General features: G+C 47.7%; 66 protein-coding genes, 1 tRNA gene and 1 other RNA gene. 42 read left to right on the top strand and 26 right to left on the bottom strand.

What is annotated here, in order from left to right; translation table 11 throughout:
• From U9P07_13440 to U9P07_13420, 5 genes are all read right to left on the bottom strand, one after another.
• A partial coding sequence (locus tag U9P07_13440; GenBank protein ID MEA2110408.1) for an AMP-binding protein occupies positions 1 to 1,086 on the bottom strand: 1,086 nt, incomplete at its 3' end.
• Between the two features lie 283 nt (positions 1,087 to 1,369).
• Positions 1,370 to 2,839 carry a 4-hydroxyphenylacetate 3-hydroxylase N-terminal domain-containing protein gene (locus U9P07_13435; GenBank protein MEA2110407.1) on the bottom strand — a complete coding sequence of 490 codons (1,470 nt, stop codon included), beginning with the start codon at positions 2,837 to 2,839 and terminating at the stop codon, positions 1,370 to 1,372.
• 40 nt (positions 2,840 to 2,879) lie between these two features.
• Complete coding sequence (locus tag U9P07_13430) at positions 2,880 to 3,884, bottom strand: electron transfer flavoprotein subunit alpha/FixB family protein (GenBank protein ID MEA2110406.1); 1,005 nt, start codon at positions 3,882 to 3,884, stop codon at positions 2,880 to 2,882.
• Between the two features lie 11 nt (positions 3,885 to 3,895).
• Positions 3,896 to 4,693, bottom strand: a complete 798-nt coding sequence (locus U9P07_13425) for an electron transfer flavoprotein subunit beta/FixA family protein (GenBank protein MEA2110405.1) — start codon at positions 4,691 to 4,693, stop codon at positions 3,896 to 3,898.
• A 160-nt stretch (positions 4,694 to 4,853) separates the two neighbouring features.
• Positions 4,854 to 5,987 carry an acyl-CoA dehydrogenase family protein gene (locus U9P07_13420; protein ID MEA2110404.1) on the bottom strand — a complete coding sequence of 378 codons (1,134 nt, stop codon included), beginning with the start codon at positions 5,985 to 5,987 and terminating at the stop codon, positions 4,854 to 4,856.
• A gap of 817 nt (positions 5,988 to 6,804) precedes the next feature.
• On the opposite strand from U9P07_13420, the gene U9P07_13415 reads away from it, so the two are divergent.
• Positions 6,805 to 7,251, top strand: a complete 447-nt coding sequence (locus U9P07_13415; protein MEA2110403.1) for a pyridoxamine 5'-phosphate oxidase family protein — start codon at positions 6,805 to 6,807, stop codon at positions 7,249 to 7,251.
• Between the two features lie 83 nt (positions 7,252 to 7,334).
• Here the strand turns inward: U9P07_13415 and U9P07_13410 are convergent, their stop codons facing one another.
• Both U9P07_13410 and U9P07_13405 read right to left on the bottom strand, forming a co-directional pair.
• Positions 7,335 to 7,529: a CooT family nickel-binding protein gene (locus tag U9P07_13410; protein MEA2110402.1), complete on the bottom strand. Its 195-nt coding sequence runs from the start codon at positions 7,527 to 7,529 to the stop codon at positions 7,335 to 7,337.
• Positions 7,522 to 7,941, bottom strand: a complete 420-nt coding sequence (locus U9P07_13405) for a DUF3842 family protein (GenBank protein MEA2110401.1) — start codon at positions 7,939 to 7,941, stop codon at positions 7,522 to 7,524. The genes U9P07_13410 and U9P07_13405 overlap by 8 nt, the downstream gene beginning before the upstream one ends.
• Before the next feature lie 146 nt (positions 7,942 to 8,087).
• Here U9P07_13405 and U9P07_13400 point away from each other — a divergent pair, with 146 nt between their 5' ends.
• The 17 genes from U9P07_13400 to eno all read left to right on the top strand — a co-directional run bounded on the left by U9P07_13400 (position 8,088) and on the right by eno (position 18,154).
• Entirely contained in the window at positions 8,088 to 8,480 is a 393-nt protein-coding gene (locus tag U9P07_13400; protein ID MEA2110400.1) for a MerR family transcriptional regulator, read from the top strand.
• A complete protein-coding gene (locus U9P07_13395) occupies positions 8,473 to 8,643 on the top strand; it encodes a hypothetical protein (protein MEA2110399.1) in 171 nt (56 codons plus the stop codon). The genes U9P07_13400 and U9P07_13395 overlap by 8 nt, the downstream gene beginning before the upstream one ends.
• A gap of 83 nt (positions 8,644 to 8,726) precedes the next feature.
• On the top strand, positions 8,727 to 9,611 hold the full coding sequence (locus tag U9P07_13390; protein ID MEA2110398.1) for an Mrp/NBP35 family ATP-binding protein: 885 nt from the start codon (positions 8,727 to 8,729) through the stop codon (positions 9,609 to 9,611).
• 30 nt (positions 9,612 to 9,641) lie between these two features.
• Positions 9,642 to 10,235 (top strand): nitroreductase family protein, encoded by a 594-nt coding sequence (locus U9P07_13385; GenBank protein MEA2110397.1) that lies wholly within the window; start codon positions 9,642 to 9,644, stop codon positions 10,233 to 10,235.
• A gap of 52 nt (positions 10,236 to 10,287) precedes the next feature.
• Complete coding sequence (locus tag U9P07_13380) at positions 10,288 to 10,650, top strand: NifB/NifX family molybdenum-iron cluster-binding protein (protein MEA2110396.1); 363 nt, start codon at positions 10,288 to 10,290, stop codon at positions 10,648 to 10,650.
• 22 nt (positions 10,651 to 10,672) lie between these two features.
• Positions 10,673 to 11,020 carry a NifB/NifX family molybdenum-iron cluster-binding protein gene (locus tag U9P07_13375; protein MEA2110395.1) on the top strand — a complete coding sequence of 116 codons (348 nt, stop codon included), beginning with the start codon at positions 10,673 to 10,675 and terminating at the stop codon, positions 11,018 to 11,020.
• A 99-nt stretch (positions 11,021 to 11,119) separates the two neighbouring features.
• A complete protein-coding gene (locus U9P07_13370; GenBank protein MEA2110394.1) occupies positions 11,120 to 11,416 on the top strand; it encodes a DUF5320 domain-containing protein in 297 nt (98 codons plus the stop codon).
• Between the two features lie 74 nt (positions 11,417 to 11,490).
• On the top strand, positions 11,491 to 11,982 hold the full coding sequence (locus U9P07_13365; GenBank protein MEA2110393.1) for a NifB/NifX family molybdenum-iron cluster-binding protein: 492 nt from the start codon (positions 11,491 to 11,493) through the stop codon (positions 11,980 to 11,982).
• A gap of 94 nt (positions 11,983 to 12,076) precedes the next feature.
• Positions 12,077 to 12,316: a DUF5320 domain-containing protein gene (locus U9P07_13360; GenBank protein MEA2110392.1), complete on the top strand. Its 240-nt coding sequence runs from the start codon at positions 12,077 to 12,079 to the stop codon at positions 12,314 to 12,316.
• A gap of 210 nt (positions 12,317 to 12,526) precedes the next feature.
• Complete coding sequence (locus U9P07_13355) at positions 12,527 to 13,375, top strand: ATP-binding protein (GenBank protein MEA2110391.1); 849 nt, start codon at positions 12,527 to 12,529, stop codon at positions 13,373 to 13,375.
• Positions 13,372 to 14,250, top strand: coding sequence for an ATP-binding protein (locus U9P07_13350; protein ID MEA2110390.1), 879 nt, complete (start codon positions 13,372 to 13,374; stop codon positions 14,248 to 14,250). Before U9P07_13355 ends, U9P07_13350 begins: the two co-directional genes overlap by 4 nt.
• Before the next feature lie 14 nt (positions 14,251 to 14,264).
• Entirely contained in the window at positions 14,265 to 14,558 is a 294-nt protein-coding gene (locus U9P07_13345) for an iron-sulfur cluster assembly protein (GenBank protein ID MEA2110389.1), read from the top strand.
• Between the two features lie 42 nt (positions 14,559 to 14,600).
• A complete protein-coding gene (locus U9P07_13340) occupies positions 14,601 to 15,524 on the top strand; it encodes a radical SAM protein (protein MEA2110388.1) in 924 nt (307 codons plus the stop codon).
• A 27-nt stretch (positions 15,525 to 15,551) separates the two neighbouring features.
• Positions 15,552 to 15,962 carry an iron-sulfur cluster assembly scaffold protein gene (locus U9P07_13335; GenBank protein MEA2110387.1) on the top strand — a complete coding sequence of 137 codons (411 nt, stop codon included), beginning with the start codon at positions 15,552 to 15,554 and terminating at the stop codon, positions 15,960 to 15,962.
• On the top strand, positions 15,949 to 16,419 hold the full coding sequence (locus tag U9P07_13330) for an ATPase P (protein MEA2110386.1): 471 nt from the start codon (positions 15,949 to 15,951) through the stop codon (positions 16,417 to 16,419). The genes U9P07_13335 and U9P07_13330 overlap by 14 nt, the downstream gene beginning before the upstream one ends.
• Positions 16,420 to 16,428: 9 nt before the next feature.
• Positions 16,429 to 16,731, top strand: coding sequence for a J domain-containing protein (locus tag U9P07_13325; GenBank protein ID MEA2110385.1), 303 nt, complete (start codon positions 16,429 to 16,431; stop codon positions 16,729 to 16,731).
• Positions 16,732 to 16,870: 139 nt separating this feature from the next.
• Positions 16,871 to 18,154: a phosphopyruvate hydratase gene (gene eno / locus U9P07_13320; protein ID MEA2110384.1), complete on the top strand. Its 1,284-nt coding sequence runs from the start codon at positions 16,871 to 16,873 to the stop codon at positions 18,152 to 18,154.
• Between the two features lie 51 nt (positions 18,155 to 18,205).
• Here the strand turns inward: eno and U9P07_13315 are convergent, their stop codons facing one another.
• The 4 genes from U9P07_13315 to U9P07_13300 all read right to left on the bottom strand — a co-directional run bounded on the left by U9P07_13315 (position 18,206) and on the right by U9P07_13300 (position 21,544).
• A complete protein-coding gene (locus tag U9P07_13315) occupies positions 18,206 to 18,328 on the bottom strand; it encodes a hypothetical protein (protein MEA2110383.1) in 123 nt (40 codons plus the stop codon).
• Positions 18,329 to 18,408: 80 nt separating this feature from the next.
• A complete protein-coding gene (gene mqnC / locus U9P07_13310; GenBank protein ID MEA2110382.1) occupies positions 18,409 to 19,455 on the bottom strand; it encodes a cyclic dehypoxanthinyl futalosine synthase in 1,047 nt (348 codons plus the stop codon).
• Between the two features lie 167 nt (positions 19,456 to 19,622).
• Entirely contained in the window at positions 19,623 to 20,711 is a 1,089-nt protein-coding gene (gene mqnE, locus U9P07_13305) for an aminofutalosine synthase MqnE (protein ID MEA2110381.1), read from the bottom strand.
• 2 nt (positions 20,712 to 20,713) lie between these two features.
• Positions 20,714 to 21,544, bottom strand: a complete 831-nt coding sequence (locus U9P07_13300; protein MEA2110380.1) for an MBL fold metallo-hydrolase — start codon at positions 21,542 to 21,544, stop codon at positions 20,714 to 20,716.
• Positions 21,545 to 21,752: 208 nt separating this feature from the next.
• Between U9P07_13300 and U9P07_13295 the strand changes: the two genes are divergently transcribed.
• On the top strand, positions 21,753 to 22,322 hold the full coding sequence (locus U9P07_13295; protein ID MEA2110379.1) for an isochorismatase family cysteine hydrolase: 570 nt from the start codon (positions 21,753 to 21,755) through the stop codon (positions 22,320 to 22,322).
• A gap of 156 nt (positions 22,323 to 22,478) precedes the next feature.
• Here the strand turns inward: U9P07_13295 and U9P07_13290 are convergent, their stop codons facing one another.
• The 9 genes from U9P07_13290 to U9P07_13250 all read right to left on the bottom strand — a co-directional run bounded on the left by U9P07_13290 (position 22,479) and on the right by U9P07_13250 (position 29,031).
• Positions 22,479 to 22,901, bottom strand: a complete 423-nt coding sequence (locus U9P07_13290) for a type II toxin-antitoxin system VapC family toxin (protein MEA2110378.1) — start codon at positions 22,899 to 22,901, stop codon at positions 22,479 to 22,481.
• Entirely contained in the window at positions 22,898 to 23,140 is a 243-nt protein-coding gene (locus U9P07_13285; GenBank protein MEA2110377.1) for an Arc family DNA-binding protein, read from the bottom strand. The genes U9P07_13290 and U9P07_13285 overlap by 4 nt, the downstream gene beginning before the upstream one ends.
• A 201-nt stretch (positions 23,141 to 23,341) precedes the next feature.
• The gene (locus U9P07_13280) at positions 23,342 to 23,806 is read right to left on the bottom strand and encodes a phosphate-starvation-inducible PsiE family protein (protein ID MEA2110376.1); all 465 of its coding nucleotides are present in this window, start codon (positions 23,804 to 23,806) and stop codon (positions 23,342 to 23,344) included.
• Between the two features lie 150 nt (positions 23,807 to 23,956).
• Complete coding sequence (locus U9P07_13275) at positions 23,957 to 24,160, bottom strand: hypothetical protein (protein ID MEA2110375.1); 204 nt, start codon at positions 24,158 to 24,160, stop codon at positions 23,957 to 23,959.
• A complete protein-coding gene (locus U9P07_13270) occupies positions 24,157 to 24,477 on the bottom strand; it encodes a PIN domain-containing protein (GenBank protein ID MEA2110374.1) in 321 nt (106 codons plus the stop codon). The genes U9P07_13275 and U9P07_13270 overlap by 4 nt, the downstream gene beginning before the upstream one ends.
• 314 nt (positions 24,478 to 24,791) lie before the next feature.
• Positions 24,792 to 25,277, bottom strand: coding sequence for a DUF1566 domain-containing protein (locus U9P07_13265; GenBank protein MEA2110373.1), 486 nt, complete (start codon positions 25,275 to 25,277; stop codon positions 24,792 to 24,794).
• Between the two features lie 57 nt (positions 25,278 to 25,334).
• Positions 25,335 to 27,389: a TRAP transporter permease gene (locus tag U9P07_13260; protein ID MEA2110372.1), complete on the bottom strand. Its 2,055-nt coding sequence runs from the start codon at positions 27,387 to 27,389 to the stop codon at positions 25,335 to 25,337.
• A 132-nt stretch (positions 27,390 to 27,521) separates the two neighbouring features.
• Positions 27,522 to 28,490 carry a TAXI family TRAP transporter solute-binding subunit gene (locus tag U9P07_13255; GenBank protein ID MEA2110371.1) on the bottom strand — a complete coding sequence of 323 codons (969 nt, stop codon included), beginning with the start codon at positions 28,488 to 28,490 and terminating at the stop codon, positions 27,522 to 27,524.
• A 97-nt stretch (positions 28,491 to 28,587) separates the two neighbouring features.
• Positions 28,588 to 29,031 carry a universal stress protein gene (locus tag U9P07_13250; protein ID MEA2110370.1) on the bottom strand — a complete coding sequence of 148 codons (444 nt, stop codon included), beginning with the start codon at positions 29,029 to 29,031 and terminating at the stop codon, positions 28,588 to 28,590.
• A gap of 235 nt (positions 29,032 to 29,266) precedes the next feature.
• On the opposite strand from U9P07_13250, the gene U9P07_13245 reads away from it, so the two are divergent.
• Positions 29,267 to 29,695, top strand: coding sequence for a nucleoside recognition domain-containing protein (locus tag U9P07_13245; GenBank protein ID MEA2110369.1), 429 nt, complete (start codon positions 29,267 to 29,269; stop codon positions 29,693 to 29,695).
• 16 nt (positions 29,696 to 29,711) lie between these two features.
• On the top strand, positions 29,712 to 30,179 hold the full coding sequence (locus tag U9P07_13240; GenBank protein MEA2110368.1) for a nucleoside recognition domain-containing protein: 468 nt from the start codon (positions 29,712 to 29,714) through the stop codon (positions 30,177 to 30,179).
• 260 nt (positions 30,180 to 30,439) lie between these two features.
• On the opposite strand, the gene U9P07_13235 is transcribed toward U9P07_13240, so the two are convergent.
• The 6 genes from U9P07_13235 to U9P07_13210 form a co-directional block, all read right to left on the bottom strand.
• The gene (locus U9P07_13235; protein ID MEA2110367.1) at positions 30,440 to 30,661 is read right to left on the bottom strand and encodes a hypothetical protein; all 222 of its coding nucleotides are present in this window, start codon (positions 30,659 to 30,661) and stop codon (positions 30,440 to 30,442) included.
• Positions 30,661 to 32,934: a molybdopterin cofactor-binding domain-containing protein gene (locus U9P07_13230; GenBank protein MEA2110366.1), complete on the bottom strand. Its 2,274-nt coding sequence runs from the start codon at positions 32,932 to 32,934 to the stop codon at positions 30,661 to 30,663. Before U9P07_13230 ends, U9P07_13235 begins: the two co-directional genes overlap by 1 nt.
• A 63-nt stretch (positions 32,935 to 32,997) precedes the next feature.
• Positions 32,998 to 33,873 (bottom strand): FAD binding domain-containing protein, encoded by an 876-nt coding sequence (locus U9P07_13225; protein ID MEA2110365.1) that lies wholly within the window; start codon positions 33,871 to 33,873, stop codon positions 32,998 to 33,000.
• Positions 33,874 to 33,939: 66 nt separating this feature from the next.
• Positions 33,940 to 34,419, bottom strand: a complete 480-nt coding sequence (locus tag U9P07_13220) for a (2Fe-2S)-binding protein (GenBank protein MEA2110364.1) — start codon at positions 34,417 to 34,419, stop codon at positions 33,940 to 33,942.
• 13 nt (positions 34,420 to 34,432) lie between these two features.
• The gene (locus U9P07_13215; GenBank protein MEA2110363.1) at positions 34,433 to 35,473 is read right to left on the bottom strand and encodes an XdhC/CoxI family protein; all 1,041 of its coding nucleotides are present in this window, start codon (positions 35,471 to 35,473) and stop codon (positions 34,433 to 34,435) included.
• Positions 35,474 to 35,994: 521 nt separating this feature from the next.
• Positions 35,995 to 36,642, bottom strand: coding sequence for a nucleotidyltransferase family protein (locus U9P07_13210; protein MEA2110362.1), 648 nt, complete (start codon positions 36,640 to 36,642; stop codon positions 35,995 to 35,997).
• A 680-nt stretch (positions 36,643 to 37,322) separates the two neighbouring features.
• Between U9P07_13210 and U9P07_13205 the strand changes: the two genes are divergently transcribed.
• From U9P07_13205 to ychF, 21 genes are all read left to right on the top strand, one after another.
• A tRNA-Ser gene (locus tag U9P07_13205) sits at positions 37,323 to 37,410 on the top strand.
• Between the two features lie 23 nt (positions 37,411 to 37,433).
• Positions 37,434 to 37,533: signal recognition particle sRNA small type (gene ffs / locus U9P07_13200), an RNA gene on the top strand.
• 38 nt (positions 37,534 to 37,571) lie between these two features.
• Entirely contained in the window at positions 37,572 to 39,254 is a 1,683-nt protein-coding gene (gene dnaX / locus U9P07_13195; GenBank protein ID MEA2110361.1) for a DNA polymerase III subunit gamma/tau, read from the top strand.
• Between the two features lie 123 nt (positions 39,255 to 39,377).
• Positions 39,378 to 39,554 (top strand): hypothetical protein, encoded by a 177-nt coding sequence (locus tag U9P07_13190; GenBank protein MEA2110360.1) that lies wholly within the window; start codon positions 39,378 to 39,380, stop codon positions 39,552 to 39,554.
• A 78-nt stretch (positions 39,555 to 39,632) separates the two neighbouring features.
• Entirely contained in the window at positions 39,633 to 39,950 is a 318-nt protein-coding gene (locus U9P07_13185; protein ID MEA2110359.1) for a YbaB/EbfC family nucleoid-associated protein, read from the top strand.
• A gap of 61 nt (positions 39,951 to 40,011) precedes the next feature.
• Entirely contained in the window at positions 40,012 to 41,196 is a 1,185-nt protein-coding gene (locus U9P07_13180; protein ID MEA2110358.1) for an acetylornithine transaminase, read from the top strand.
• Positions 41,193 to 42,116 carry an ornithine carbamoyltransferase gene (gene argF / locus U9P07_13175; GenBank protein MEA2110357.1) on the top strand — a complete coding sequence of 308 codons (924 nt, stop codon included), beginning with the start codon at positions 41,193 to 41,195 and terminating at the stop codon, positions 42,114 to 42,116. Before U9P07_13180 ends, argF begins: the two co-directional genes overlap by 4 nt.
• Positions 42,113 to 43,327: an argininosuccinate synthase gene (locus tag U9P07_13170; GenBank protein MEA2110356.1), complete on the top strand. Its 1,215-nt coding sequence runs from the start codon at positions 42,113 to 42,115 to the stop codon at positions 43,325 to 43,327. The genes argF and U9P07_13170 overlap by 4 nt, the downstream gene beginning before the upstream one ends.
• A gap of 2 nt (positions 43,328 to 43,329) precedes the next feature.
• Positions 43,330 to 43,887 carry a signal peptidase II gene (gene lspA / locus U9P07_13165; GenBank protein MEA2110355.1) on the top strand — a complete coding sequence of 186 codons (558 nt, stop codon included), beginning with the start codon at positions 43,330 to 43,332 and terminating at the stop codon, positions 43,885 to 43,887.
• 59 nt (positions 43,888 to 43,946) lie between these two features.
• A complete protein-coding gene (lgt, locus tag U9P07_13160; protein ID MEA2110354.1) occupies positions 43,947 to 44,726 on the top strand; it encodes a prolipoprotein diacylglyceryl transferase in 780 nt (259 codons plus the stop codon).
• A gap of 273 nt (positions 44,727 to 44,999) precedes the next feature.
• A complete protein-coding gene (locus U9P07_13155) occupies positions 45,000 to 45,632 on the top strand; it encodes a nucleoside triphosphate pyrophosphatase (GenBank protein ID MEA2110353.1) in 633 nt (210 codons plus the stop codon).
• The gene (locus U9P07_13150; protein MEA2110352.1) at positions 45,622 to 46,350 is read left to right on the top strand and encodes a YggS family pyridoxal phosphate-dependent enzyme; all 729 of its coding nucleotides are present in this window, start codon (positions 45,622 to 45,624) and stop codon (positions 46,348 to 46,350) included. The genes U9P07_13155 and U9P07_13150 overlap by 11 nt, the downstream gene beginning before the upstream one ends.
• A 56-nt stretch (positions 46,351 to 46,406) precedes the next feature.
• The gene (gene argH / locus U9P07_13145) at positions 46,407 to 47,798 is read left to right on the top strand and encodes an argininosuccinate lyase (GenBank protein ID MEA2110351.1); all 1,392 of its coding nucleotides are present in this window, start codon (positions 46,407 to 46,409) and stop codon (positions 47,796 to 47,798) included.
• Positions 47,799 to 47,807: 9 nt separating this feature from the next.
• Positions 47,808 to 48,866, top strand: a complete 1,059-nt coding sequence (locus U9P07_13140) for a fibronectin type III domain-containing protein (GenBank protein MEA2110350.1) — start codon at positions 47,808 to 47,810, stop codon at positions 48,864 to 48,866.
• Positions 48,867 to 48,946: 80 nt separating this feature from the next.
• Positions 48,947 to 50,227, top strand: coding sequence for a diaminopimelate decarboxylase (gene lysA / locus U9P07_13135; GenBank protein ID MEA2110349.1), 1,281 nt, complete (start codon positions 48,947 to 48,949; stop codon positions 50,225 to 50,227).
• Positions 50,227 to 51,129 carry a YicC/YloC family endoribonuclease gene (locus U9P07_13130; protein ID MEA2110348.1) on the top strand — a complete coding sequence of 301 codons (903 nt, stop codon included), beginning with the start codon at positions 50,227 to 50,229 and terminating at the stop codon, positions 51,127 to 51,129. The genes lysA and U9P07_13130 overlap by 1 nt, the downstream gene beginning before the upstream one ends.
• 36 nt (positions 51,130 to 51,165) lie before the next feature.
• Complete coding sequence (locus U9P07_13125; protein MEA2110347.1) at positions 51,166 to 51,447, top strand: DUF370 domain-containing protein; 282 nt, start codon at positions 51,166 to 51,168, stop codon at positions 51,445 to 51,447.
• Positions 51,448 to 51,537: 90 nt separating this feature from the next.
• Positions 51,538 to 52,413: a GIY-YIG nuclease family protein gene (locus U9P07_13120; protein ID MEA2110346.1), complete on the top strand. Its 876-nt coding sequence runs from the start codon at positions 51,538 to 51,540 to the stop codon at positions 52,411 to 52,413.
• Positions 52,414 to 52,566: 153 nt separating this feature from the next.
• Entirely contained in the window at positions 52,567 to 53,187 is a 621-nt protein-coding gene (gene gmk, locus U9P07_13115) for a guanylate kinase (protein ID MEA2110345.1), read from the top strand.
• 205 nt (positions 53,188 to 53,392) lie between these two features.
• Positions 53,393 to 53,584 (top strand): DNA-directed RNA polymerase subunit omega, encoded by a 192-nt coding sequence (gene rpoZ / locus U9P07_13110; protein ID MEA2110344.1) that lies wholly within the window; start codon positions 53,393 to 53,395, stop codon positions 53,582 to 53,584.
• A 253-nt stretch (positions 53,585 to 53,837) separates the two neighbouring features.
• Positions 53,838 to 54,935, top strand: a complete 1,098-nt coding sequence (gene ychF, locus U9P07_13105) for a redox-regulated ATPase YchF (protein ID MEA2110343.1) — start codon at positions 53,838 to 53,840, stop codon at positions 54,933 to 54,935.
• Positions 54,936 to 55,319: the final 384 nt, after the last annotated feature.

Raw genomic sequence — 55,319 nt, 5'->3', positions numbered from 1 at the left:
CAAGGAGTTGTTCTGCCGGACAACGGTTTCGATATCACTGGGAAAGACGTTGACTCCCTTGATAATAAGCATGTCATCCAAACGTCCGTGGATTCCGTTCAGGCGCATGTGAGTTCGTCCGCAGGCACAAGGTTCCGTGGTATAAGATACGATATCTCCGGTCCGGAAACGAATCAAAGGCCGGGCCACTTTTTTGAGTGAGGTGAGAATCATTTCACCCCGTTCTCCTTCCGGAACCTCTTCGCCGGTATCTGGATCAACAACTTCCACCAGAATATGGTCTTCCGCCCAATGCAGGCCCTGCTTGTATTCACACTGTCCGGCACAAGCCCCGAAAATATCCGATAGACCGTAATAGTCATACACATGGGCATTCCATAACTCTTCAATGCTCTGCTTGGTTTCCGGAATCGAACCACCCGGCTCCCCGGCGACAAAGATTTTCCTGATCGACAGATCGGCGGGATTAATACCGTTTTCTTTCGCTGATTCACCCAGAAACCAAGCATATGAAGGAGTTGTCCAGGTAACGGTGGGCTTCCAGGTTTTAAAAATTGCCAATAATCTTTCAGACGGGATGGTTCCCGCCCAGATGGTCAAAGCCCCAAGTTTCATGGCACCGATTACATCCGGACCACCGACAAAAAGGGTGAAATTAAGAGCATGACAATAACGGTCAGTCGGCCTCATGCCGGAAGACCAGAACAAGCGAGCCTGGAAATCCTGGAAATCTTCAAAGTCCTGACCGGTAAAGGGAGATGCGGTGGGGACCCCGGTAGAACCGCTGGATGCGCTCAAAAAAACAAAATCTTTTTCTGGAGCGCAAATCATATCTCCAAAGTCGGGTACTGCCTGCTGCCGATCCCTGAGAACCTTCTTGTTAACCGTTGGAAACTTTTTCAGATCTTCGAGACTTTTCAGATCTTCCGGCTTGACGCCTTTTTCGTTAAAGGCCCGTTGATAATAAGGCGACTTATTGTACGTCAGCTCCATCATATTTTTAAGCAGTGACAGCTGATATTCTTTGAGTTTTTCCCTCGGCATGGTTTCTAATTCTTCATCCCAATACTTACGATACTCAGTCATGATACCCCCTCATCCTTTTGGCTTTTTCAATATTACAATATGCGGTAGAAAAAATAATCTCGTATCAATAAAAAGGCTTATGCCTTATAACTAGCTTAATTAAGTAGAAATATTAAAATCAAATAATCTCACTAGCGATATTTTAGCACACTGTTCTACCTTTCATTGGCAACAAAAAAAGATCGATCTATAACGGTCGATCTCAGGCGGCCCAACGCTGATTTGCGATTGGCAAACTATTGCCGCGAATCAGCGTTGAACCACCGGATTTTATCTTATGCTTCTATCTTTTCGGCTTTGGCGGATCTTGAACCTCCTCGTCAATATTGATCAACTTTTTAGCATGATCGGCAAACTCTTCCCATGGGGTGAGTAGTCTGACGAGCAGTTTTGCGCCATCGGGCGAGCCGCCGCCGTGCATACATCCTGGAACCCCGGCTCCTAGTGTTAGCCATTCTATGAGACGGGCGGCCTTAAAGCGGGTTTTCGCGGACGGCGCCCCGGCCTTGAATATCTTCTGGATATCTTCTCCATAGTCTTCGTTCGTGAAATCTTTGTGGGATGGCATGCAGCCGGTTTCCGCGATGCCGCCGCCGATATCCTGGGCAATCCGTTTGGTTTCATAAGGTAGCGTGGCAACCATTACCTTATTGGTGTGAGCTGAGAGTGGATCGGCAAAAAATGCACCGGATGAATGCTTAAAACCGGTGGCACAAGATCCTGCTCCAAGTCCATAGGTAACCTGATTGTTAATCGACATATCAATCAATTTAGGCATGAAAGTCTTTGACGCCAGGCCATTCGCCCGGGCCAGGACAATGGATGCTCCGATCATGGCGTCTCCCTGACCGGCAACGCAGGCACCGATACAAGAACGATAATTACCGGTGAAGAAACCGATAATTTTAGCACAATATTTAAACTCTTTACACATGAAGACCCGTTCATTGGGAACAAATACATCATCGAACAAAAGGAATCCCTGAGTAATGCCGGTATCGGGAACTTCAAATTCCGCTTCTGGTTCGTATTCCCGCCGGTCACTGGGGTGGGTCGCTTCAATGATAGTCAATCCTTCAATATCCCGTGGGACGGCACAGGCAACCGCAAAATCCTGATCACTTTCACCGTAAACCCCACCAGGGAGAAGAAAAATTTCATTTGAAGCCGCCGTTCCACAAATCATTACCTTGGCTCCACGAATAACTATACCATCATCCCGAACTTCCGTTACCCTGATGTTGGCATCAAGATTTTCCTGCTGCGATGGTTTCTTGCTGCGATCTCCTTTGGAATCAGTCAGGGCACCGGCCACAGCCAGCCCCTCACATTCGACATTTTTTATCCATTTTTCCAGTCTTTGATGGTAGTTAGTGCCATGTTTTTCGTCAATATCAGCGGTTACTGCCCACATGACATTCATGCCGTTCCAGCCACAACAGACGGCTCCGGTACAGCTGCCGGTTCTTCGGTAATTGAGTCGTTTCATGTTCATGTTGGCAATTAAGTCTTCTGCACTGGTCATCATGGAGTTCCAACGCAGAATCTTTTCACCGGTGAAGGTCGATGTCGTAGTGTAGATATCCGCCAGCTCAGGATCATTGGCTCCATCATAGACTCTGGCATGGCTTTCCACGGTTCTTTTAGTTGCCGGATGGGTGGTGACATCTTCAATAAGTTCGCCGAACTTATAGATATTCGGCCGTAGCTTTTTGAGTGATGCCAGATAGTCGTTTCGATTCTTGATAGCCATTATTATTCTCCTTTACTAATTAAAGGTTATTATGGTGAAACTAACTGATACCATTATCAGCTTTATATTTTCGTATTTTATCAATAAATACCGGCAGAAATTCCCTGCAGTCATCAACAATTCCATAATCAACCTGCTCAAAAACCGGGGCTTTTGGTTCGTTGTTGATAGCAACCATAACCTTGGCACCGGTAATCCCCACCATGTGCTGCAGCTCGCCTGAAAGACCGACACCGATGTACAGGTCGGGTGACACCATCTTGCCGCTCTGGCCAATCATTTTATCCAGTTCTATCCAGCCTTCATCAACAGGAGGCCGGGTCGCTCCCAGAGCGCCACCCAGCTCATCCGCCAGGGACGCGATCTGCTGCCAGCCGTCCGGATCGCGGGCACCAGCGCCGCCGGCAACGATGGTTGCCGCATCTTCCAGCGTTACACCCTCTTCTTCCTCGCGGACAACCTGCAGCAATTCCACGCTGCGATTTTCCATGGCCGCAATGTCAAGGTGCACGAGCTGGCCCTGCTTTTCTACGCTGATATCCGGTTTTGGAAAAACACCCTTGGCAATGGTGGCCATCTGCGGCCGCTTCTCCGGGCAGACAATCGAGATTAGCCCGCCGTACGCCGGGATTATCTGCTCCAGTCGCTTTTCTTCATCCAGCTTCAGGTCGATGCAGTGGGCCGTCAAACCCGTTTGTAGCCTGGCGGCAACCAGAGGTGCCAGTTCCTTGCCGGCGGGGGTGGTCCCCAGCAGAAAAATTTCCGGTTTGCGCTTTGTTGCCAGTTCGACGATGCTCTGCGTGTAGAAGTCTGCCTGATAGTATTCCAGTTCGGCATGATCTCCCAGAAAAATGGTATCAGCCCCGGCATTGAAGAGAATCGGGGCCTGGTCCTGGACGTCTTTCCCTAAAACGATAACCTCCAGGGTCGTTCCCAGGTCGTCGGCCAACCCTCTTGCCCGCCCGATAAGCTCCAGCGACACCGGCAGAATGGTTCCCTTGTTTTGTTCCGCAAAAACCCATACGGGTCCTGTTGAGCCTCCCACGATGAACCTCCTCACAGCAAGCCGGCTGCTGCCAGTTTTCGTACCAGCAGGTCGGCTTTTTCTTCTCTTGTTCCTTCTATGAGCTCAACCTCCCTCTTGTTTTCGGAAGTCCTCAGGTCTGAAATGATGGTCGGCGAGCCGGACAGTCCCAATGATGACGCTGGTTTTCCCAGGGCATCGAGGTCCCACGTCAGTATTTCTTTCTTTCTCGCTTTGATAATACCCGAAAAGCTGATGGCCCTGGGTTTGTTGAGCTCCCTGGTGACGGCCAGCACTGCCGGCAGGCGCACCTTCAAGAGGCGATATCCGTTGTCAACGTGGGCTTTGATCTGCCACCACTCCCCATCCGGTTTGCTTATGTCCGTGACCTCGGTGATAACGGGTAAATCAAGAAACACGCTTAACTGCGGTCCTACCCATTCCGTGCTGCCATCACTGCTGGCCATACCGCAGAGAACCAAATCGGCGGCGCCGATTTTTTCAATTCCGGCTGCCAGCGTGTAGGCCGTGGCATAGGCATCGGCACCGCCAAACGCGCGGTCGGAAAGCAGGGCGCCATGATCGGCCCCCATTGCCAGGCATTCTCTGACGACTGCGGACGCCGGAGGAGGCCCCATGCTGATAACGGTTATCTCACCGCCCTGCTGCTTTTTCAATGTCAGGGCAGCCTCCATGGCATGCTTATCAAGCTGGTTCATCACCAGGGGGATAGCGGCTCGCGTCAGGGTTTTGGTGCGAGGGTCTATCTTTATTTCAGATGCTCTTTTTGGATCAGGCACCGCTTTGACACAAACGACAATCTTAAACATTGTGTTACCTTTTCTAGGCAGATCGCGGGTTGGCAATCCAGCTCTCCACGTTCTTGTTGGACGAGTGGTTGCCTTATTGAAGATGTTACGGGCTTTTGAGTTTGTTTATTGTCTAGTGCCCATCTGGAGTCAATTGATTCCAGATGGGCACTACATCTATCTATAGTGCTGAACGGGCGATAATAACCTTCATAATGTCAGAAGTTCCAGCTGATGGTCCAAGCACAAAGGAGTCCCGAAGATAACGGGTGATGGCGTATTCGTTCATGCAGCCGTAGCCGCCATGGATATCGGCGGACATCTTCGCGGCTTTCTGCGCCGTTTCAGCAGTGTAATATTTAGCCATGGCAAATTCCGTGTCGCACCGTATTCCCTTGTCCTGCAGTGCGGCCGCGCGGTATCCGAGAAGGCGGCCGGCTTCCAGATCCAGTTTCATTTCTGCTATCTTGTTTTGAATGGCCGGTAACTTGATTATGGGTTTGCCGTACAGTATCCGTTCGTTGGCAAACTTTATGGCTTCTTCCAGACAGGCGGTGAGCACACCCAGCGAACAGCCGACCATGCCGCCGCGACCAACGTCACCGATGGCGCTCATGGCCACTTTCAGACCCTTGCCTTCGACGCCAAGGAGGTTTTCCTTCGGTACCCGACAGTCTTCAAAGATTAACCAGCCCGTGTTGCATCCGCGCATGCCGACTTTGTGCTCCTCGTGGGCGGGTTTGAACCCTGGCGTATCATTTTCGACGATAAAGGTTGAAAAGGCTTTCGGGTTTTCGTCGTCTTTGGCCAGGACCGTAATGGTATCAGCGATATGGGAGTTGGTGATAAAGCACTTGCGGCCGTTAATAATGTAGTCGTCGCCATCTTTCTTGTAGACTGTCCGGCCTCCGGTAGGGTCGGAGCCTCCGGTTGGCTCGGTTACTCCCACGGTTGCCAGCCGCTCGCCTGTTGCCAGGCCGGGCAGGTATTTCTTTTTCTGTTCGTCATTGCCGAACTTGATAATCGGTTCTATTCCCAACGCCAAAACCTGCAACATCATTGCGACGGCGCAGGAAACTCTTCCTACTTCTTCCAGGGCAATCAAGCGAGCCGTATAGCCAAGTCCCAGACCACCATATTCTTCTGGAATAGTCAACGCCATCATCTCAGCTTCCCCAAGAGCCTTAACTACTTCATCGTTTACTTTCCCGGTTTCTTCCATCTCAGGGATTTTAGGTGCTACCTTGGTTTCCGCAAATTCACGGGCTGCCTTTCTGAATAGTTCCTGTTCTTCGGTGAAGGTAAAATCGATCATTGTTTTCACTCCTTTTTGATGTTAGTTTATACAATTAAAATACATAACGCAGTAGTTGCTACCTTGAAATGACTGGAAAAGCAATTAAGATATCTGCAACCATCATGCCAAACAATGAATAAATAGGCATAATTACAAATCTTTTTTAAATAACTATCTGTCTAAAAACAAAAGGTTTTTTCTGGTTGGCAGAATATCTTTATGGAATGTGATAATGTGATTGCTTCCCTATACATATACAATGTATACATGTGTATACATTGTATATGTATAGGGGGGGGGTAAGGTGTATGTTAGGATTCTGTTTTTGAGTGTCACGAAAACCCTGTTGATGGGTATTTTTCAGTGGAATTTTCATGCTGTAACTTAAACCTAAGCTGAGCTATTAGCGGTTAGCCATTAGCCATTAGCTTTTAGAAATCAGGGCTTTACGTTGATTAGTAACAAAACCCATCGGGTGAATATGTATAATATTAAATATCTTGTAATTATTGAGCTAATCGCTAAGTGCTAAAAGCTAATCGCTTAATTTAGGTTAAAGTAAGAGGTTTTAGAACATCGATGATATTGATGTTTTGCGGTTGTGAGGGGTTGGTGTCTGGGAAGATCCGCATAATTATTCTTGATGCATACCATGGGACCGAATATTGCAATGGTTGTCTTTGTGACGGTAGTGGTTCTTTTGATTATAAATCAATGAATATCCTTAAAATTCACTTGCTGCTAAGATAAGAAGATAATAAAGATAAGAAGATAATATTGTAAAAGAAACCATCATTGTGGATAGATTTAAAATCGCATTCAGACAGGAGAATATATGTCAAAAAATCTTGGGAATTTTCTTGATGATATGGCAATGGAGCAATTCAATGCTCAAGAATCGACAGTTGTTGTGGCCACAGTTTCTGAGGATGGATTTCCGAATACCACGCCTGTACATCTTATCATTGCCAAGGATCCTCAAACGCTTTTGCTTGCTCTTGGCTTAGGTCATCAGGCTACAGCAAACATACGATCAAACCCGAAGATCATGATTTCACTTTGTGAAAAAAATGATCTTAATATTTCTATTAGGTGTAATGCCGAAATCATTTGTGAGAAGATGGATAGCAACAGTGGCATGTGTGTTGTTGAGGCAAAAGTAGAAACGATAAAAGATGACTCTACGCATTCAAGGACGATTTCAGGAATAAGGTATGTATGTAAAACCGATCGGGGTGAAAGATTTATTCGGGAAGCTTTTGATGAATTGAAAAAATTATGATCTAACTAACAGATGATTTTATTTGTAATCCGTCGCGTTCTGGACGGTGGGATGTAATCCAGTAAATTCCCACCATGATATTCTTATTTGCTGGACTCAAGAAGAATCTTATGTTCCATCAGTGATATCTGACGTATCTCCGCGTCAATAAGTTTTTGTTCGCCAAATATGTTTTCCAGCAGAATCTTCCCGCTTTCTGGTTTCAGATTGTACACATTTTCCATGACCATCAGGCTCTCTTCCTCGGATTTCTTCAGGTATGCATTGGCTTCACACATTTTCCCTAAACTCCTTTTGCAGCATTTTGACCATGAGATCGATGAGGTGGGGTAACGGCTCTTTATAAATACCGATAATTTTAATATTTTCCTGGGACAGGGGTAGCAGGAGCTTTTTTGCCGGGCTGGCAGCAATAGCGGTGGCCATTGCCGGAGTAAGTTCTCCCATGATTGCATGGGCCATGATAATGGAAATAGTTCCAAGAATAATGTCAACTTTTACAATGCTTTGGATAATGGCATTTTCGCCGGTGGCTCCCCGGTTTGCTCTGGCTTTCATCATTGCGGCCGTGGCAATGGCATTAGTACCCAGCGCCCATATCTCCACCTCTTCGCCGAAGACTTCCTTCAGCTGTCGGATAATGGCACTGCCGATGCCACCTCCCTGTCCATCAACTATTCCTATCTTCATAAGCTTTTATTACCTCCTGTCCGGATAGCTATTGGTAAATTATGTATGTATTTTTTGCAAGTCATTTCTGATATTTTATTTTTTGACTTGACAATATCCATTTACAGGTTATATTAATACTGATAGTTGAGGAAAGAGAGTAGCTGATGATTGAAGGTACGGTTGCGGATAATGATTATCCCATGTATTCTATAGGAGTTGTGGCTGATTTGCTCCAGGTGCATCCGCGGACTTTGCGATTGTATGAAAAGGCCGGTTTACTTTTTCCCTCACGCAGGGGGGGGAAGCGTTTTTATTCCCGCAATGATGTAAGCTGGCTGCAGTGCTTGCGGCGGTTGATACATGAAGAAGGGGTTAATATCTCCGGTTTGCAGAAATTATTGCAGCTTGCTCCCTGTTGGGAAATTCGTCAGCAGACTTGTCGAGAGCATCATTGTTGTAGACATTGTGCCTTAAAAGGTAATTCCAGTTATTATCAAATTCAACGGCGATGTCGCCAGCGAGGCAATGAGAAGTTAGAGGAGTCCAAGGATGAGTGATGAAGTGCAGAAAAAGATAAAAGAGTTGAGTGTGGAGGGAAAGATAACTTGTGCTCAGGCAGAGATGGTTGCCAGGGAATACGACCTTAGCCGGAAGGCGGTTGGAGAACTTATTGATGAGTTGGAATTGAAAATTATTTCGTGCCAGTTGGGCTGTTTTTGATTTTATTACTATTGCTTTTTGTGCCAAATTAGTGATAATACAGTGAAAATTTTAAAAATTTATTATGGAAAGTGAGGATGCAAATGAGTGATTGTGCCGATGGGGCATCATGTAGCAGCTGTGGCAGTGCCGAAAGCTGCTCGGCTGAAGAGAAGCAGCGTCGCGAGGAAGAACAGCTGCAGGAAAGGTTGACCCACATAAAACACTCGATAGTGGTAATGAGTGGTAAGGGTGGAGTTGGTAAAAGTACGGTCGCGGTGAATCTGGCGGTTTCGCTGGCACAGCAGGGTTTGAAAGTTGGATTGCTGGATGCTGACATTCATGGTCCAAATCTGCCGAAGATGTTGGGCTTGGAACAATCGCGCCTGCAGGCTACCGAAGGCGGAATCTTACCCATGGAGTTTATTCCTGGTCTGTCAGTGGTTTCCATGGCTTTTCTGCTTGAAAGTGTAGATAATCCTGTTGTCTGGAGGGGGCCGTTAAAACACACGGTTATCAGGCAGTTTGTGGCTGATGTCCAGTGGGGTGATTTGGATTATCTGGTGGTGGATCTGCCACCGGGAACCGGTGATGAGCCCTTGAGTGTTGCTCAGGTGCTTAAGGCCGTTGATGGCAGTGTCATTGTTACTACTCCTCAGGAGGTAGCCCTGCTTGATTCCCGTAAATCGGTGGTCTTCAGCCAGCAGCTCGAAATTCCGGTGATTGGTATTGTGGAAAATATGAGCGGTCTTGTTTGCCCCCACTGTGGGAAAGAAATTGATTTATTTAAAAAGGGCGGTGGAGAGCTGGCGGCTAAAGAGCTGAATGTTCCCTTTCTGGGTCGCATTCCCATTGATCCCCAGATTGTGGTGAACGGTGATGCTGGGAAACCGTATGTGATTGCCTTTCCCGAGTCGCAGGCAGCGCAGAATTTAAAGCAGATTGCTGATAAATGTCTTTCATTTACGGAAAAAAAGGATAAGAAATAATCTACTTTTAATCAATAGCAGGGGGGAGCGATGGATTCTTTAGAATGTTTACTGACCAGGCGTAGTATTCGCAAATTTAAAGATCAGGATGTTGACAACGAAACATTGCAGAAAGTTATTGAGGCGGCTCGGTACGCTCCTTCGTGGGCCAATACCCAATGCTGGGAGTTTGTTGTCGTTCGGGATCAGGGGGTGAAAGAGCAGCTGGTCCAGACTGTTCCGGAAGAGAATGCTGCTCGCAAATTATTACTCCAGGCCCCGGTGGTCATGGCAATTTTGGGGAAACACGAGCTTTCAGGCTATTACAATGGTGAAGCGGCTACCAATAAGGGTGACTCCTGGTATATGTTTGATGTGGGCCTCGCAAGTGAGAACCTAGCTCTGGCTGCCCATTCTTTGGGGTTGGGGTCGGTAACTTTGGGACTTTTTGATGCCCCGGCGGCCGAAAAAGTGCTTTCAGTTCCCGCTGGAGTGTCATTGGTAGCCCTGATGCCTTTAGGCTATCCGGAGAAAACCCCTTCCAGGGCGCCTTCCCGTAAGCCTATCTGTGAATTTGTTTTTTTGAATAAATATGAAAGTCCCTGGGCTACGGGAGAAGAGAATCTGTGTTTTATTGAAGAATAATGGATCGTTGTGATTTTAAGAGTTTAAATTTAAAAGACGCAGGAGAAAAATAGTGAGAAAGATAGCGTTGGCGGCCAATGACAAAAATGGTCTTGATGGTGAAATGAGCATGCACTTCGGGCGCTGTCCGGCTTATGTGGTTGCTTATGTTACGGATGATAACCGGATTGAAAAAACCGAGATGGTTGAAAATCCTTATTTTGGGCAGCATGTTCCCGGCCAGGTGCCGACTTTTATTAAATCTCTGGGTGCCGATGTCATGATTGCCGGGGGCATGGGGCCAAAAGCCATTGAAATGTTTCAGGGATTCGGTATCGAAGTCGCAACCGGGGTCGGGGGAAATGTGGGCAATGTACTGCAGGCCTATCTGGATGGAAAAATTTCCGGAGCTGCCGGCTGTGGCCATGAGCATTGATGTTATTTTTGAGGGTTAACGTATGCTGATTGCTTTCAGTGTAGACAACAATAATGAGAAAGCGATGATGGATTCGCGGTTCGGTCGTTGTCCTTTCTTTGCTTTGCTTGAAGATCAGAGCGGTGAGATTGAATATGTGGCCAATCCGGCAGCCGGCGCCTCGATGGGTGCCGGTACCGGGGCGGCTCAGATGCTTATAAATCGGGATGTGGCAGTGGTGGTGAGCGGGCAGGTGGGGCCGAAAGCCCTGGAAATTCTCGAGGCGACAGGGACTCCCATCTATCTGACCCCGGCTGAACTGCCATTTTCTATCGCCTTGCAACGATATCAGGAAGGGCAGCTGCAGCAATATCGCTTGCAGCGATTTTAAAATTTTTTACCTGTGTAGTTAGACAAGCCTAATTCGGCATAAATTAATAGTCGGCGTATGATGGGAAAACGCGGCTGAAAATCATGGGAGGTGAGACAGATGCCAGGATTTGATGGAACAGGACCTCAGGGTATGGGGGCAATGACCGGCGGTCGACGCGGTTACTGCGCCACCGGTGTTCCCGGTCCTTATAACTACGGCCCTCGTTTTGGCGGTTGGAACCGTGGTGTTCCGGGGATGCCCTATGGCAGTCCCCAGGCTTACGGTTATGATCCCCAAGCTGAATTGCAGTTTCTGCAGCAGCAGGCTGCCGGATGGCAGCAGAACTTGGAGCAGTTGGAAGCGAGAATTAAGCAATTGGAAGATCAATTACAGCAAAAACAACCGGCTGATTAAATCGGCCAGCTTAAAAAGACAACCGAATTAGGTTTGTCCATCCTATAAACAGGTAGATGGAAGGAGAAAAGATCATGAAAATAGCAGTGAGTTCAAGCGGTTCAACCATGGATGCCCAGGTTGATCCTCGTTTTGGTCGTTGTCAGTATTTTATCATTTATGATTCGGATTCCGGCAGTTCGGAAGCCTTGGCGAATGAGTTTCAAGGTGCATCCGGTGGTGCCGGAACCCAGGCAGCCCAGATGGTGGTCGGTAAAGGGGTTAAGGCGGTGCTGACGGGAAATTGCGGGCCTAACGCCTTTGCCGTTCTTCAGGATGCCGGGGTTCAGGTGGTGACAGGAGCCTCAGGAACGGTTGGGGAAGCGGTTAAAAATTTTGAACAGGGAAGCCTGCAATCATCAACTGGTCCAAATGTCGCGGATCATGCGGGAATGACTCAGTCTCAGGGTGTTGTTCCCCCTGCCCCTGGAATGGGCGGCGGCCGGGGAATGGGCGGCGGTGGTCGGGGAATGGGCGGCGGCCGTGGAGGTGGACGCGGCGGCGGTGGCCGGCGAGGCAATTTCTGATAGGGAATTATCCGCATAAGTATCTATTTTAAACTGTTACAGCTTGTAACTGCGAAGTTATAAAACGAAAAATTTCGAGAAGGAGGTGACAACTATGCCAGGATTTGATGGAACAGGACCCCAGGGTCAAGGATCGATGACCGGTGGCGGGATGGGTTATTGCGCCCGTCCTGCAGTTGGCCAAGTAGCTTCCCGTCCTCTGGTTAGGCAGCCAATTGGCGGCCAGCCGGTATATTACGGGGCTGGTCGTGGCGGCTTGCCCAGAGGCGGCGGCCGTGGTCGAGCCTTTGGTGGCGGTCGTGGTCGCTCTGCCGGTCGGCGAAGCCGCTGGTAGAAGATCGTTTTTTGTAATCTTTGATCTGTCTCTGAGCGTATTCAACCCTCAGGGACAGGTGCCTTTGATTCTCTTTTTCAGGAGACATTGGTTTAATCTGGTTTCCGCAGCCCGAAAAAATCTGTCGTTTAGCCGGGCTGCGGAGCCGAATGTTATGCTTGTAACTTGGGGCATGGCATTTATCAGCTTGGAAACAGGAGAGAAATATTCATGATTATCGCGGTTGCCAGTGGTAAAGGAGGGACGGGCAAGACAACCATTGCCACGAATCTTGCCCTTTCCATTCCCCAGGCCCAGTATATTGATTGTGACGTGGAAGAGCCTAATGGAAATCTTTTTCTCAAGGCCGAAATCCAGCAAAAAGAGGATGTCGGGGTTCCGCTTCCTCACATTGATAGCGCTCTCTGCACCTATTGTGGTATTTGCGCGAAAGACTGTGAGTTTAATGCTTTGGCGGTATTGAAAGACCGGGTGATGGTTTTTCCCGAGCTCTGCCATGGCTGTGGAGTTTGCAGTTATGTTTGTCCGGAAAAGGCCATTAGCGAGGGAGAGAAAATTATTGGAGTGGTGGAAAGAGGCGTTGTTCCTCAGGAAGGTGAGGATCTGGTTTTTTGTCAGGGTGTGCTTAATGTTGGCGAACCCATGTCTCCGCCCCTGATCAAAAAAGCTAAAACCTATGCTGAGCCGACCAGGACGGTTATTATGGATGCTCCTCCTGGAACTTCCTGTCCGGTGATTCAGACCCTGAATGGGGCTGACTTTTGCTTACTGGTAACGGAACCAACTCCATTCGGGCTTAACGACCTGGAATTGGCTGTCGGTGTTGTCCGGCAGATGAAGATACCTTTCGGAGTGATTATTAATCGTTCAGACAGTGGTGATCAGTCGGTGGTTGAATATTGCCAACGGGAAAATATTCCCCTGTTGATGGAAATCCCCCTTAATCGGGATCTGGCTTTTGCCTATTCCAAGGGTATTCCCTATGTGACCGAGAATTCTGAAGCTAAAGACCAGTTTGGACAACTACTGGTTGCCATTCACAAGGAGTTGCAAGTATGATTAAAGAATTGACCATTATCAGCGGTAAAGGCGGCACGGGAAAAACAACAATTACCGCTGCCTTTGCTTCCCTGTGTGAAAATAAAATTATGACGGATTGCGATGTTGATGCCGCGGATCTACACCTGATTTTGCAACCGGAAGTTTTGCGTCAGGAATCATTTATCGGCGGTCGTGCTCCGGTGATGGACAAGTCAATCTGCACTGAATGTGGTACCTGTCAGGAGGTTTGCCGTTTTAACGGCATTGACCTGGATCCGGATAAGGGCTATACTATCAATTCTTTTGCCTGTGATAATTGTGCCCTCTGTGCTTTCGCCTGCCCGGAAGAGGCCATTTCCATGGTTGACTCGGTGAATGGCAACTGGTTTATTTCTAAAACGCCATATGGCAAGATGGTACATGCCAAACTGGGTATTGCCGAGGATAATTCAGGGAAGCTGGTAACTTTAGTGCGTCAGCAGGCCAAAAAACTGGCAGAAGACGAAGGATTGTCTTTAATTGTTAATGATGGTCCTCCGGGTATTGGCTGTCCGGTGACGGCGGCTATTACCGGTACGTCCCTGGTATTGGTTGTCACTGAGCCGACCCTTTCAGGAATCCATGATATGGAAAGGGTGGTAGACTTATGCCGCCATTTTCAGATTCCGGTGCAGGTCTGTATCAATAAATATTCCATCAACCTGGTGAATACCCAGAAAATCCGGGAATATTGCGCTCATCTTGGGATCGCGATAGTTGGCGAGCTTCCCTTTGAGCCGCTGGTGAACAAAGCCTTGGTGGCCCGGCAGAATGTTATTGATTTCGAATGCGGGGCGGTTACCAGGGTGGTAAGAAAAATGTGGCAGGAAGTGGAAAAACAAATGATGGCTTGATAAAAGAGGAAACAGTGTCTGACTCTTCCCTGAAAGAAAAAATAAATCAGGCAATTGCTGCTGTTCGAGATCCTTCCACCGGAATGCCGGTTAGTGACCTTCCCTTACTGCGCCAATTGACGGTAAATGATGATGGGGAGGTCACCATTACCCTTGAACCATCATCACCGGTCTGCCCATTGATTTTCAAATTGGGTGATGATATAAAGCAGGCGGTGAAGAGAGTCGAGGGAATCCGCAAGCTGAAATTTGTCATTAAGGGGCATAAACAGCAGGCTATGGTGGAATCTTATCTTTCAGAAGATTAATTACATTTTCAAAGAGTCTTTTTTATAAAATACGGTCTGTTTATGAAGTATCTTTTTGGTCCTGTACCATCGCGCCGACTGGGGCTGTCTTTGGGTGTTGATCTGGTTCCTTACAAGGTTTGTTCCTTTGATTGTCTCTACTGCGAATTGGGACGAACAACTACTCATACCCGTGAGCGACGGGAATATGTCCCCACCATGGCCGTGCTGGATGAGTTGCGGCATTATTTTCAGGAGGCTGGCGATTCTTCCTGTGATTATGTGACCCTGTCCGGTTCGGGTGAACCGACCCTGCATAATAATCTGGCTGATATTGTCTTGGGGATAAAAGATATTACCAGCAGGCCATTGGCGTTGTTGACCAACAGTTCACTTATGGATGATCCCGCAGTCCGCCGAGCTGTTCAGCCGGTAGATGTGATCCTGCCCTCCCTTGATGCTGCAACCCCCGGGGTTTTTAAACATTTGAATCGTCCCGTTGACCAGGTGCATATCAAGGCAATAATTTCCGGTTTATCAGCTCTTAGAGAGGAATTTAAGGGCAAGATATGGCTGGAAATTCTTTTTTGTCGGGGGATTAATGATTCTGATGCTGAGGTAGAGGAGCTGACAAAAGCCTTTCAGGATCTGCGACCGGATAAAATCCAGCTCAATACAGTTGTCCGACCTGGTGCCTATCAGGAGGCGCAATCGGTATCCCTGGAATTTTTGCAGCAGGTGCAGAAACGCTGGGGGGAGCGGGCGGAGATCATTGCTTCATTCAGCAGCAACCAATTGAATTACAGTCAACAGGATAGCCGGCAACGGATTGTTAATACGCTTAAACGCCGGCCCTGCACAGTTCAGGATCTGGCATCTTCCTGCGCGATGGTTCCGGCGGAAGTCGTCAAGTTTCTTGATTTGTTAAAAAATGAGGGAACAGTCAGGGAATCCGTCCATGAGGGTGTAACCTTTTTTTTAGCATGATCATATTTATATTGGCCGGGGATAAAAATGGCAATCATAAATCCTAAAATTCGCGATCATTTTACTAACCCCAGGAATATGGGACAGATGGAAAAGCCCACGGTGGTTGGTCGAGGTGGCGATCCTGATGGCTGTGGTGATTATATCGAGCTGCAATTATTGTTGGAAGATGAAATGATTGTTGACATTGCCGCCCGGGTTTTTGGCTGTCCATACGCAATTGCCACCACCAGCATCTTTACTGGACTGGTCAAGGGGAAATTACTTAGCGATGCCCTGGAAGTTGATGCGCAGGCCGTCGTGGATGCTCTGGGAGGATTGCCGGAAGTGAAGAAACATTGTTCACTCATGGGGCCTGAAGCCATGAAAAGGGCGGCTTCCGAATATATTTTCCGCCGGATTACTACCCCCTGTGAGGTGGGAAATGCTAAAGCTTGAAATCCCCGGTCGCAGTGATATTCTCCTGGAGGGGATTGTCCTTGATATGAACGGCACCCTGACGGTGGATGGCGAGCTGGCTGCAAGGGATCGCGAGCTTCTTATACTCCTGGCCGGGAATCTGCAGGTTTATGTCCTGACTGCCGACACCTTTGGCACGGCGGCGATAATGTTTGCCGGATTGCCGCTGGAGATCTGCCAACTCAAGGGGCGGACTGGTTTTCTGGAGAAGAAAAAATTTATCGATTCCCGGAATAGTTCTTCGCTGGCAGCGGTGGGAAACGGTTACAATGATCATTTGATGCTGCAAAGTGCAGCCCTGGGCATCTGTGTTCTTGGTGCGGAAGGTGCTCATCCCCTGACCATGACCCATGCCGACCTTATTGTTCCGTCAACCGGGGCAGCGTTGGAATTATTTCTCCATCCTCTTCGTCTTGTAGCCGGTCTTCGACGTTGAATTCAGACTATGTCAAACTTAGCTGAGATCCTCCGGGCCAGGGAAGTGCTTGGCCTTGGTGATAGTGTTTCATTAAAAGCTCTGCGTGAGCGATATATCTTTCTAGCCAAGCGTTTCCATCCTGATGCAACCTCTCCTGCCGGTGACGGGGATGAACCCTCAACTCTGGCAGAAATTACCCATGCCTACCAGCTGATGGTCTCTTATCTGGAAAATGTCAGCATCTCTTTAGATGACGATGACGTTCGTAAAAATGATCCCCAAGCTTACCACTCGTACCGTTTTCATGACTGGATGGGTGGTAAATCATAAGATTTTACCTCTTGCAGTTAATTTTGTTGCAGGATTGGTTTGCTATTTGGTGAAAAATTTGCTTTATATCAATTACAGCTATTTGAATTTTGATCAATCTGATGATTCTGGTTGATGCCAGGCGGGAAGGAGTCAAGTTATGCCGTTTATTGTTGATGTTGCAGCCATGGAAATATTGGATTCACGGGGGAACCCCACCATTGAAGTAGAGGTATTGCTGGAAAGCGGTGCGGTAGGGCGTGCGGCGGTGCCTTCCGGAGCTTCTACCGGGATTCATGAAGCGGTTGAACTGCGGGATGGCGACCAGGACCGTTATTTGGGCAAGGGGGTTTTGCAGGCGGTTGATAATGTCAATGATATCATTGCTGAGGAAGTCATCGGTTTTGATGCCACCCGGCAGCGGGAGTTGGACCAGGTAATGATTGAATTGGATGGGACTCCCAATAAGGGGAAACTCGGAGCTAACGCGATCCTGGGTGTTTCTCTGGCAGCAGCCAGGGCCGCGGCCGGTTTTCTCAGCTTGCCTCTCTATCAGTATCTTGGCGGGGTCAATGCCCATCTGCTGCCGGTGCCGCAGATGAATATACTTAATGGCGGTCAGCATGCCGATAATAATGTTGATATCCAGGAATTCATGATTATGCCGGTTGGCGCCGGTTGTTTTGCCGAGGCCTTGCAGATGGGGGCGGAAACCTTTCATAATTTGAAGAAGGTCCTCAAGGCAAAAGGATACAATACCGCTGTTGGTGACGAGGGCGGTTTTGCCCCGAACCTGACCTCCAATGAGGAACCATTCCAGTTGATAGTTGAGGCTATCAGCCAGGCGGGCTACGAACCGGGTAAGGATATCAAGATTGCCATCGATTCGGCTGCCAGTACTTTTTACCGTGAAGGCAAGTATCATCTGGATGCTGAAGGCAAGGTGTTGGATGCCGCCGGGCTGGTGGACTTTTATGCCAATCTGGTGGAGAAATACCCGATTGTTTCCATCGAAGATGGTTTGGATGAAGATGATTGGGATGGCTGGAAGCTGATGATGGACCGTCTTGGTAAACAGATCCAGATTGTTGGTGATGATATTTTTGTCACCAACCCCGAACGGCTCGCTCGGGGGATTGCAGAAGGATCAGCGAATTCCATTCTCATCAAGCTGAATCAGATCGGGACTTTGACCGAAACCATAGAAACGGTGGAAATGGCTAAAAAAGCCGGTTATACCGCCGTGGTATCACATCGTTCCGGTGAAACCGAGGATACTACCATTGCTGATTTTGTCGTGGCGCTCAATACCGGCCAGATTAAAACCGGTTCAGCTTCCCGCACCGATAGAATCTGTAAATATAATCAACTGATGCGTATTGAAGATGAGCTGGGAGAACAGGCCCGGTTCCCTGGTAAGGAGTTGTTCTATAACCTGAGATAGGCAGTGAGTTAATCTTTACTCAACTTTCTGAGTTGCATTGCCAAGGACATATTAGCAGGATGTTCGGGCTTGGCTCATAGCGGTATTGGCCGCCGAACGAATCACACGATGTGATTCGCGGCGGACGCCTCGGAAGCCGGCCATGGACGGCCGGCGAGAATGAGCGAGAGCCATGCCGGAACATCCCTGGAAAATTTTGCAGCCTTGCCTGTTGGCAGACAGGTGTTTTAAGTGTAACTCAGAAAGTTGAGTCTTTAATCATATTTCCTGATAATCTCGTATAAAGTGTTTCTCTGGGCCGGCGTAAAGCCGGCCTCTTTTATGGTGCTGACCATCTCTTCAAGTGACATGCGGAAATGGACTCCGGCAGCAGCCACCACATTTTCTTCGATCATGGTACTGCCGAAATCATTGGCCCCGAAATACAGGGCTACCTGGGCCATCTTGGCACCCTGAGTTACCCAGGATGCCTGGATATTATCAATATTATCCAGGACAATACGTGACAGGGCCAGGACCCGCAGATAATCAACTCCGGTCGCGGCGATCGGAACTTCATTGTAGAGATCAGTATTGTCAGGTTGAAAACTCCAGGGAATAAAGGCGGTGAAGCCGCCGGTTTTGTCTTGAAGTTCACGGACCCTGAGCAGGTGATCAACCAACTCCCCCGGGGTTTCAACCGTGCCGAACATCATGGTGGCGGTAGATCGAAGTCCCTGCCCGTGGGCAAGTTCCATTACCTGCATCCATTGTTCCCAGCCGATTTTATTGGGGCTGATGTGACTGCGTACCCGGTCATCCAGAATTTCCGCTCCACCTCCGGGAATGGAGCCAAGTCCAGCCGCTTTCAATCGGGAAATGGTTTCTTCCAGTTCCAGGTTGGATTGCTGGCTGAAGTGCCAGATTTCCGGGGCGGAAAAGCCGTGGATCTGAATAGTCGGAAAATTATTTTTTATATCTGCCAGCAGGTTTTCATAATAATCAATGGTCAGGTGAGGGTGAAGGCCGCCCTGGAGCAGGATTTGGGTGCCCCCTAAATCAACGGTTTCAGCGATTTTCTGATGTAAGGTTTCCTGGTCCAGAACATAGGCTTCGGGATCGGTCTCTTCCCGATAATAGGCGCAGAATCGGCACTGGCAGATACAGATATTACTATAATTGATATTGCGATCAATGACGAAGGTGACCTGGTCCTCAGGTCTCTTGGTCAGGCGGATGCGATGTGCTCGCTGGCCCAGAGAAAGAAGTTCTTCTTCCTGGAAAAGCCGCAGGGCCTCCGATCGGGAAATGCGCTCATTCATGATCTTCCTGTGTGTCGATTGAAATTCAACGATTAACGGCTACCTTGAAAAATGGCCTTTTTGCTCGATTAAGGCGTTAGGCTCAAATTATAATCCTCAAAATAGTAAATATATTCCTGTGGTTATAATTTTCGCCTGCCTTGTACTCAAACAAAAATTCTAATTTTTCAAGACAGCCTAACGTCTTGGTAGAAGGTATCTCGTTCCTGCGGTTGCCGGTCGGCGCGAGTGATTAGGTTACGGATATATGATTCACTGTGACCTTTAGCACTTTTAGCCCCGGCAGCGTGGGTGATTCTTTCCTTGATCACTGTTCCATCCAGGTCATTGACGCCGAAATTAAGACCCACCTGGGCGATTTTTTCTCCCAGCATGACCCAGTAGGCTTTCAGGTGCTGGAAATTATCGAGGAAAAGTCGGGCCAGAGCCAGGGTTTTCAAGTCGTCAACGCCACTGGTTTCCCCCATTTTTCTGATATTGGTATTGGTGGCATGGAAGGCCAGGGGAATAAAGACCTGGAAACCGTCGCTGCGGTCCTGCAGCTGACGGAGCTGTTCCATATGGTCAAGACGGTCGGTGATGGACTCAATATGTCCATAGAGCATGGTGGCATTGGTGGGGATAGCAAGCTCATGGGCAATTGAGATGATTTCCAGCCATTTAACACCACTGATTTTTTCCGGACAGATCTGATTTCTGATTCCCGGAACAAAAATTTCCGCGCCTCCACCAGGCATGGCCTGCAGCCCGGCATTTTTGAGCTGCAGCAAAACGTCTGAAATTGACCGGCCGCTGATCCGGCTGAAATATTCAATTTCGACGGCAGTAAAAGCCTTCAGGGTGATCTGTGGGTGCGCTTCCCTGAGGGACTCCAGCAGCTGCAGATAAAAGCTGAACGGATGGTGCGGGTGGAGACCGCCAACAATATGAAACTCAGTAATGCCCTGTTCTTCAGCATTTTTAACTTCCGCCAGAATATCAGCGATACTTTGTTCGTAAGCCCCTTCTTCCCCTTCCAACTTGCTGTAGGCACAGAACCGGCACTGGTTGACGCAGATGTTGGTGGGGTTAATGTGGTGATTGATATTATAAAAGACAGTGGTGCCATTCATTTCCTGGTTTACATCATTGGCGATTTCTCCCAGGGTGAAAAGGTCGGCTTCCTGGTAAAGAAAGAGGGCTTCAGCCAGGCTGATGCGGCCGCCATGCAGCCGTTGATTGGCAATCCGGTTGATTTCCGCAGTTATAGTACTCACATTTATCCTTCCAGGGTGGCGCCGACACAGCCAAAGAAAAATCGCTCAGGCATGCGGGCATAAATCTGGGCCGATTTTCCCAGGCCGGTACAGTGGGAAACGCCCAGTAATTCTATCTGGTACTGGTCAAGGGCCTTCATGGTTTCGTTAAATTGTTCATCGCTGGAAAAACCTAAGTGAGTGCCGCCAAGGATGGCGTAAATACGGTCCCGGTTCATTTCTTTCAGCACATAACGGATGATATTTACCATGCCGGCGTGGGCGCATCCCAGAACGATGATCACGCCTTTATCTGAGTCAATGACCAGGGAAAGATCGTCTAAGAGAGGATCAGGATGTTGTTTTTCTCCCGCAGCTGTATAGGCGGTCATCTGGGGATCACCGGTTTCAAAACTGGTTTGGCGCGGGATTTCTCCGGTCAGATAAACTGATGGGCCGACTTCAATCATCTTCCGGCCCAGTTTGAAGTGGGCCCCCAATGATTCGAGGTATGAACGTCGATAAGGAATACCGATAAAGCGCTGGGCTTCGCCCCAGAAGCGATCCACAAACATATCCGGGTGACCGAAAACATCCACCGGACCGCGATGCTGCAAGACCGCCGGCAGGCCACCGACATGATCATAATGTCCATGACTGATCATGATGTTGTCGATTTTGCTCAGGTCTTTCTGCAGCACGGCAGCGTTTTGGGTTATTCCCAGCCCCTGACCGGTATCAAAAAGATAAGTCCCTTCTGCTGTTTCGACATGACAGGCAAAGCCATGTTCACCAATACCGCCAAAAGGTATTCCCACAGAATTTTCGCAGAGAATGGTAAGTTTTGTTTTCATGATGCGCTCCTTTCCTCATGGGTTGACGGTCATAATAATGAAGCAAATTTATCATGATGTCAATATGAACTCCTGGTAGAGAGCAAAAAAAGTGATTATTGCCGATTGTCTTTTAAACTGATATTAAATGAGGGTCCCTTGGATTGAGCGACTGAAGCCGAGGCTGAAAAGGCTGGCTGAAAAACAATAATGGTTATGGAGGTTGGATATGCATAAGGCTGCTTTGGTTGTTATTGACATGGTTAAAGATAATCTGGCGAATCCCGAGCACAATCTGGTGGCCCGGGAGGCTGAGGCTATAATTCCGGTTATCAATGGCTTGGCTGCTGATTTTCGGCAAGCGGACTGGCCGGTGATTTATGCCAGTGATTCTTTCCTTGAGGGCGATTTTATTTTTGGCGGCAAAATGGCTCCCCATGCCATTCGCGGAACCGCGGGAGCCGAGGTGACGGATGCTTTATCAAGGGAAGCAGGAGATATACTATTACCTAAACGGCGCTTTTCAGCTTTTTTCAAGACCGATCTTGACCAGACGTTACGAACTTTGAAGGTTGATACGGTGGTTGTCTGCGGCATCACTTCCACGTTTTGTGTTCTGGCCACCGCGCTTGATGCCCTGTGCCATGATTTTAAGACCATTATTGTTGAAGATGGCAGCTGTGCCCACAAAGCTGAGGTACATCAGGCATTATTGGGTTTCTACCGCCAGAATCCCCTGTATCCCTTATTCCAGATTTCGCCGGCAGCAGAGGTTTTTGAACGGATTAACCGGGACTGATTAATCGGTTAAGGGTTCTCTCAAAAATAAATTCACAGAATTGTCGCTCAGAAGAGCCCTAAGTGTGGTGTCATTGCTTCATCTGCTTTACCCTGTCCAACTGAAAGCCGAATGCCTCAGCGCATGCAATCGCTTCCGAAAAACGAATATTCTTTGCTAGACCATCCTCGGCTTGTGAATTTTAAGGAATTGACTCATAGATATTGCCGTTTCTTGAAAGTTGTGAAGTATTCTTTTGTCCTGAGTGACAAGCAAAGCACCAAGGTCTTTGGCCAAATTGACAAATTCACAATCATAAGCCGAGCAACCACTTGAGTGAGATAAGCTTAATACCTGCATTGAATTAATTTCATATTCATTTTCTTTTAGAAGTTCCTCCGCACATTCAAAAATATCAATTGCCTCAGACAATGTAATTATTTTTTTTCTTAAATAAAATGTAAGTACATTTCGGAATTCACTTCTCCACAGTATGGGTGCAGACCATACCGGATCTTTTTTGAATGTTTGTTCAGTAATTTTTGAGTATTCAGAATTCAGGTAAAAATAGCTTATAATATTGGTGTCTACAACTATCATGGCCGTCCTTCTTCTTTAGCTATCCGTAGGATATCACTGGTTAGAAGGAATTTTTTTGTTTTTTCTCTAGAGCGTTTAGCTAAGGCTAGGTGTTGCTCTGGAAGAATAGACTTACTTAACGTCGCCTTCTCGATTAAGCAGATAATTTCACTGTTAATGCTTCGATGATTAGTTGTGGCAACCTGCTTGAGTATCTCGTAGGCATGATCTGGAATATTTTTGACTGTTATATTTGGCATGTTGCCCCCCCCAAAAAAAAGATTAGTTCCCCAATGGTTTCAATATGGTTCTTTTTTCGCAAATTGTCAAGAGGACTTTGAATGTTAAGGATTTACTCAGATCAGAATGAAATAATAGGTGTTAATGATGATAATATTTCTAAAGGCTAACGATTTAATCAGCGGCGCGGTTTTTTGCGCCGTCAGTGTTAAATTGATTCGTTAGGTTTTTTTTGAAATAAGCCAATATGTAACTCCAAGAGCAAACACAACTGCTGCAGTTGCAAGAATAAACGGTGGTGTTATTTTCTCGAAATCAAAAATAATTACTTTACGTGATATGGCCATTAAGGCGGTAGCAACCACCAAGCGGACAGGAATAACGTCAGTCTTTAAGTACATTGAAATATTGATAAAAATCTCAATAGCAATTAAAACCGCAAGAAAAGCACCAAATGTGGCAAGAATGTCATTAATGCTTAGAAGTAAGAATGGGGGGGTACTGATGCGTTGATACAACACATATAGGACGTCGCCTATGCCCCAAACGATAACTAATACCATTAAAGCCGCTAACACTTTTACAGCAAATCGTATAATGCGATGTAAAAAATCAATATAAGGGTCAGCGTGCTTTTTAGTTAGATCATGACCCGGTTCAACAAGCTTATCTTTTTCATTATCCATGTAAATTACCTATTATTGGACCTAACGGGGAACTGAGGGGCCAGGCTTTTAAATCCCAAAAACTCCGATAAAAAGATAAATTTTCCTGAACCAGGCACTCCCGAAAGGCCGCGCAGTAAGCCTGGTCCCTCTCCGGCGTTTTGTTGGGCTTTATTTTTTTCCGGCTTTAATTTGAGTAATGACATCATTCATGGATATGTCATTGAGCCAAGTATCGCGTTCTTTTGTATAGTCTCCTTGGCCTACAGAGAATTGGTTGAGAAACCGAATAGTATCAACAACCCCCATTTCCTTGAATAGAATGTGAGTCGCCTGACGGTTAATTACAGAAACCGGTCTTGTTTGTGTATTCATATTTCCAACTCCATCACTAATTCAGTGGGGGATACCACCTTTGTATTTAATTTATCAAAGCTTTTGGCCTTTTTCAAAAATTTATCATCACAGGTGCAAAAATAATCAATCTTTGAAGTGGATGCAAATGCTAAATGAAGAGCGTCAAGTGTCTTTAAGCCAATGTTTTCGAAGTTCCTGGCAACGATCTTTATTTCACTCGATAATTCAAGGGTTTCTTTTGCAATTTTTAGAATCGCAAAAGCATCTTCTTTACGATCATGATTAGGGATGCGGCTGATTTCGAATAGCAATGCATCAGATGAGATGAGGGTCAAATGATTTGACTCACACTAATGATAGGATAACGAGAATCGCTTCAGCTTCAACGGCTATTCTTGGTTGAGATTTATCATCGAAAGGGCGCTGCAAGCTGCAACAATCAAGATAAATTTTCATTTCATAGCATTCCTACAAACAAAAAACTATCCTGAAAAATATGGCTTTTTCCTGATCGATTTAATAAGTTAAACGTATTTATATTGTAATGCTCACGTTACAGTAGCTTTGGGGAAATAGTCAAGATTCCGCAGGTGCAGGATGTCAGCCGCAGTTTTTTTAATGGTTGGAATGTTCTGCTTAAAAATGCTTTTTATTTGAGGTTTCGTACTGCCAGTGCCCGGAATCCACGTGTTGTTGCCATTCGATCCATATAGCTGTAACCACGGCTGAAATTAAAGACCCTGGCCGTAATCGATTTGTTTTCCGCCGACCATACCCAGACACAGCTTAAGTGGATTTCCGGAATGATGTGTACGGTTTTGCCACAGTCGGCCTGATAACCATGGTCGTCTTGCGCGGTTACATAAAGACTGCGAAGTTCTTTGATGGTTGGCAGCCGCCAATTGTCATAACTTTTTTCGATTGTATAGGGAAAAGTAAAGGTAACCCATCTTTTCGCTTCCTGCCAGTTAATATCTCCCTGGTTATCAAATGTTCCCCACATTAATCCCAGTTGCTGATCAGTGACGGTGCCGTCCTCATTGTTGATGAATCTATCACCGGCTATTGTTGGCAGGGCCGAAATCAACATAATTATAATGATTGCGATAGATAATATAATGGATTTTTTCCCCATAACATCCTCCCTTTATGATGAGTAGATGGTTGAGATCCTGATTAAGTCTCTGGGAAATCAAGCTGTCGCCGCGGTTTTAGCTCTATATCTTTGGAGATAATAGATTGCCGCCCATAAAATCAATCCTGCCGGATAGGCCAGGTATTTATTTGGCAGTGCAAGCAGGTTGGCAAGCATACTGGGGCGATACATGATAATTGTTACTCCCAGCAGGAGAAAAATATCATACCATTTGTTTTTGGTAATAAACCAGCCCTGGGTGGCGGAGGCAAAAGTGCAGCTGCCGATGCAGGCCATGATGAAAATGAGGATGCCCAGGGGCCAGCTGTTAATATTGTGCAGGATCAAATCGCTGTTGAAAATAAACATAAAAGGAATGATGGCGGTTCTGATATCGTACATGAATCCCTGGATTCCCGTGGGAATCGGCTCTGAATGGGCCAGGGCGGCGGCCGCGTATGATGCCAGTCCCACCGGCGGCGTATCGTCGGCGAGAATGCCGAAGTAGAAGCAGAACAGATGGGCGGCCATCAGGGGGACGATAAAGCCGTTGGCGCCGCCGACGTTGACAATGATGGGTGCGGTCAGGGAGGCCATAACAATATAGGTAGCAGTAGTTGGCAGTCCCATGCCGATGAGCAGGCTGGCGATGGCAGTGATGATCAGCATCAAATAAATGTTGCCGCCGGAGAGTTGTTCGACAATTTGAGTGATCATGCCGCCGATGCCCATGTTGACCACCCCGACAATGATGCCGGCCGAGGCGCAGGCTAAGGCAACGCTGACCATATTACGGGCGCCGGAAGACATGCCGCCAAAAATAGTCGAGAGACTTTTTTTCAGAGTTGCGGTGATGGAGCCGCGCTCATGCCGCCAGTCATAGATGTCTTTCAAAATGATGACGCCAAAAAGCCAGAGGATCGAATTAAAGGCTGACTTGTCCGGTGAATGGCGCAGGATGATCAGTTCATAGAGCAGGATGCCGATGGGAAGCAGGAAATGCAGGCCGGACAGCAGGGTTTCCTTCAGCCTTGGCAGTTCATCTTTATTAAGTCCCCGCAGTCCCAGCTTGGAAGCTTCAATATGGGTGATGTAGAGCAGGGCTACATAGGAGGCAAAAGCCGGAATGGCGGCCGCTTTGACGACCGCAATATAGGGAACATTAACATACTCGGCAATGATAAAAGCTGCAGCCCCCATGATTGGTGGAGCCAGTTGGCCATCGGTGCTGGCTGCCACTTCCACGGCGGCCGCTTTGGTCGGCGGATAACCGACTTTTTTCATTAAAGGAATGGTAAAAGTGCCGGTGGTAACAATATTAGCGATGCTGGAACCGGATACCATGCCGGTAAAGCCGCTGGCCAGAACCGCGGCTTTGGCGGGTCCACCTTTAAATTTGCCCAGGAAACACAAGGCCAGGTCAATGAAGAACTTTCCGGCTCCGGCCTTTTCCAGCAGGGCGCCCAGCAGGACGTAAAGAAAGACCACTCGGGCGGAAACATCCAGCGGGATGCCGTAAATGCCTTCAGAAGATAAAGTTATCTGGCTGAAATAGCGGCTTATGGAGACGCCTCGAAAAGCCAGAACATCCGGCATGTAAGGGCCGAAATAGGCATAAAGGGTGAAGGCGATGGCGATAACTGGTAATGCCGGCCCGATGGCGCGGCGGGCGGCTTCCAAAAGCAGGACTAAAAGGACTATACCAAAAACGAGATCAAGGGTGGAAGGCATTCCGGCCCGTCCGGAAATGCTCTCCCATCCAAGATAAAGATAGAGAGCACTGATGGCGCCGACAATGGCGAAAAGATAGTCATTCCAGGGAATACGATCCCGGGCAGCCAGAAAATTCAAATGCTTGCGCGGTTTTTTAAAAATCGGGATGCTGAGAAAGAGAATCAACATGGCAAACGCCAGGTGAATGGCCCGGATGGTAATAGAATCGAGCAGCAGCCAGCTGGAGATGGATAGCTGAAAAATGGACCAGGCAAAGGCTATGACTGGAATAAAGTAGCGTTCCAATCCCTGGAGTATCCGGAATTCTCCGGTTTCTTCGGCAATGATCTCTTCCAGTTGGATTTTTTGTTCGAGATGATCGTCTTCCTTTGCTGCCATTTTGCCATCCTCCCCTGTTCATGCAAAAAAATGGTTGAAAATACTGTGGTGAAGTTTTGGCCTGGAAACCGTCGAATGAATAAAAAAACAGGCAATATCGGAATTCCGGTATTGCCTGTTAGCTGTTTTAGTTTACATTAGGCCGGCTTCCTTGAAATATTTAATGGCGCCGGGATGCAATGGTGCCGATAAGCCTTCGAGCATATTATTCTTGGTCAGGACTGAATATGCCGGATGGAGTTTTTTGAAATCTTCAAAGTTGTCGAAAACTTCCTTGGTAATCGCGTATACCACATCATCGGGAACTTTTGCCGAGGTTACCAGCGTTGCCTTGACGCCGAAAGTCGGGACCAATTCTTCCTTGTTGGTAGCATTGGGGTAGGATTTCATCGGGATGTTGGCTGAAGCATAATATGGGAATTTATCAGTCAAAGGTTTTACTTTGGCAATCGGGACGATATGGACTTTAACCCGGCCGGCGGTAGCTTCCTTGATGGAGCCATTGGGATGACCGACAGTGTAAAAATAGGCATCGATCCTTTCGTCCTGCAGGGCGCTGGCTGATTCCACCGCTTTGATATATTCAGCATTGATGTCTTTTTCCTCATCCAGGCCGGCCAGCCAGAGTGCATCCCGGGAATTTCCCAGCTGTCCGGAGCCGGGATTGCCGATGGCGATGCGTTTGCCCTTCATGTCTTTAAGGGAGTTAATGCCGCTGGCGTCAGAGGCAATCAAGGTGATGGATTCTGGGTGAATGCTGAAAACCGCCCGCAGATCCTTCTGGGGTTTTCCTTTCCATTCCTTCATTCCGTTATATGCCTGGTACTGGCGATCTGATTGGGCGATGCCAAATTCCAGATCTCCATGCATCACGGCATTGATATTAAATACCGAGCCGCCGGTTGATTCAACCGTGGCTTTCAACTTATATACTTTGTATTTTTTGTTGACCATGCGGCTGATGGCTCCGCCGGTGGGATAGTAAACGCCGGTGACGCCGCCGGTACCGATGGTAACAAAACGCATGCGGGCTGATGATTGAACCGGCGCACAGAGGCAGATTAAAGCCAGACTGATTAATAGAACGGTTAATTTCTTCATGAATCTTCTCCTTTGGTTTTGTGGATGAAATTCCTTTAAGAACTAACTAATTCAAATTATGGGGCTTCCAGGCATTCCTCCTTTCTGCTGAGTTTAACTAGTCAGGTTTTCTGGTTACTAAAATAGTATTATTGGTGCGGCGGATCACTTTTTCCGCCGTAGTGCCGTAAAAGTATTTTTTTGCTGCTTGCCAACCATGGGAGCCGATAACCACCAGGTCTACCGGGTTTTTTTCCAGTTCTTCCAGTATCTCAACATAGGGAGTTCCCCGGCGGACATGGTAATGGTATTCAATATTTTTCAACTTGGGAAGTTTGTTTTCCAGATTTTCAAGCCTTTCTTTCGCGTCTTCCAGGGCTCGGTTGCGAATGGCTTCATATTCACTGGCGGAAAGGTAGTGAAAGAGCATGCTTTCATCGCGGTTCACATAGAGAATACGCAGGGTGCTGCCATGGCTGGCTGCCAGATCAAGGGCATATTCAAGGGCATAGTAAGAATCCTCGGAGAAATCGATTGGCACCAAAATATTTTTAATTTTCATTACTTATTCCCCCTTTTTCAGTGCTATATGTTAATGCATATAATGGTGGATATAGCATATATAATGTTAATTGCAAGGGGTAAAATACTTTTTTATTTCAGGGTAGGTGGGAATTTTGAGACCACATAATTATGCAATGACGTAGGTTGGAACTGACAGCCCTGGCCTTTCGAGTTTTTTTGTGTTAGAGGCTCTCAAAATTGCGATTAATTTTTAACCGAACAGGGTGCGGCTGGTGGTTACTAAAGGGACATTTTTGCGAGGGCTGAAAAACGGTTTACTGACTACCTGGGAACTTGCATTGATCATGGTGCCTATTTATCTGGTCATGACCCTTTTATCCCATACCCCAATTTTGAAATGGATCGGCAGGGTTTGTAAGCCCCTGATGGGATTAATGGGACTTCCCGGAGAAGCCGCCATGGGGGTGGTGCTGGGAAACCTGTTGAACCTTTATGCCGCCATCGGGGCGGTAACACCATTATCTCTTGATGGGCCTCAGGTAACGGTTTTTGCTTTACTGTTGCTGCTTTCTCACAGCCTGGTGGTGGAAACCGCGGTCTGCAAGAAGACCGGGATTACCGCCTGGCCATTTGTCTTCTTTCGTTTGGGCATGGGTTTCATGCTGGCCATCGGGCTTTATCAATGCCGGGCATTTTTTTAGGAAAGAGCAAGAATTGATGGAAATTCTGCTGATTTTCATGGAAGGTCTGCGTGGCAGCCTGTTGCAGGTCTGGCATCTGGCGCTGATTGTCGTGCCGCTGATGGTGGGTATGCAGATCCTTGATGATTTGCGAATTTTAGAGAAAGTATCAATCCAGCTGGAAAAGGTGGTCCGTTTCCTCGGGATTTCAGGCGCCGGGGCGTTTCCGCTGGTTATCGGTTTGGTTCTCGGACTTGCGTATGGGGCCGGCATGATCATTCACTATGCTCGCCAGGGACAATTATCCCGGCGTGAGCTGCTGTTGATCGTTACTTTCCTTTCCATCAATCATTCAGTTTTTGAAGATACCCTGCTCTTCGTTGCCATCGGGGCCAACGGCTTGCTAATTCTTCTCATCCGTTTTGCCGCAGCCATTATAGTTACTGTCTTGTTGAATAAACTATTGCCACCAGACGAATCCAATCCATTGCCGGCAAACGATTAACGGCCGGCAATCTTGCCAGCCGTTAATGAGTTTCAGGCATTTCTAAGAATAGATAAGGCGCAGAACCAGCTTTTCTTGTAACTATTCAGCACATCTTTATGAAGTGCACTGCTGTAAGCAAAACCGGGACTGTCCCAGGCTTTTGCGGCGCATGCCGACATTGTTTCATAGTCCGTAAACATCTGGGACAGCCCCCGGTGAAGCTGGGGGGCAGTCCCGAGTTTACTACTTGTTGAGTAACGATGCAATGTGCTGAATAGTTACCTTTTCTTCTCGACTTTGACCGTTAAGCCGGTTACCGGACAGTGGATTGGGATTCGCTGCCAGACGGGATCTCCGTTGCAGGCGGCATCAATCATGGTCTGCCAACCAAAACAGCCCCGGCAGTTGCCAAAGGTCGGCTGCATACAAGGGGGTAATTTCCCCGATTGCAAGGTGGTCAGCTGAACGTCTTTATGGGGTTTTACGGTTTTTTCTGTCATTACAGTTTGTCCAGCCCCTTGAGTACTTTTTCCGGAGTAATGGGCAGATTCATGCAGCGGTAGCCGGTTGCATGCCAGACGGCATCGGCAATGGCCGGAGCCGTCGGTGAAACCAGTCCTTCCCCGGCTTCCTTGGCCCCGAAAGGGCCTTCTGGTTCATAGGTGTCGATATGAACGGATTCCCCCGGCGGCATATCCTCGGCACAGGGGATTTTGTAATCCAGGAAGGTTGAGGTCAGGGTTTTTCCACCTTTCATGATATATTGTTCACTGAGGGCGTAGCCAAGCCCCATGTGTACCGAACCCTCCAGCTGCCCTTCAACCGACATGGGATTGATGGGGGTGCCGCAATCGTGGGCGGTGTTCATTTCTTTGACCTCAATGGCCCCGGTTTCCATATCCACTTCCAGTTCGGCAACCTGGGCGCCAAAACTGAAAGCCGGGGTTACCAGCCCTTTATTTCGCGGGGTATAGGAACCATAACCAATGATGGGGTCTCCCCGGTTGGCCCGCTGGGCCAGGCGGACCGCCTCGCCAAAAGCGATGCCCCGATCAGGACGGTTTTTGGCGTATATCCTTCCTTTTTTACAGGTCATGTCATGAATAACATTAAGATCAAACTTCATGGAGACAATTTTAAACAACTGCTCTTTTATTTCTGCCGCTGCTTTACGGACCGCGTTACCGGCCATCAGGGTTACCCGGCTGCCCCAGGTGCCTAAGTCAGCCTGGGGGGTTACTGCGGTGTCGGCGGCAGTCAAGCGGATATCTTTGATTTCCAGGCCCAGATCCTCGGCCAGGATCTGGCGTAAAACCGTATCACATCCCTGGCCGATATCAGAAGCCATGGTTAACAGGTGGACAGTGCCGTCATCGAATGCTCGGACTTCCGCCCGGGTAAAGTTATAGCGGGTATTGAACCAGTTGAATACGCCGCCGGAAATAAAACTGTAGCAGCCGATGCCGATTCCCTGGCCATCTTTCAGGTTCTGACGTTTTTCCCGCCAGTTGGTCATCTCTGCAACTTTCAACAGTGATTCTTTGAAACCGCAGCTGGAAATCTTTGCCACTCCGGGGATTTCATCGCCGGGAACCATGGCATTTATCAGCCGGATGTCCAGAGGATCCATCCCCAGTTCTTTAGCGGCCATGTTCATCTGAGTTTCAGCGACAAAAAGGGCCTGGGGGGCCCCAAACCCGCGCATTGCCCCCGCCGGCGGCTTGTTGGTGTAGACATGGTAACCGTTGTAGCGATAGTTGGGATGGCGGTAGAGCATGCCGCCGAAGTTGCCACACAGAAAGGCCGCCGTCGGCCCCATGCTGTTATAGGCTCCACCATCCAGATGGGCAGTGAATTCTTTGGCTAAAATAGTGCCGTCTTTTTTGAAACCGATTTTTGATCTGATTTTCATCGGATGGCGCCGTCGGCCGGTAGCCAATTCTTCAGTCCGGGTCAGGGTGAATTTAACCGGGCGGCCGGTTTCACGGGCCATGAAGGCGGCGGCAAATTCCCATTTGCGCATTTCCATCTTGCCGCCAAAACCACCACCGACAAAAGGTTTGATAACCCGGATATCATTTTCCCGCATGCCCAGGGTCTGGGCCAGCAGGCACTGGACAAAATAAGGGGTCTGGGTTGAGGTCCAGATGGTCAGCCGCCCGTCATGATCATATTCAGCCACGCAGGAACAGGGCTCCATGTAGGCATGATTGGTGGCATGGACGGTAAAGTCATTATCGAGAATCAGATGGGAATCGGCAAATCCCTGCTCAAGATCACCGTAATCAATGTTGCGCTGCAAGCTGATGTTGTTCTGGTGTGCCTGGTGAATAACCGGAGCTCCTTCAGCCAGGGATTCATCCACCGAAAAGGCGCCGGGCAGTTCTTCATACTCAACGGAAATCAAATCCAGGGCTTCTTCGGCAATATCTTTGTCGATGGCGGCAACTGCAGCCACCTCATCACCTATAAACCGCACTTTATCCACCGCCAATGGCAGTTCATCCTGACTTTCCGGTACCAGGCGCCAGTTGCCGAAGCGAATTTTAAGAGTGTCATTTCCGGTAATGACACTCTTAACTCCGGGCAACTTTTTGGCTTTACTGACATCAATATTGAGGATTTTGGCATGGGCGACCGGACTGCGTAATAATTTACCAAAGAGCATGCCGGGACGAATAATATCGTCGCAATAGCGGGCAGCGCCCACGGCTTTGATTCTGGCGTCCGAGCGGGGCAGGCTTTTACCTACCACGGAAAGATCTGTAGTCATAATAACCCCTCTATTTGCATAATCTAGCTGTTTTTTTCTTCTGAACCGCAACAACTTGCACTATTATATCCTGGTGCCGTATCGGGCTTCCAGCAGTGCCCGCTTGGTCAAAATAATAACCATCAGCCGCCGGTATTCCTTGGAAGCCCGAACATCGGAAATGGGTGAAGCATCGGAGCCGGCCAGAGCCCCGGCCTGCTCGGCAACCTCATCGGTAATGACTTTTCCCTGCAAGAATTCTTCAGCAGTTGTGGCTCGTAAGGGAATGGGGCCAACCGCACCAAGACAAATGCGGGTCTGTTGACAGGCTTCCTGCTCATCTACTGTTACCATGGCTCCGACATTGACCGCGGCAATATCAACCTTTGACCGGGGTGAAATTTTCTGGTAGCTGACGCCGCTGCGGGGTAGTGGTGCTGGAACCAGAATTTCTTTGGCAATTTCCGTCGGTTCCAGGGCGCTTCTTCCCGGGCCGAGGAAAAATTCATCAATGGGAATCTGTCGTTCTCCGGTTTTGGAAATCGCCACAATGCTGGCATTCATGGCTACCAGAGTAGGGGAATTATCAGCTGATGGCGAGGCGTTGCATATATTTCCCATGACCGTTCCCATATTGCGAATTTGTACGGTAGCAGTGGATTTGGCCGCCCGGGCAAGCATGGGATAATGTTCCTGAACTAGCGGGTGCCCGGCCACATCAGAAAGTAAAGCCATGGCTCCCAGGCGCAGACCTTCATCGGGATTGAATGAAATAGCCGCAAGTTCCGGTATTTGTCTGATTCCCACGATGTATTCGGGTTTTAAGGCCCGTTGAGCCAAACGAACCATAAGATCGGTGCCGCCGGCTTTTATCCGGATCTTTCCCTGGTATTTTCCCAGCAGGTCGCAGGCTTCTTCCAGGCTGGCAGGTGCCAGATAGCTGAATTTCGGTAAACTCACGAGAACATCTCCTTCTTCAATATATTGCTTCTTTATTTGTATCGTTACCTTGGTGGAAAACAGAAATCATACATCTTTTTTGAGCTTTTTTGCTGCGTCTCCAATGGCATCAACAATCTTATTGTAGCCGGTGCAGCGACATAAATTTCCCGACAGACCGGCACGTATTTCCGCCTCTGTGGGGTTGGGGTTGTTTTTGAGCAGGAAGGTTGTGGACATAATCATTCCCGGGGTGCAATAGCCGCATTGGATAGCCCCTTTTTCAATGAAGGATTCCTGGATCGGATGAAGCTCTTCGGCGTTGGGGGCCATTCCTTCAATGGTGGTAATTGCCAGACCTTGCACTTCAACCGCCAGCGTCAGGCAGGAACTGACTGATTTGCCATCTATCAACACGGTGCAGGCGCCACAATCGCCGGTGCCGCAGCCCAATTTGGTGCCGGTCAGTTTGATATCCTCTCGCAATACCTCATTGAGGGTTCTCCACGGGTTGACCGCCAGTTCATAGGTATCGCCATTTACCTGTAATGAGATCATTTGCTTCATAATTTATACTCCTTTAGGATGTACGGTTTTTCACCGCTATAACTTCAGCCATAATGCTGATGGCAATTTCTTCTGGTGTCTGGGCGTTGATTTCCACGCCAATGGGTGCATGCAGCGCCTTGATTTCAGTCATCGGGAAGCCATCATTAATCAGTCTTTCTTTAACCTTTGATGTCCGTCGTCGGCTGCCGATCATGCCCAGGTACGCATATGGTGTGCCTAAAAGTTGCCGCAGCAGCAGATCATCATGACGATGTTCCCGGGTAATAAGGATGAAATAGGTAGTCACAGACGATAATTCCAGCTCCCTGATATTTTCCATCGGGGCAACAAGTACCTTTGCTGCCCGGGGGAATCTGTCAGGACAGGCAAACTCCTGGCGATCATCAATGACCGTTATCTCAAATCCACACCAGGAGGCCATCTCCACCAGTGGAACGGCCAGATGGCCGGCTCCAAAAACGACCATCTTGGCCGGTGGCGCTAAAGGGGTGACTAACACCTTGCACTCACACAGCTGCAGGATGCCGGTTTTTTGCTCTGCCAGCCAGGCAGAAGTCAGCTTGTCTCCAGTGCCCGATATTCCTGATTCCGCCAAGGTATTGCGGCTTTTTGGATCAAGCAGCAACTTGGCTCCGGTTGGGTAATCAGGATCGTTACTGCTGACAACTTCCAGCAGGGTGACGGGGTCGCTGTTACCGAGTGCCAGGGTGATTTTTTCTGCCAGTTCGCGGTCGTCATGGGACCAGTAGTTAATCAGGGTCTGAAACCAACCGCCACAAATGGCTGGTGAATCGAGTCCCTGTTCGCCGGCCAGTGAAGTTTCGACAACCAGGCTTTCACTTTTGTTTATGGCCTGCCGGGCCTGGGTGATAATTTCATGTTCACCAATACCACCACCGATGGTACCTTCAATGGATCCATCAGTTCGAACCAGCATGCGGGTGCCGATTCCCCTGGGGACGGATCCATGTTTGTCAATGATAGTACAAATGGCAATTCCGGCAGCAGGTTCGGCCAGAATACCTTGTAATGTTTCCCAGGAAAATTCCATCTTACAAAATGGCTGAAAAAGTATTCTCTCTTTTCCGTTTTAAATAAATTATGATGTCTTCGTAACAAATTATAAAACCGATTCGGTTTATTGAAGTACCACCTAAACTGAGCGATTAGCCTTTAGCGGTTAGCTGTTAGTTTAATGATTACAGGATGTTTTGTTATTACAAACGTAAATATTCGACTACGTTTTCAGAAAAGATAAAAATACTCTCACAGAGGCACAAAGTCACAGAGAACCCGAGTCATTTGCCCTCTGTGACTCCGTGTCTCTGTGAGAAATAATAAAAAAAGGTTTAAGGTGTAAGGTGTAAGGTGTAGGGTTTAAGGTTTTTACCTTGTACCTTATACCTTGTACAACGTAACGCCTTTATTTTTCAAGGCTAAACGCTGATAGCTAACAGCTAATCGCTTAACTTAAGTACCATTAATGGAGCGGATCACTCACAAGTTGGTATGGGTTGATAGCAAAAAGCGGACCATTAAATTGCTACTATGCCGGCTGTTGATGAATGATTTCTATGTTTTTATGCTCTTTTCAGATCCTTTGGGTTTAAGCCGTTCATAGGCTTCCCAGGTATCAATATCCTGACGCCCGACGTTGGATGAAACCTGGATTTTTTCGGCATGAGGGAAATGTGACTGAATAAAAGGCCGAATGCCACTTTTACCGCTCAAAGATAAGATTTCACCGATATGATGTTGCCAGATCAGATAGGGGTGTGCTGGTCTATCCTGTTCGCTGGCAATAATCAATGGATGTTCGGAAGTACAGGCAGAAGCGGCATGGATAAATTCAGAGATTACCTGCGGAGAGATGAAAGGCATATCTCCCAGCAAGACCAGAATTCCACCTGCTTTAGATTTGGCAGACAGCTCTATCAGCCCGGCAGTAATGGAGCTGAACATTCCTTGCTGCCATAATGTATTACGAATAATGCGAGTCTTTGATAATTTTTCAGCTATGGTGCTGGTGATGGAATCATAATGTGCCCCTAATGCCACGTTAATGCTGCTAATCTTTGAATTGCCGGAGACCGTATCAATGACCGTACCGAGAATGGTATTGTCCGGCCCCCAGGGCAGCAGCTGTTTTGGCTGGCCAAAACGTCTGGCTTCACCTGCCGCCAGAATAAGAGCAGAAATCTGTACCGGATTTTCGATCATTGTCTGTAAAATTACTGCCTGTGGGGACAGTTTTTTAAACTGTCCCCTGTTAAGGCAATTTTGAAGCTCCATTTGCCGGAAAAAGCAACAGGCTACACTCATGGTGGAGGGTTCAAAACAGCCGCAGTTAAATGAACTTGAATTAAGCGATTAGCTTTTAGTACTTAGCTATTAGCTCAATGATTACAAGATGTTTAACATTAAATATGGTAAGCATTTGACTTTGTTTATAAATTGGTAAATTCTTGTAACTATTCAGTCAATTTTTTTAATTTTCTCGCAAAGCCGCAAAGACCGCGAAGAGTTCAACTTGCCATATCGTCAGTCGTTTTTCTTTGCGTTCTTGGCGTCTTGAGTGAACGAAGCGAACGGGCGCGAGACAAAAAATAAGTATTACTGCTTTTTTGAAAAGTGGCCGAATATTTATTATATAAGTTCACCCGATGGGTGTTGTTACTGGTCAACGTAAAGTCCTGATTATTAAAGACTAACTGCTAATAGCTCAGCTTAGGATAAAATAATATTGTCGCAAAAAATATAAAGAACAACAGTGAATTTAATACCTCTAAGTTATTTATCGGCTAAAGTCAATAGAGTTAAAAATGCGGCTTTTCATCTTGACAGTCATATGTTTTATTGCTAAGCAGATTAGTTCAATTATCGAGATTTTTGCTTTTTCAGGAGAGGTGCCCGAGAGGCCGAAGGGGCACGATTGGAAATCGTGTGTACTTAGCGGTACCGTGGGTTCGAATCCCACCCTCTCCGCCAGCTGGTTTATCCCCATGGATGATAGCCAGGTCCTGTGCAACAGAGACAGTGTGAACTCCGTCAGATCCGGAAGGAAGCAGCGGTAGCATTGCTCGCTGTGTGCCGCAGGGGTGCCTGGCTATCATCCATGGGGATAAGGCTTTTTGGAGAAATAATTGCTTATGTCTTCTGATTCCCCATCTTACCAGGTTTTGGCCCGGAAATGGCGTCCTCAGGTATTTGCCGACCTTGCCGGTTTGCAACATATTGCCAGGACGCTGCAAAATGCGGTCAGGACTGGAAGGGTTTCTCATGCTTTTTTATTTACCGGCTCCCGGGGGGTGGGCAAGACTTCGGCCGCCAGGATTATGGCTAAATGTCTGAATTGTCTGCAAGGACCAACTCCCGATCCCTGCGGTATTTGTGAAAGTTGTATTTCCATTACTGCCGGTAATAATCCTGATGTCATTGAAATCGATGCCGCATCCAATCGGGGTATTAATGAAATTCGTCAGTTGCGGGAAAATGTCAGCTATTTACCACAGTTATCAGCTTATAAAATTTACATTATTGATGAAGTGCATATGCTGACAACGGAGGCCTTTAATGCGTTGTTGAAAACCCTTGAAGAGCCTCCCGCCCATGTAAAATTTATCCTGGCAACGACCGAACCTCATAAAATACCGATCACCATCCTTTCCCGCTGTCATCGCTATGACTTTGGCCGTTTGTCAGCAGCGGTGATTGAGGCTGCCATTCAGGGTGTAGCTGAAAAAGAAGGTTTGCAGATTGAACCGGCGGCTCAGCAGTTGTTGGCCCGGGAAGCTGACGGCAGCATGAGGGATGCCCTCAGTGTTTTAGATCAGGCAATGGCATTCTCCGGGGAGCAGATAACCATCGAAAATCTGCGGGTGATTTTGGGGGTTGTCGAAGCTCGCTATTGTTCAGCGCTGGTCGAGTCATTGCTCGATCATAAGATTCCGGCCGCTTTGCAGCAGATTACGGAGTTGGAAAAAGCCGGGATTGATATTAAACGATTTGCCAAAGATTTTTTGTTTTACCTGCGGAATCTCGTCTTGTTGAAATTGTCTCCGGACCTGAAAGGCCTGATTGAGGCGGCGGAAGAAGAGCTGCAGCAGATGATGGCATTGGTTCAGCGGGCGAAGTTGCCTTACTGGCAGCAGTTGTTTGATTTATTTCAGGAGCAGTATGCAGATTTAATGGTTGCTAACCTGCCCCGGCTTCATTTTGAAATGAGTGTGGTGCGCCTGGGGATGGCTCAAGACCTCGAACCGGTGGAAGAGCTTGTCAGCCGTTTGCAGGGGGTTTCAGTTCCTGACTTGGTTCAGCAGCACGATACTTCGCAGCCGGAGGCATCATCAGAGGCATCATCTATGGTTGCTGAGGAGATGCCGGTTGAACCAGTTGGAACAGAAACAGAAATGGTGGAAGAGCCTTCTCTGCTGCAGTCAGAAAAGTCAATCCCTCAGGATTGGCCATCGTTGTTGGCAGCCCTGCGTCCTCATTTGCCTTCCATTACCGCCGTTTTGGATAATGCCCGTCTGTTAAGTTGGGAGAAAGGACGGCTTATGCTTGGCTTGCCTAATTATGCCTATGGCTTGCTGCGTGATGATGAAAAAGAACAGCGGCTGCATAAGCAGCTGGAGCGCATTCTTGGAGAGAAAACAACGGTAATTTTATCTCAATTGTCCGAGAATGGAAATAAAAATGGTGGTTCTCAAGCAGCTGGTGAAAAATCCAAACAGAGAAGTTTTAATAAGCAGGACATCATTAATGATGAAATGGTTCGCTTGCTGGTTGAAACTTTCGATGCTCAAATTGAAGAAATCAGGCCTTGTTCCTGAATGGTGTAGTTTAGCGACAGCAGCTGCTGGTTAGCTAAGAACGCCGGAACCTTACCATAATGTGGAAAAATATATTTCAACTTTCTGAGTTATTCTAAAAACAGCTGAAAGAGATTTCCAGGGATGTTCCGGCATGGCTCTCGCTCATTCTCGCCGGCCGTCCATGGCCGGCTTCCGAGGCGTCCGCCGCGAATCACCATCGTGATGATTCGTTCGGCGGCCAATACCGCTATGAGCCAAGCCCGAACATCTGGTAATGGTTTCCCGGAAATGCAAGTCAGAAAGTTTAGATTAACGTAAGACCTTAATTTTACTCAGCTAAATTCTAAGAGCTAAATGCTAACTGCTTAACAAGGTTGACTTAAGGAGGATGTACAGATGGCGAAAGGAATGGGAAATCTGCTGAAACAAGCTCAGCAGATGCAGGCTAAAATGGCAAAGATACAGGAAGAAGTTGGCGCCCGGACAGTTGAATCGTCGGCTGGCGGTGGTATGGTGACAGTGGTTGCCAATGGAAAGCAGGAAATTCTTTCTATTTCCATTGAGCCTCAGGTAGTTGATCCGGATGATATCGACATGTTGCAGGACCTGGTTGTAGCAGCTGTTAACCAGGCGCTGAAAGAAGCCGGAGAAATGATGTCGGCTGAAATGGGCAAAGTAACCGGCGGCATGCAAATTCCCGGTCTGAACATGTAAGTTGGGGCCGTGGAATCTTTGAGTTATCTTGTGGGTTGTTATTTTTAAAGAAAGTATGAAGATGGATTCTGGAGAGATATATAGTCTCAGCGACAGTCATGTGATGCAGACCTATCGCCGTTACCCTTTGGCTCTGGTTCGTGGCCGGGGGATGAAGGTGTGGGATGCGGATGGCCGGGAATATCTTGATTTTCTGGCTGGTATTGCTGTTTGTAATCTCGGGCATTGTCATCCTCTGGTTACTCATGCGATTGCTGAGCAGGCTAAAACCTTGATGCATGTGTCCAACCTGTATTACATTGAACCCCAAGCTCAACTGGCAGCCATGCTGACCGAAAAATCCTTTGCAGAGCGGGTTTTTTTCTGTAATTCCGGAGCTGAAGCCAATGAAGCGGCGATCAAGCTGGTCCGGCGGTATGCCCGTGAGCTCAGGGGAATTGAAGCGGCCGAAATTATTACCATGCATCACTCTTTTCATGGCCGAACCATGGCGACGCTTTCCGCTACCGGCCAGGAGAAAATCCAGACTGGATATCAGCCCTTGCTTGCCGGGTTCCGCTATGTTCCTTTTGGTGATCCCGGGGAAGTTGCCAAGGCAGTCAATGAAAAAACCTGCGCGGTCATGGTTGAACCGATACAGGGTGAGGGAGGGATTAATGTTCCCGGTCCTGACTACCTGCGGGAATTACGCTGTATTTGTGATGACCATAATCTGCTTTTGATTTTGGATGAAGTCCAATGTGGCATGGGGCGCACCGGCCGTTTATTTGCCCACCAGCATGCCGGGATTGTACCGGATGTGATGACCCTGGCCAAGGCGTTGGGTGCTGGTTTTCCCATCGGGGCCATGTTGGCTTCCAATGATGCCGCCAAAGTCTTTGGTCCGGGCAGTCATGCCACGACTTTTGGCGGCAACCCCCTGGCTTGCAGTGCGGCGATTGCGGCTTTGAACGCGATTGATACGGAGGATGTCCTGGGTAATTGTAATAAAATGGGGACATACTTGCGGCAGCGGTTGGACAATCTGAAAGACAAGCATAAATGTATCTGTGATATCCGTAGTTCAGGGCTAATGGTAGGGGTAGAACTGGATGTCGCGGTTGCCGAAGTAATTCAATGGTCTCAGGAAAAAGCTATACTGATGGGACCTGCAGGTGAAAAAACTTTACGCTTGACTCCGCCGCTGATTGTTGCTCAAGCGGATATTGATCGGCTGATTGAGGTCCTTGATGAGGTGTTGCCGTGAGCGCAACTAAGAAAGATTTTTTGGATTTGGCCGGCTGGCCAGTGGCTGAACTCAAACATATATTGTCTCTGGCAACGGTTTTAAAATCTGAGCGGCAACCTAGTCAACCAAGACTCGCGGGAAAAAGCTTGGCGATGATTTTTGAAAAAGCCTCCACCAGGACCAGGGTTTCCTTTGAGGTTGGGATGTATCAGCTTGGCGGCCAGGCAATCTTCCTCAGCCGTCATGATACGCAGCTCGGACGTGGCGAGCCCATTGAGGATACGGCCAGAGTGCTGTCCCGCTACGTTGACGGCATTATGATCAGGACCTTTTCCCAGGAGGATACCATTGTTCTGTCCCGTCATGCTACGGTACCGGTTATTAACGGCCTCACGGATATGCTTCATCCCAGCCAGGTGCTTGCTGATGTTTTTACCATTCAGGAGAGGTTTGGTGATATTCGAAAAGTGAAGGTGGCATATGTGGGTGATGGCAATAATATGGCCCATTCATGGATTAACGCCGCGATGCGATTTGGTTTTGATTTGCAGTTAGCCTGCCCGGATGGTTATCACCCTGATGCAAAAATCCTCGCCCGGGCCCGGAAAGAGGCCGACAGTGAAATCAATGTGGTTGATGAGCCGTTGCAGGCGGTTCAGGGAGCCCAGGTGGTTAATACCGATGTCTGGGCCAGTATGGGGCAGGAAGAAGAAGCCGAAAAGCGGCGGCGGGTTTTTGCTCCCTACCAGGTTAATGACCAGCTGTTGGCGGTGGCAGCGCCGGATGTGATGGTACTTCACTGCTTGCCGGCTCATCGGGGAGAAGAAATAACCGCAGCGGTATTTTCACGTTTTCAGGAGTTTATTTTCAACCAGGCAGAAAACCGCATGCATGTGCAGAAAGCCTTACTGGCGACACTGTTGGGAGGAGAAAAATGAAACAGGTTAAGAAAATAGTTCTGGCTTATTCAGGTGGTCTGGATACTTCTGTCATTCTCAAGTGGTTGAAAAATGAGTATAACTGCGAAGTTGTGGCATATGCCGCTGAGCTTGGCCAGGGAAAAGAACTTGCCGGAATTGAAGAGAAGGCCATGGCTACCGGGGCTTGCCAGGTTTTTGTTGATGACTTGCGTGATGAATTTGTCTCTGACTATGTTTTTCCCATGTTTCGGGGAAATGCCATTTATGAAGGCACTTATCTCTTGGGGACTTCAATCGCCCGGCCATTAATTGCCAAACGACAGATTGAAATTGCCCGCCAGGTAGGGGCTGACGCGGTAGCCCATGGGGCTACCGGTAAAGGGAATGATCAGGTTCGTTTCGAATTGGCCTATCATGCCATGGAGCCGGGCATTACGGTGATCGCTCCCTGGCGTACCTGGGACCTTAACTCCAGGGAGAAGTTAATTAATTATGCCCGGGAAAATAATATTTCCATCCCGGTGACCAAAGAAAAGCCTTACAGCAGCGACCGAAACCTTCTGCATATAAGTTTTGAGGGCGGGGTTCTGGAAGATCCCTGGAATGAACCGCCGGAAGATATGTTTGTTATGTCTGTTTCCCCGGAACAGGCTCCGGATAAACCTTTATACCTGGAAATTGAATTCAAGGCTGGTGATCCCGTGGCTATTGATGGGGAATTCCTGGGACCGGCGGCCTTGCTGCAGAAATTAAATGAATTAGGTGGCAATAACGGCATCGGCCGGGTCGACCTGGTGGAAAATCGTTTCGTGGGGATGAAATCACGCGGAGTTTATGAAACTCCCGGAGGGACTATTCTTTTTCATGCCCACCGGGCGCTGGAATCAATCACGATGGACCGGGAGGTCATGTTTTTACGAGACTCCCTGGTGCCGGAATATGCCCGCATGATTTATAATGGCTTCTGGTTTGCTCCCGAGCGTCTGGCCATGCAGGCGTTTATTGATCACAGCCAGCAAAATGTTGCCGGTACAGTACGTCTGAAGCTTTATAAAGGTAATTGCATTGTTGTGGGCAGGAAATCCCCCCAGACTCTTTATTACCCTGAACTGGCAACTTTCGAGGAAGATACGGTATATAACCAGCAGGACGCAGAAGGTTTTATTAAGCTTAATGCTCTGCGGTTGAAAGCTCAGTCCCTTTTGAGCCGTAGCCGAAAAGCGGATTAGCTTTGGCTGTATTATTGCGGAAGAATAGATTTTTAAAACGTTTATTGCTGCTGGGGCTGGTTGCCGGCGGTGTTGTCGCTTTGGATCAGGTCAGCAAAGCCATCGTTCTTTCTCATCTATCCCGGGTTTATTCAATGAAGGTTGTTGACGGTTTTTTTTCACTGACCCTGGTTTTGAATCCAGGTGTGGCTTTCGGTCTTTTTTCTCAATCTCCGGCGGCCTGGAAAGTGATTGCTTTACTTCTGCTTTCGGGAATTACGGTCATTGCCCTTCTGTGGTATTATTTTTTTGTAAAAGACCTGAGTCGATGGATGATGGTTGCTTTTTGTCTGATTCTCGGTGGGGCGCTCGGCAACATGATTGATCGCTTCCGTTTTTCTAAAGTCGTTGATTTCCTCGATTTTTATTGGCAGACCTATCATTGGCCGGCCTTTAATCTGGCAGATGCGGCCATTACTATAGGCGTTTTATTATTATTGTTTGATGCGTTGGTTCAAAGCCGAAAAAAGGCCGGCATTGTCCCTGATTCATCTTCCAGCCCTGGAAAATCCCGGGTTTGAACTGTATCTATGAGTATACACTGCCAAGGTCGATTGTTTGACGCGGGAAAAGGAAATTAATGCACCCGATACTACTCAAATGGGGTATCCTGACCATCCATACCTACGGGGTTATGGTGGCTGCCGGTTTTTTGCTGGCTATGATCTATGCGGTGAAGGCCGGGAAGCGTGAGGGCCTGGACGCGGAAATCATTTATGACCTTTTTTTCTATGCCCTGCTGTTTGCCATTCTTGGAGCCCGCCTGCTTTATGTATTGATTAATCTTTCTTATTACCGTTTCCACCCGGTGGAAATTATATATATCTGGCGTGGCGGCCTGGTGTTTTATGGTGGTTTTATTGCCGCGGTAGCCGCGGTTTATTTCCGTTTACGTTTTTACCGTCTTTCTATATGGCTTATTGCGGATATTGCCGCACCGGCGCTGGTGCTGGCCCAGGCTGTCGGCCGTTTTGGTTGTTTAGCCGCCGGTTGTTGCTATGGTGCTGCATGCAGTTTGCCTTTTGCCATCCAATTCACCCATCCTCAAAGCCTTGCGCCTTTGCATGTTTTTTTGCATCCGACGCAGATGTATCATGCGGCGGCCAACGGGATAATTTTTATGGTGCTGATTTTGAAACGGCGCCAACAGTCTTTTATTGGCCAACTGGCGGTTCTCTATCTTCTGCTTTACTCGACAGGTCGTTTTATCATTGAGTTTTTTCGCGGAGATCCACGGGGCGGATTTTGGATGCTAGCCACTTCCCAGTGGATCAGCCTGGGGCTATTTGCTTTGGGAATCGTTCTTTATTTCTATCTGCATACAAGTGTCGATAAGCAAACACCAACTACTGGAAGGTGAGTATTATTTCACCGAGCTCAACTTTCTGAGTTGCCATAAACAGCTGGGTTTGTGGGGTGCGCTAACGTAATATTCCGGCTGTTCCGGCATGGCTCTCGCTCATTCTCGCCGGCCGTCCATGGCCGGCTTCCGAGGCGTCCGCCACGAATCACAATGGGGGACAATTTTAAAACTGTCCCCACCCAGGCGGCCAATACCCCTATGAGCCAAGCCCGAACATCCTGTTGATGTGTCCCTGGCAAACAACTCAGAAAGTTGAGACCGAATTAATATATGCAATCTGATCCCGGGTCTAAAACATTATTGGTACAATACCAGCCTTTAATTCTGGGTTCTGCGTCTCCACGACGGAGAGACTTACTACGAAATCTCGGGCTTGAGTTCAGTATTATTCAGGCCGCAGTTCCAGAGGAGGCTACGGTGGGAGAAACGCCGGCTGATTTTGTTTGTCGTCTGGCTGGCGATAAAGCCAATGCGGTGGCTGACCAATATGAAAAATCCTGGGTGCTGGCAGCTGATACCATTGTGGTGCGGGAGGATGGTGCGGTTTTGGGGAAGCCGGGAAATACCCATGAGGCTTGTGCCATGCTTAGTTCCATCGCCGGCCGGTGGCATGTAGTTATGACTGCCTATACCCTGGTCAATCGGCTGAAAGAGGTTTTCATGACCAGGTTAGAACAGGCCGGGGTGCTGCTACTTCCTTTGTCTGTAGAGATGATATCAGCTTATGTCGCGACCGGGGAACCGATGGACAAAGCCGGGTCCTATGCTTTGCAGGGGATCGGAGGTGCTTTTGTAACCGCGGTTGATGGCGCCCATTCGACGGTAATTGGACTTCCTCTACACCGGGTATTGACGGATCTGCTTGATTTGGGGATTGTCGGGGTAAATACAAGTGAATTATGAACCAGTAAAAGGAAAAAGCATTGCCGGGCGGATCAGGGCGGTTCAAAAGCAGATAGTTGCTGCTTGTCAGCGGGTGGGAAGAGATCCTGCTGGAGTGACCCTGATAGCAGTTTCAAAAACCTTTACCTGGGAGGAAAATCTTCCGGCCTATGAAGCAGGTCTCCGTGATTTTGGTGAGAATTACATACAGGATATGATCAGCAAGATATCGCGGACCTCATCATATGAAGATATACGTTGGCATTTTATTGGTCATTTACAGCGGAATAAAGTTCGTTACTGGAATCCGGGTTTCTATCTTTTCCACTGTCTGGATTCGTTGCGATTGGCCAAGGAAATAGAAAAAAAGGCTGAGCGGGAGCAGATGGTTATCCCGGTATTGCTGCAGGTGAAATTGGGCGATGAATCGACGAAATCAGGTGTAGATCCAGCAGCTTTACCAGCTTTTTTGGAGAAGATTGCCAATTTCCACCGGTTAAAAATTGAAGGCTTAATGACAATTCCGCCTTATGTTGTTGACCCGGAAGAAAGTCGCTGCTATTATAAACAGTTACGTGAACTGCGGGATGATAGTATTGCCCGGGGATTGGTTGATCCTAAGGTCTTTTGTCACCTGTCCATGGGAATGTCTCATGATTATCCGGTAGCGGTGGAAGAGGGCGCTACCTATGTTCGGGTGGGCTCAGCTATTTTTGGCCCTCGGCGCCAGAGAACTTGATTCCCGGCGAAGTTCAGATTGCGGTTAAAAGCCAAAATATTTTTACGAGGTTGATTGTGAGTACGCAAAAACCATGGGGTGGACGATTTAGCGAGCGAACTGACAAGCTGGTTGAAGAATTTACGGCATCTATTGGCTTTGATCAGCGGCTATATAGCGAAGATATTCTGGGAAGTATAGCCCATTGTCGCATGTTGTCTTCGTGTGGGATTATAAGTTCCGAGGAGGCGGACCAGATCATTTCCGGATTGCAGGATATTCGTGAGGAAATTGAAAAAGGAGAATTTGTTTTTTCCGTCCCCTTGGAAGACATTCATATGAATATTGAATCCCGCCTGTCTGATTTGATCGGGGCAGGACTTGCCGGCAAGCTTCATACGGCCCGCAGTCGAAATGACCAGGTGGCCCTGGATATCCGCCTTTATCTGAAAAAAGAAATATCAGGGATTAAAAGTTTGCTCAAGGGCTTGATAAATGCTTTGATTACTCAGGCTGAGGCCACAAAAGACGTGGTCATGCCTGGTTTTACCCATTTACAGCAAGCGCAACCGGTGCTTTTTGCTCATCATCTGCTGGCCTATGTGGAAATGTTTTCACGTGATTATCAGCGCTTGGAAAATACTGAAAAGCAGGCTGATATTATGCCTCTTGGTTCGGGGGCTTTGGCGGGTACCAGTTTTTCCATTGATCGGCAAATGGTCGTGGATGAGCTGGGGTTTACCGGTCTGACTGCCAACAGCATGGATGCGGTCAGTGATCGGGATGGTGTCATTGAAACGCTTTTTTCAGGCGCTTTGATTATGCTGCACTTGTCCCGCTTTTGTGAAGAACTGGTCTTGTGGTCGTCGGTGCAATTTAACTTCATTATTTTGGCGGATTCATTTTGTACCGGCAGCAGCATTATGCCCCAGAAGAAAAATCCCGATGTGCCAGAGTTGATTCGGGGTAAATGCGGGCGCGTCGTTGGTGATCTGGTCAGCCTTCTGGTAACGATGAAATCACTTCCACTGGCCTATAATAAAGACATGCAGGAAGATAAAGAACCGCTTTTTGATTCTATCGATACGGTGAAAGGTTCACTGGCGATTATGGCACCATTGGTTACGTCTATGACTGTAAACCGTCAGAGCATGGCTACGCAGGTGGAATATGGTTTTTCGACGGCCACCGAAATTGCCGATTACCTTGTTCGCCGGGGGCTGCCATTTCGTCAGGCCCATGAAATAGTTGGCAATATTGTTGCTTACTGCCTTGAAAAGGGACTTCAATTTAAGGATATGTCACTTGATGACTGGAAACGGTTTTCTGACTATTTTGATGAGCAGGTAATTTCTTTACTCTCAGCGGAAGATGCTGTTCGTAGCAAGAATGTTTGGGGGGGGACAGCTCCACAACAGGTTGTGCAACAGCTTGATCGGTTGAAACGGCAGTGGCAGGATGCAGATTAGGTGGTGAACTTGGCTAAAAACAGAACATTATGGTTGCTCCTGATGGCGGTTTTGATTGGTCTTGTCGCCTGTGGTAAAAAGGCAGATCCCGTGCCGCCCCGTTTGGTGGTCCCCCGGGCAGTTACCGATCTGAAAATTGATATTCGTCCCGGGGCTCGCTACCTGGTTTGGAGTATTCCAGCTGAAAACGCCGATGGCAGTCGGCCGGCGGAAATAAAAGGTTTCAGCATTTTTTCCAAGACCTTGAAACAGGGAGATGAAGGGTGTGTTTTCTGTGACGTGGGATTTGAGCTGTTAGCAGAAGTTAATTTTCCCCGACCAAAACAGGGATATATTGAAAGTGGCATGGTTTATTATCCTTTGCCGCTTATTCCCCGGGATTTATTGCAGGCAATTAAAGTGGTGTCTCGCAATAATCATGGCTGGCAGAGTAAAACTTCGAATAAAATTAAAGTGTATAGTTATGAACCCCTTGATCCCCCAAAGCCGCTTACTTGTGAGCCCGGTCCCGCCATTGTTACTTTGAACTGGGAAAAACCCCTTCCTGATAAGGCTACCGGGGAACAGGTCAAGGTATATGGCTACCGGGTATATCGACATGATGCCAGTCAGAAATGGCAATTAATAACTCCTGAGGTGATAACTGATCTATCTTATGTGGATGTGGGCCTGAAGGATTGGCACCCATATCGATATGCAATTACTGCCATTTCAATTTTTCAGGGCACTCCCTGGGAAAGTTGTCGATCAATACCCGTATCTGTTGTTCCAGGAGACTATACTCCGCCGGCACCGGTAGCTGAATTTACCGCTTTCCCCTTCCAGGGAGGGGTGCAGCTGACGTGGCAGGCAAACCAGGAACCGGATATAAAGGTTTATCGAATTCATAAGTATGAGGTGGAAAGTGGCAGATCTTATGTTCTCGAAGTACCGCCAACGACAACCGATTATCTCGATGTCCAGGTAATGCCGGAGCGACATTATGTCTATCGTATTTCAGCCCTGGATGCTTCGGCCAGGCATAATGAGAGTCCGCTTTCACCAGAGCGCGAGGTGTTTATCAAGTAATAACCTGGCCAGGAGTTCAGCCTGAGAAATAGTAACGCCAAGAGTATTTTTATGGATTACCGGTAAATAAGGATCAGTAAATGAATTCTTTTCATTATCAGGATGGACAGCTGTTTTGTGAGCAGCTGCCGGTTGCTGAAATTGCGCGGCAGGAAGGAACTCCTTTCTATCTCTATAGTCATGAAACGCTGGTTCGCCATTACCAGGCATTTAATGATGCCTTTGGGGATTTGGATCATCAGATCTGCTATTCAGTCAAGGCCTGTTCTAATCTCAGTGTTATTTCCCTCTTCGCGTCCTTAGGAGGTGGATGTGATGTGGTTTCCGGTGGGGAGCTTTTCCGGGCCCTGCGGGCAGGGGTTGAGGGCGATAAAATCGTTTTTTCCGGGGTGGGTAAGGCGGTGGGTGAAATTAATGCCGCCCTGGATGCCGGTATTTTGATGTTTAATGTTGAGTCCTCCCAGGAGTTTGAGCTTATCAATCAGCTGGCCGAAAAGAGAGATATGGTTGCTCCTGTGTCACTCAGGATTAATCCTGACGTTGATCCCCAGACCCACCCATATATTTCTACGGGTTTAAGCGCGAATAAATTTGGTATCCCCATCTCTGAAGCGGTGCCTTTATATCAACGGGCCGCCAATCTGCCAAATATTAAAGTAGTTGGTGTAGATTGCCATATAGGTTCCCAACTGACAAAAGTCAGTCCTTTTCGTGATGCGTTGGAGCGGATAAAATCACTGATTGAAGAACTTCGCCGACTAAAAATAGATATTCACTATCTCGATATTGGTGGTGGATTGGGGATTACCTATGATGCCGAAAAACCGCCATTGCCGGCGGAATATGCTAAAGCGGTGACGGGGGTGGTCAAAGACTTGGGTTGCCTGTTAATTATGGAACCCGGAAGGGCTTTGGTAGGAAATGCGGGGATATTGGTGAGCAGGGTGCTTTATACTAAGGTTGGGGTGACAAAAAACTTTGTGATTGTTGATGCTGGAATGAACGATCTTGTACGTCCAAGTCTTTATAACGCTTATCAAAATATTCTACCGCTGCGTGAATTTGCTGGGAAGGAAATTGACAAAAAAACCGTTGACGTAGTTGGTCCCATTTGTGAGTCAGGGGATTTTCTGGCACAAGAGCGCCTTTTGCCGCCGCTTAACTCAGGGGATCTGCTGGCGGTGATGAGCTCCGGGGCCTATGGTTTTACCATGTCCTCAAATTATAACTCACGACTACGAGTGCCTGAGATAATGGTAATTGGGAATCAATATCAGGTTATTCGGCGCCGCGAAACCTTTAATGATCTGGTTGCCGGAGAAAGCATGGTTGACTGGCGGGCAAAAGAGGAGAGATCATAATGGCAGAAAGTTTGCTCAGCATGACAGGTTATGGAGAAGCCCAGGCAGAGGTCGGTCCATATACGGTTATGGTCACCGCGCGTTCGGTTAATTCACGCTATCTTGATTTTCGTTTTAAGGCCCCGTCAATTTGTTCTTATATGGAACCTCAAGTCCGTCAACTGATCAAAAAATTGTTGGCGCGGGGAAAAGTTGAACTGAGTCTTTCAATAACCAGGAACCCGGATGCCGAGGAAACTTCTCTTCAGGTGGACCTCGGCTTGGCCCGTGCTTATAAAAATGCCTTTTTACAACTGCAGCAGGACCTTACTCTGGAGTCGATGAATATCCCCTTGTCATTAATTGTCGCTCAGCCTGAAGTCTTATTGAAACGCAGCGTTGATGCTAAGGTGGTCAGCCAGCATACAGATCAATATCTGCTGGTCATAGAAAAAGCTTTACAATCATTGAGGGCGATGCAGCAAACAGAAGGCGAGATATTGCAGGAAGATTTGCTGATGCGTTGCAAGAAGTTGGAATCTTTGCTTGATGAAATCAGTAAGTCGGTACAGGGACTTCCGGAATTGATCAGGGATAAACTCGTGGGTCGGATGAAAAGCTTACTGGATGGCTTGGCGCCGATTGATGATGAACGTATTTATCAGGAGGCGGCGCAGCTTGCCGAACGAGCTGATGTAACGGAGGAGCTGGTTCGTTTCAAAAGTCATTGTCAGCAGTTTTCCATGACCATAGGAGAGCAGGTTGGCCCCAGAGGAAAAAAGCTGGATTTTATAATTCAGGAATTATTGCGAGAGACTAACACCATAGGCTCAAAGGCTGCGGCTTTGCCGGTACTGCAGTTGGTTGTCCAGGTTAAAGATGAGTTGGAAAAACTGCGGGAACAAGTGCAAAATGTAGCTTAATACTGTAGGGCTATCCAGTTGTTAAGAGGGAAGTTGATGAAAGAAAACCGGCAGTATAGCAACCAGCGATGGTTGTTGAATATTGGTTTGGGCAATACTGTTGTAGCGTCCAGGATAGTTGCCATTGTCACCCCATCTTCAGCGCCGATGAAACGGCTGAAGGATGATGCTCGTGAACGAGGTAAGTTAATAGACGCCACCCAGGGGCGTAAAACCAGGGCGTTGATCATTACTGACAGTGATCATGTGATTCTATCAGCTATTCAGGCAGAAACCATTGCTCATCGGTTCATCAATACGGATAGTTTCCCGGAATAGCAACTTTTTTCATCAAGGCAATATTACCTAAATATCAATTTATCAGGTCAATATGGCTAGATGATAATAATGTTGGGGAAAGAGTAGAACATGATAATAGGCAAGACAATTCAAGTGTTTCTGCCAGACGGCAATCCGCGTAGTCTTAAGATTGCCGAGATTACCAGTCGTACGGTGCAGGCCGTTCTTTTCCCGCGAGCAAAACTGGATGAGGCAGCAAAACGAGCTGAATTGAAGAACGTCGGTGTGTACTTCCTGATCGGCACGTCTGATGAGGACAGCAAACCAATGCTCTATGTGGGAGAAGCCGAGGAATGCCTCACCAGGCTCAAACAGCAGAATAAACAGAAGGACTTCTGGAGCACCGCTATCGCTATCATCTCCAGAACCCAGTATTTCACAAAGACTCATGTCAAGTTTCTGGAGTCATTTTGTCACGAGGAGGCCCAGAAGACCGGGCGCTACAAACTCGACCAGACTGTGACCACCCGACCTTTCGTTTCTGAGTCTATGGAGGCGGATCTCCTCGATAATTTTGACACTATCAAAATTCTGGTTGCCACTCTTGGCTATCCGATCTTCGACCAGATTAAAAAGCCCCAGAAGAAAGATATTCTTTACTGCCAGGGCAAAGCAGCAAAGGCCGAGGGTGAATACACGGAAGACGGTCTCGTGGTATTCAAAGGCTCACTCTGCAATCTACAAGAGACCCAATCGGCTGGACCGTATGTGAAGAACTGGCGTACTCAGTTGATCGACGATGGTGTTCTGGACAAGGCCAACAATGTTTATAAATTCAACCAAGATCACATTTTCTCATCGCCTAGCATAGCTGCTGCTGTAGTTCTGGGCCGTCGAGCCAATGGTTGGAAGGAATGGAAATACAAAGACGGCAAGACGTTGGATCAGGTGAAGAGACAAGGGGGCAAGAAGACCCACAACCAAGCCATCGACGGCGACAAGTAATATAGTCCACCATGCCTTGCGCGTCATCCTGGACGTTACCCTTAGGATGTCGCGCTGGAAGTAACTTTAATTGAACATTCTGCAATAGTTTTCTTATATCATAATTCAAGTTGAGATTTGTTCCTGTCGACATTTCTTAGGGATGATGAAATAATGGCTCCATCAGGTTTGTTGATGATTTTATCTTCTCCCTCGGGGGGAGGTAAGAGTACTTTGGGTCGTTTGTGTCTTGACCGCATGGAGAATCTGGTATATTCAGTATCGTATACGAGCAGGAGACCGCGAGGTGATGAGCGGGACGGGATTGATTATCATTTCGTGACCCGCTCCGGTTTCTCAAGCCTGGTGGAAGAAGGATTCTTTTTGGAGTGGGAGGAAGTTCATGGAAACTTTTACGGTACAAGTCGACACGCGGTTCAGGACCTCTTGGATGCCGGACAGGATGTATTGCTTGATATTGACGTCCAGGGGGGACTCCAAGTCCGGAAGTTGATGCCTGAGCGTACTGTCCTGGTGTTTGTTCTGCCGCCTTCAAAGCAAATTCTGCAAAAACGGTTGGTGGATAGAAGCACTGATGCTGAGGATGTTGTGAAGTTAAGGATGGAAAATGCAGAAAGGGAAATAACCCGAGGGGTTGATTATGATTATCTGATAATCAATGACCGTATAGAGGAGGCGGCAAATAGTCTTTGTTGCCTGGTAATCAGTGAACGTTGTCGGATGGTTCGGCAGCGGGATTTTTTGTTTCAGGCAGGATATCTTGCTAAAACCTAAATAAAGCGATTAGCTTTTAGCACTCAGCTATTAGCTCAATAATTACAAGGTGTTTAATATTATACATATTCACCCGAGGGGAGTTGTTGCTAATCAACGTAAAGCCCTGATTATTAAAAGCTAAATGCTAATGGCTAACCGCTAACCGCTAGTAGCTCAGCTCAGGTAATATAATAGTATAGTAAAAAATGGAAAGAGGTGTGATATGGCGCGAGTAACCGTTGAAGATTGTTTAGCAAAGGTGCAGAATAGGTTTGAATTGGTTGTCTTGGCATCGAGGAGATCCAAAAAGATATTTAAGGGGCAGGAGCCACTGGTAGAGAATTATAAAAATCGGCCTATTGTTATGGCTCTGCGGGAAATAGCCGCCGGCAAAGTATGGCCGGAATATGAATGAATGATGGGTAGGATAGTATGACGCGGTATGTTTAATAAAAAAAGAGGACCTTGGTGTCCTCTTTTTTATGTCACGACGACCCTGGGTCAGGGCTTCTGTTTTAGTGATATTTAGATGTTTCACGTGAAACATTAGTGAAAGTCATTATTATCCGGTAAGGGTGTGGTGTTCTTCTAAGGCTGGGCTGCGTGATGAAGTGGCTTTGCGGCTACATTGCTGGCAGAATCAGATTGTTGAGTTTATTGAGGTGTTTATGCGCATAGGGATTTTGGGTTTACCTAATACAGGGAAGACGGCTTTGTTTAATTCATTGACCGGTATGAGTGAGGATTCCAGTCCGGTTGTGACGGTCAAGCCGGAACCTCATGTTGGCATGGTCAGGGTGCCGGATCCACGTATCGACTATTTGGTACAGGTGTATGAACCAAAGAAGACTGCCTACGCGGATATGGAATTGTTTGACATGTTGGGTATTGTTCCCGGAGGGGGTAAAGACTCTCCAGGGCGTCGGGTGTGTAATCAGGTGCGGGATGTGCAGGCGCTGATTCAGGTGGTGAGGGGGTTTTCAAGCGAAACAGTTCCTGCCTATGAGAATCGGGTGGCGCCGGCGCTGGATGCCGAAATAGTAGAGATGGAATTATTGTTTGCTGACTTGGAACTGGTAGAGAAGCGACTTGAAAGGATTGCGGCAAGCTTGAAGAAGGGGCAGGATAAGGATCTGCTGCTGAAAGAACAGCAGATCCTCGCCCGCTGTCGTACAGCGCTTGAGGATGAAAAATCCTTGCGTGATCTTGAATTTTCCCGAGATGAGTTACTCGTACTGAATACCTATCAATTTCTATCACAAAGGCCGGAATTGATCGTGGTAAATGTGGATGAAGAAGCTGATGCCAAAGAAAAAGAGGATATTGTCGCGGCGGTAAAAGGAAAGATGACCGGGGCTAATACCGATGTTATTGCCTTGTCAGCAAAAGTTGAAATGGAAATTTCCCAGTTGGATAATGAAGATCGTCAGGCTTTTATGGATGATTTGGGGATTGTAGCGCCGGCCCTGGAGCTGGTGGCCCGACATTCTTATTCGTTGTTAGGGCTGATACCCTTTTTTACCGTGGGTAAAGATGAAGTGAAAGCATGGACAATCACCGCGGGAACCACGGCATTGAAGGCTGCGGGTAAGATCCATTCTGACATTGCGCGAGGTTTTATTCGGGCAGAGGTGCTGGCCTATGATGATTTTGTTGGTTGCGGGGGAGAGATGGGGCGGGCAAAAGAGAAAAACCTGCTTCGTCTTGAAGGGAAGGAATATGTGGTAAAGGATGGTGATATAGTAAATTTCCGTTTCAATGTCTGATTCAAGGCTGCCTTGAAAAATGTTCTTTTTGCTCGATTACGGTGTTAGATTTAACCTAAACTGAGTGATTAGCCTTTAGCGATTAGCCTTTAGCGATTAGCCTTTAAAGGTTTAAGGTGTAGGGTTTAAGGTTTTTACCTTGTACCTTTTAGGTTTAATGATTACAGGATGTTTTACTATTACAAACGTAAACATTCGACTACGTTTTCAGAAAAGATAAAAATACTCTCACAGAGGCACAAAGTCACAGAGAACCCGAGTCATTTGCCCTCTGTGACTCCGTGTCTCTGTGAGAAATAATAAAAATTTGTCAATCTATAGACAAAGTCGAATATTTACTTACAAACTTTCACCCGTTGGGTGTTATTTCTCATTAACGTAACG

The organism is Pseudomonadota bacterium, from assembly GCA_034660915.1.
GTDB lineage: Bacteria > Desulfobacterota > Anaeroferrophillalia > Anaeroferrophillales > Anaeroferrophillaceae > DQWO01.
The sequence above is the reverse complement of the archived record's forward strand: the minus strand, read 5'-3'. Positions and strand labels throughout refer to the sequence as shown.

Bases quoted from the DNA above. Each gene is read 5' to 3' on its own strand.
- U9P07_13415 (MEA2110403.1), top strand. From the start codon at position 6,805: ATGTCAAAAAATCTTGGGAATTTTCTTGATGATATGGCAATGGAGCAA.
- U9P07_13130 (MEA2110348.1), top strand. From the start codon at position 50,227: ATGGCAGAAAGTTTGCTCAGCATGACAGGTTATGGAGAAGCCCAGGCA.
- U9P07_13340 (MEA2110388.1), top strand. From the start codon at position 14,601: ATGAAGTATCTTTTTGGTCCTGTACCATCGCGCCGACTGGGGCTGTCT.
- U9P07_13315 (MEA2110383.1), bottom strand. From the start codon at position 18,328: ATGGCTCTCGCTCATTCTCGCCGGCCGTCCATGGCCGGCTTCCGAGGC.
- U9P07_13190 (MEA2110360.1), top strand. From the start codon at position 39,378: ATGTTCCGGCATGGCTCTCGCTCATTCTCGCCGGCCGTCCATGGCCGG.
- U9P07_13355 (MEA2110391.1), top strand. From the start codon at position 12,527: ATGATTATCGCGGTTGCCAGTGGTAAAGGAGGGACGGGCAAGACAACC.
- U9P07_13420 (MEA2110404.1), bottom strand. From the start codon at position 5,987: ATGATCGATTTTACCTTCACCGAAGAACAGGAACTATTCAGAAAGGCA.
- U9P07_13325 (MEA2110385.1), top strand. From the start codon at position 16,429: ATGTCAAACTTAGCTGAGATCCTCCGGGCCAGGGAAGTGCTTGGCCTT.
- U9P07_13170 (MEA2110356.1), top strand. From the start codon at position 42,113: ATGAAACAGGTTAAGAAAATAGTTCTGGCTTATTCAGGTGGTCTGGAT.
- mqnC (MEA2110382.1), bottom strand. From the start codon at position 19,455: ATGAATGAGCGCATTTCCCGATCGGAGGCCCTGCGGCTTTTCCAGGAA.
- U9P07_13365 (MEA2110393.1), top strand. From the start codon at position 11,491: ATGAAAATAGCAGTGAGTTCAAGCGGTTCAACCATGGATGCCCAGGTT.
- dnaX (MEA2110361.1), top strand. From the start codon at position 37,572: ATGTCTTCTGATTCCCCATCTTACCAGGTTTTGGCCCGGAAATGGCGT.
- U9P07_13260 (MEA2110372.1), bottom strand. From the start codon at position 27,389: ATGGCAGCAAAGGAAGACGATCATCTCGAACAAAAAATCCAACTGGAA.
- U9P07_13400 (MEA2110400.1), top strand. From the start codon at position 8,088: ATGATTGAAGGTACGGTTGCGGATAATGATTATCCCATGTATTCTATA.
- U9P07_13350 (MEA2110390.1), top strand. From the start codon at position 13,372: ATGATTAAAGAATTGACCATTATCAGCGGTAAAGGCGGCACGGGAAAA.
- U9P07_13425 (MEA2110405.1), bottom strand. From the start codon at position 4,693: ATGTTTAAGATTGTCGTTTGTGTCAAAGCGGTGCCTGATCCAAAAAGA.
- U9P07_13435 (MEA2110407.1), bottom strand. From the start codon at position 2,839: ATGGCTATCAAGAATCGAAACGACTATCTGGCATCACTCAAAAAGCTA.
- U9P07_13215 (MEA2110363.1), bottom strand. From the start codon at position 35,473: ATGGAATTTTCCTGGGAAACATTACAAGGTATTCTGGCCGAACCTGCT.
- U9P07_13220 (MEA2110364.1), bottom strand. From the start codon at position 34,419: ATGAAGCAAATGATCTCATTACAGGTAAATGGCGATACCTATGAACTG.
- U9P07_13330 (MEA2110386.1), top strand. From the start codon at position 15,949: ATGCTAAAGCTTGAAATCCCCGGTCGCAGTGATATTCTCCTGGAGGGG.
- U9P07_13210 (MEA2110362.1), bottom strand. From the start codon at position 36,642: ATGATCGAAAATCCGGTACAGATTTCTGCTCTTATTCTGGCGGCAGGT.
- U9P07_13370 (MEA2110394.1), top strand. From the start codon at position 11,120: ATGCCAGGATTTGATGGAACAGGACCTCAGGGTATGGGGGCAATGACC.
- eno (MEA2110384.1), top strand. From the start codon at position 16,871: ATGCCGTTTATTGTTGATGTTGCAGCCATGGAAATATTGGATTCACGG.
- gmk (MEA2110345.1), top strand. From the start codon at position 52,567: ATGGCTCCATCAGGTTTGTTGATGATTTTATCTTCTCCCTCGGGGGGA.
- U9P07_13410 (MEA2110402.1), bottom strand. From the start codon at position 7,529: ATGTGTGAAGCCAATGCATACCTGAAGAAATCCGAGGAAGAGAGCCTG.
- U9P07_13395 (MEA2110399.1), top strand. From the start codon at position 8,473: ATGAGTGATGAAGTGCAGAAAAAGATAAAAGAGTTGAGTGTGGAGGGA.
- U9P07_13155 (MEA2110353.1), top strand. From the start codon at position 45,000: ATGCAATCTGATCCCGGGTCTAAAACATTATTGGTACAATACCAGCCT.
- U9P07_13275 (MEA2110375.1), bottom strand. From the start codon at position 24,160: ATGAATACACAAACAAGACCGGTTTCTGTAATTAACCGTCAGGCGACT.
- U9P07_13390 (MEA2110398.1), top strand. From the start codon at position 8,727: ATGAGTGATTGTGCCGATGGGGCATCATGTAGCAGCTGTGGCAGTGCC.
- U9P07_13180 (MEA2110358.1), top strand. From the start codon at position 40,012: ATGGATTCTGGAGAGATATATAGTCTCAGCGACAGTCATGTGATGCAG.
- lgt (MEA2110354.1), top strand. From the start codon at position 43,947: ATGCACCCGATACTACTCAAATGGGGTATCCTGACCATCCATACCTAC.
- U9P07_13230 (MEA2110366.1), bottom strand. From the start codon at position 32,934: ATGACTACAGATCTTTCCGTGGTAGGTAAAAGCCTGCCCCGCTCGGAC.
- U9P07_13285 (MEA2110377.1), bottom strand. From the start codon at position 23,140: ATGCCAAATATAACAGTCAAAAATATTCCAGATCATGCCTACGAGATA.
- U9P07_13280 (MEA2110376.1), bottom strand. From the start codon at position 23,806: ATGGATAATGAAAAAGATAAGCTTGTTGAACCGGGTCATGATCTAACT.
- U9P07_13405 (MEA2110401.1), bottom strand. From the start codon at position 7,941: ATGAAGATAGGAATAGTTGATGGACAGGGAGGTGGCATCGGCAGTGCC.
- U9P07_13300 (MEA2110380.1), bottom strand. From the start codon at position 21,544: ATGAAAACAAAACTTACCATTCTCTGCGAAAATTCTGTGGGAATACCT.
- U9P07_13295 (MEA2110379.1), top strand. From the start codon at position 21,753: ATGCATAAGGCTGCTTTGGTTGTTATTGACATGGTTAAAGATAATCTG.
- U9P07_13360 (MEA2110392.1), top strand. From the start codon at position 12,077: ATGCCAGGATTTGATGGAACAGGACCCCAGGGTCAAGGATCGATGACC.
- U9P07_13240 (MEA2110368.1), top strand. From the start codon at position 29,712: ATGGAAATTCTGCTGATTTTCATGGAAGGTCTGCGTGGCAGCCTGTTG.
- U9P07_13375 (MEA2110395.1), top strand. From the start codon at position 10,673: ATGCTGATTGCTTTCAGTGTAGACAACAATAATGAGAAAGCGATGATG.
- U9P07_13290 (MEA2110378.1), bottom strand. From the start codon at position 22,901: ATGATAGTTGTAGACACCAATATTATAAGCTATTTTTACCTGAATTCT.
- U9P07_13250 (MEA2110370.1), bottom strand. From the start codon at position 29,031: ATGAAAATTAAAAATATTTTGGTGCCAATCGATTTCTCCGAGGATTCT.
- U9P07_13335 (MEA2110387.1), top strand. From the start codon at position 15,552: ATGGCAATCATAAATCCTAAAATTCGCGATCATTTTACTAACCCCAGG.
- lysA (MEA2110349.1), top strand. From the start codon at position 48,947: ATGAATTCTTTTCATTATCAGGATGGACAGCTGTTTTGTGAGCAGCTG.
- U9P07_13120 (MEA2110346.1), top strand. From the start codon at position 51,538: ATGATAATAGGCAAGACAATTCAAGTGTTTCTGCCAGACGGCAATCCG.
- U9P07_13265 (MEA2110373.1), bottom strand. From the start codon at position 25,277: ATGGGGAAAAAATCCATTATATTATCTATCGCAATCATTATAATTATG.
- U9P07_13385 (MEA2110397.1), top strand. From the start codon at position 9,642: ATGGATTCTTTAGAATGTTTACTGACCAGGCGTAGTATTCGCAAATTT.
- U9P07_13235 (MEA2110367.1), bottom strand. From the start codon at position 30,661: ATGACAGAAAAAACCGTAAAACCCCATAAAGACGTTCAGCTGACCACC.
- ychF (MEA2110343.1), top strand. From the start codon at position 53,838: ATGCGCATAGGGATTTTGGGTTTACCTAATACAGGGAAGACGGCTTTG.
- U9P07_13255 (MEA2110371.1), bottom strand. From the start codon at position 28,490: ATGAAGAAATTAACCGTTCTATTAATCAGTCTGGCTTTAATCTGCCTC.
- U9P07_13185 (MEA2110359.1), top strand. From the start codon at position 39,633: ATGGCGAAAGGAATGGGAAATCTGCTGAAACAAGCTCAGCAGATGCAG.
- U9P07_13125 (MEA2110347.1), top strand. From the start codon at position 51,166: ATGAAAGAAAACCGGCAGTATAGCAACCAGCGATGGTTGTTGAATATT.
- rpoZ (MEA2110344.1), top strand. From the start codon at position 53,393: ATGGCGCGAGTAACCGTTGAAGATTGTTTAGCAAAGGTGCAGAATAGG.